This window comes from Mesorhizobium sp. M0048 (genome assembly GCF_040323405.1).
In the GTDB taxonomy this organism is placed as follows: domain Bacteria; phylum Pseudomonadota; class Alphaproteobacteria; order Rhizobiales; family Rhizobiaceae; genus Mesorhizobium.
Window position 1 is genome coordinate 1 of record NZ_JAMYUV010000034.1, and the last position, 55,032, is coordinate 55,032.

Here is a 55,032-nt window from a genome sequence, read left to right on the forward strand (position 1 = left end):
GTCTGGAAGTCGAGCCATCGATCAGCTGCGCATTGATGCGCATGTCGTCGCCGACGCGGCGAATCGAGCCTTTCAGCAGGTACCGGACGCCCAATGCCGCCGCTATCTCCTCCGGCTTCGGGTCCTTGTCCTTGTAAGCGGAGGCCGCGTTGGGGGAGAAGACGAAAAGACCCGGCACACGCGCCAGTGCGGTCGTCAGATCCTCAGTGAAGCCGTTGGCGAGATATTCTTGTTCCTTGTCGTCGCTGAGATTGTCGAAGGGCAGGACGACTAGCGAGGGCCGAGCGTCGGCTGCCTCGCTGACGGTCGGAACGGCAGGCTGTGCAGGCCTCTCCCATCGCTGCCACCATGCTGCTGCAAGGCCGAGAGCCAGGACGAGAATTCCCGCCGCGGCCGGAAAACGCCAGGCGCGCGGCTGGCGGTGAGCATGGAGGGCCTTGCCCGCTGCCGCTGGATTGAGCAGTACGCGATAGGCCCGAACTGGTTCGGTGATATTCTTGACCCTCTGTTCGCCCATTGACTCAAATGTGAACGCCAGCTTCCTCTCGACCTCCTTGGCCACTTTTCCCGAGACGCAGATGCCGCCTGGCTCCGCCATCTGCTGAAGTCTGGCCGCGATGTTGACCCCATCGCCATACCGGTCGTCGCCGTCAACGATCACCTCGCCGAGGTTGATCCCGATCCGCACCTGAATCTGTTCCGCTTCGGGAAGCGAGGCGTTGCGTTCGGACAGGCCGCGCTGCAGCGACACTGCACATTCGACGGCATCGACGACACTGCCGAATTCGGACAGCATCCCATCGCCCATCAGCTTGAAGATATGGCCGTGGTGGCGAGCAATTTCGGGTTCGAACAGTTCTTTGCGCCCGGCACGAAGGCGTTCGAATGTACCGGCCTCATCGCGCTCCATCAGGGCCGAATAGCCCACTACATCTGCGGCTAAAATCGCGGAAAGCTTGCGATCCATTGTCGGCCTTGCCCCAGCCGATCATAGTATTGGTTGTTCTGAAAGGAAACCGACCTCACCAGCAAATCCCTTCTTCCGCACGTTTGATGGACCGCTGATACGGCGAGGTGTAACCAATGTCGTAGTCACTACATTCGAGACATTAGAGCTTTCCTGCCGGAATGGCTCGTTTGGGTCACATCGAGACCACCTTTTGAGCACAGCGTACGTCCACTTCCGCTCTTCCACGGCCGAAAACTGTTAGTCTGTTTGCGGCCCTATGGCTGCCGGGCAGAAGGGCGCACGCCAGACAATCGAATGGGTATGCGGAGTGGCTGCGACATATAAGTCGATAAAGATCAACCGAACAGCACATCTTTGCTGAGCCTTGCGCTGGGCCTCAGTTACTTAGAGGCTAGACCAGCCTCCACCAGTCGGCGGAACGCCTCCGATCTAGTGGGAAGATCGGGCTGATTGCGGCGCCATTCGTCAACGCGAGCAAGCAAGTCACTCGAGAGCCGGAGTTCGAAGCGCTCAGTTTTGTTATCAACAGGATCGGGCGTATTTGACAATGGCTATGTCCGTAATGTACGGTATGTACGTAATTTGTGGTTCGCGCTTTGCAGCCGACCGACGTGCTCGAACACGTCGCTCGGCCTGACCACAACCCAAGCTGTTTGGAGCTCGGATCATGGCTGATTCCGACAATAGCACGAGTTTGCCTTCCGTCATCCGCAGGAGACTATTTCGCGCAACAACCGACGCTGCCGTTGAAGTGTGGCGCGAATGGCAAGCTGCTCATGAAGAGACCGATCGGTTGAGCCGCGAGCAGCAGCGTCTGGAGCGTAAGCTCGTAGACGAAGTCGGCTTTCCCAAAGTCTTGCCCCGATTGTCAGTTGATAGGACCGCTACGCCGCCTTCACATGAGGCACTTCGCGATGTGCTTTGCGTCGGTTCTGTCGACCCGACGGTCAGCGCAAAGGCCGAGGCCGATTTGGCGGCTCATCAGGCGCGCTGGGATGCCTGCGACCGGGCGATTGGGTATTCCGACACGTTGCGCGCTGAAAGTGAGGCAGCCGATCGGGCACAGGCGTTGCTTGAAGATTTGTCGAAAACGCCGGCTATCTCCCTTGCCGGTGTGGCGGCGAAGCTTGATGCCATACTCAGGGAAGGACAGCCGTCGAAAGGCGATGCCGAGTTTCCCTGGCCGCAAATTCGTTCTGTTCTGGAAGATATTGGTCGGATCAGCGGGCAGCCAGGGCCGAGCTGACCGCACGAGGCCGCTACAAGCACTCGGCAGCTGCCTATCATTCGGATCTTTGGAAATTGGCGCGAAGGGAGCCTACCGCGACCGATTTTCTATGAGGGAGTGATGCAATTGCGAAAGGCGTTGGTGGAATCAACGCGCCCCAGCGTCACGCAGGCGTGGCCAAAGCCTGAAACCGAGCATAGCCCGCATCCCGCAGATCGGCACGACGGCAAGCAGATCGCGATCGTTCGCGTCCAGTCGGACGTATCGCAAGCTCAGCTTGCACGATCCATAGGCATAAGCTTCCAGCAGCTTCAGAAATACGAGAATGCGAGGAACAGGGTGAGCGCATCCATGCTCTACGAGATCGGTAGGTCGCTGAGCGTTCCCGTCAGTCGCTTTTTCGAAGGCCTGCCCGGAAATGACGAGACCAGCCCTAACGCTTCCCCCCTGCCAGTCGATGAGCGCATCAACTTTATTGCCAGCGCGGAAGGTCGGCGCCTGATCGAGGGGCTGATGCAGCTTCCTCCACGCGTCCGCAATCGCGTGGCAGCCGTAATCGCTGCATTGGGGGAGGAATTGGTCGGGCTCGATGCGGATAAGGACACCATGGCGATCGACGATCCCATGCCTGACGACCGCAAGACCGGTTGATAGACACTTGCGGCGGTCTCGTAGCAACCCGCGAGTTCCTCAGTAGGTTTTTTAAGGCGTAGCGGTTCCCATGCCCTAGCTTCGCACCGGCCATCTACCGTCTGCCTCCTTTGCCTCTACCACAAAGTGAAATCCCTGAATCGTTTCGCTTCAAAGCGTGGCAGCATGTCAGAAAATTGCGCCCTGGTGACTTCAAGGGAGAGGCTCAGCGACGCTAGCTGATCGGCTTCAAAAAGAGCGCCCGCGTCGGGATGTTCTGTCTTCATGGGAGTCGGGGCCATGATCATGACGACGCCAGGCCATCTGAATGCTGCATTCGGCATAATCAGCAAGGCGGGTAGTATCACATAGGTGAACTCGATCGATTGGCGGGGCGGGCCTGGCTGGACGACCTGGCCAAAACTGATATTGGCTGAGCCCACGATCTCACCACGCCATTCGCCTGCAACAATCGGCGGCAGCTGAAGACGGGTTGCCTTTTTTCGGATTGTCATTCCCTAGGTTTTTGCGTCAGGTAGCAGGGACATCAACACCCGCCGCCCTAAGCCCACACCTGGTAGTCGCGACGAACCCCTGCCCGGTTCGTGCGAATCTGATCGAGCAGACTCTTGGCCAATAGGAAAACGGGAGCGCCACCCATTCGCCAGGCTGCGATATGGTTCGAACGAATGTCCGTTCTTCCAAAACCGGCTGAAAAACCGGCTGAATTCCGGAATCAAGCCGGTGCCGACTCGGCCGATAGGTAAAAAAGCTAAGGAAAATCAATCGGATGGAATGGCGCGCCCGAAGAGATTCGAACTCCTGACCCCCAGATTCGTAGTTTAAAGCGCCTTTCGGAGATGGCGGCTATGTCCGCGAGGAGCTGGTCGACGAGCTCGGCGCCGCGTTTCCTGTGCGCCGACCTGGGGCTGCACTTCGAGGATCGCGACGACCATGCCGCCTATGTCGGTCACTGGCTGTCCGTGATGAAGGACGACAGCGAGCGATCTTCGCTGCCGCCGCGCACGCGCAGCGCGCCGCTGACTATCTGTCGCGTTTCAGCGCCGACGAAGCAGCCGCCGCGTGAGCGGCGGCCTTCTGGACCGAAGCGCGCTACAACGTTCGACCGCGGGCCGTCGGCCGCGCCATCAACAGAGCGTCTCGCAAGCAATCCCGTCGCCATCGCGATCCAGCTTGCCGCCCCATGGGCAGTTGTTGAGATACCATTGGGCTTCATCGCAAGAGCTGATTTGCGAGCATGTGCGCCGCGGCTGGCACGAAAAGCTTTGCGCTACCTGGCGGCGGCTGATGATGCCGAGCGGCTGGCTCGACGGCCTCGCATCCCCAGCGTGCGCTCCTCGCCATTCCCAGGGCGCCTGAAACGTTCCGACCCAAAGACCAAGCTTCGCGGCCTCCGCCTTCGCCTGCTGCGCTGAATATGCTCCGTGGCTGTAGCGGGGCCAATCCAGAGCCTGACCGTGCTCGACCATCCACGCGGCCACCCTGACTCCATCCGCGCGCTGGCAATCACCGACGAAGCGGTGATATCGGTCCCAAGTCACGAATTTGCATAAGACTGGCCTTGAGGCCGCTAGGAAGGTGTCCAGAGCCTCGGCTGCGTGGCGCCCGCAGGGATAATCGAACCCCTTGGCGTTGCTGCAGTATTGCTTGCTCTCCGGGGCGTCGATGCCGTTGAAGCGGATGCGCTGACCGTGGACCTCGATCGTGTCGCCATCGATGACGGACGCGACTCCAGCGATCGGCTCCGGGTTCGACCCGAAAAAGTTCGAAACCCCAATGTCTGGTATTCGGTCACTGTGCTGCAAAGCCGACTGCGCGGACAAGGCGGCCGCGGCGGCCACTGTCACAACGACGAGCAGCAGTATAACACTTGCCCGGCTCCAGGAGGGTGACCCCTTCGCCCCATCGCGCTTCCGCCGCTGACCCGAGCGGTAGTCATTTCGAGATTTGTTCAAGCCCTTCTCCCCATTACTAGAATGCTATCAAATTTGGCTCTGGTCTAGGTTTGGCAGTTGCCCAGGGTTAAGAATCTTTTCTGTATGGCAGAGAGCTGATCGATCGTGTCAACAATGTGTGGCAATAATTCTTGCGAACTGGAGCAATAGCTGGCGGCCTAATCAAAGTACGCGGACGCGAAAGACAATGGCCGGCAGGGCTGATTGCAAGGAATCGCTCGGGGGCCGGGCCACTTCTTAGTTTGCACGCAGCCCGTCGATGTACTATCGAGCACGTTCAGAATGGGTTTTGCATTCTGCCAGGTGGGGGAAGCCGGATATGGCAGACGCTGATTGCGGGACGGCCGCGCGCTGAAGCGTGAGGCATGCCGCAAGCGTGTATTTTTCGGGAATCAATCGTAGGGGTAAAGACTTGGCTGCGAGGTTTGAAGCGCTCGAGAAGTTGCGCAATCGGATAATGGAAGCGAACCACGACTATAGGGTGGGAGCAGACATTTTCCCGAGTCTCAATGTCGACAAGATTGCCAGGGACATGGACCTCGACGATCAGGGAACGGCGCATGGTGAAAAAGACCAGCCATCGTCCTCGTCCAAGACCCTCGACGAGGTTGAACACTCCATCGTCGAAAGGGTGCAGGACGAGAAAAAGGCGGCCCACCAGATCTTGGAAGATCAGCTTCACCTCTTCTCCGGCCGAGTTGCGAACCTGGGCCTTGAGGAGCAGTTCGGCCTCCTTCAGCAGGCCAATACCTCAAGCCTGTCGGACTTCAAGGGAGAAATAGCGGTCGGTTTGGATACCCTTCACGCCAAGCGAACCGACCTTCATGAGGCCACCAGAGAGCTTTTCAGCTTCCGCAAGAACCACCGCCTGGAACGCGTTGCCAGACTGCAGCAAGGAACAGCCCATCTTTTCAGGGTAGCACTCCTCATTTTCCTCCTGCTGGTCGAGACGTATCTCAACGGATCGTTTTTGGCCAAGGGCAATGACCAAGGCTTCCTCGGTGGTGCCACGGAAGCATTCGCCTTTTCCTTCGTGAATATCGTGTCCGCGTTGATTTTCGCCATCTTTTGCGTGCGCTGGGTGACCCATCGGTCTTGGGGAGGGAAGCTTGTCGGGACCGCCTTCATCCTGCTCTATGCCGCCATTGCACTCGGCATAAACTTGCTGCTTGCGCACTACCGTGAGGTCAGCGGAACGCTTGCCGACGGCGCTGGCAACATTGCCGTCGAGAGAATGGTCCATAACCCCCTGGGGCTCGAGGAGGTGAGATCGTGGATGCTATTCCTGGTCGGTCTGCTCTTCTCGATCATCGCCTTCATTGACGGCTGGTTCGTTCTCGATCCATATCCGGGCTATGCCGGCGTGGAGAAAAGGCGCCGAGAGAGACGGCAGGATTACACCGATACCAAAGCCGATCTCATAGACCGCCTCATCGAATTGCGCGACGACCACAACGCCAAGGTCGAAGACATTTTGAAGGGGCTGGGCAGCCGCAGGAGAGAACACGCTGCAATCCTCTCCAGCCGTGGGCGGCTTTTGGCTCTGTTCAATGAACACCAAGAGCAGCTGGAGAGGAGTTGCAACCAGCTGCTTTCAAAATATCGCGAAGCAAACATCCGGGCGCGCAAGACTCCCGCTCCAAAACACTTCTCCCAGCCTTTCAAACTCCAAAAGACCAAGCCGATTGTCCAAAACGATGGTGAGATCAAGGATACCTATCTAGCTTCATCAATTGCCGCGGCCCAGCAGGCGCTGAACGATCAGATGCTGCAGGTCGGCAAGGAATGCGAGTCCGGGATCGAAAAGTATCGCGACCTCGACAAGCTGTATCCGGAGACGCTCGATGGCCAGGCCTAGAAGCCGTCGCAGGGCAGGGAGCTCGCGCGGGAAAGGCGTCGGAGCGATTGTTGGAGCAATCCTGCTTGGACTTGCCTCGCTCGCGATGTTTTCCGGCTACGTCTGGCTCAACGTAAAGGCCCGGGACGTTGTGGAAACAGACGCAAAGACTGGCTGCCCGACAAAGGCGGGAGCGAACAGCGTCACTGCTGTTCTTTTTGACACCTCTGATCCCGTCCCGCAGGCCACCATGGAGGATCTTGCCAACAAATTCAGGCAGATTGCCGGCTCAATCAAACAAGGCGGCTATCTTTGGGTTGGCACCCTGACAGCAGTACCTGGCGATCTGAAAGAACTATACGCGCGATGCAATCCGGGAGACGGCTCAACGGTGGACGTCTGGACCAGCAATCCCGGAAAGCATCAAAGAATCTGGGAAGAGGCCTTCGACAAGCCCCTCAAGGAACTGCCGGAACATTTGCCTAGGGATAGCCAGGCTGATCAGTCGCCGATCATGGCTGGAATCCAGAAACTGAAACTCAGCCTGTTCGACCACGGCATGTTCGACAATGTGCCAAAACGGCTGGTCCTCGTTTCGGACATGATGGAGAACACGCCCGCCTATTCCCAATACAAATCGGGCGCCGACTATAACGCCTTTAAGAAGAGCCCGGCGAGTTCGCGCTTTAGGACCGATCTTCTCGGCGCCGATGTGACCATTCTCTATTTCAACAGGCCGGAAAGGAAGTTCCTGTCCGTCGCCCACGCCAATTTCTGGACGCAATGGTTTTCGGATAACGGGGGCAATCTCACCGACTTTACAAAGCTGGAAGGGATGTAACCCATGGCCGCCCCTAGACAATCCTTCCTTGATACGTGGATCTTCCCGCAGGTTTTCTATATCGCTCTGACGGTAGGTGGGTGCGTCTTTATCGCCGTCACCAAGACCGCCGGCATAACTCCCGCCATCTCGTCAACGGTGCCGATCGGCATCATGATCGGCTACTTCGCGTTTTCCTGGTACGTCGGGAAGTTGCGCCTTCACGACGAGCAGACAGGTGACAACCTCTACTACATGGGCTTCCTGTTCACTCTCTCGAGCTTGGGCACCTCGCTTTACCAGTTTGGCACAGACGCATCGACCGACGAAATCGTCAGGAATTTCGGCATTGCCGTGACGTCGACCATCACGGGCATCGCACTGCGGATCTTCCACAATCAGGTCCGACGCGACCCCGCCGACGTGGAACGGGCTGCCCGTCACGAGCTCGCGGACATGACACGCCGCGTGCGCGCCGAGATGGAAAGCGTAGCGCGTGAGTTCGCCGACTTCCGCCGGGTTTGCAATCAGATGTTGGAAGAGGGCTTCGAGGAAATAGCCCGACAGGCGGAAAAGAACGGCGATCTGGTCCGACAGGCATTCGAGGGTATGGCTGCGAAAGCGATAAAGCCCGTCCAGGAGACTTCGGAGAAAATCGCCAAAAGCCTCGATGATACTTTCGGCCGTATCGAAAGCAGGTTTTCAGGTGTTGCTGAAAAGGTCGACACGGTCGCTGCGTCGCTCGACACGGCGAATGCCTCTATGGCCGGCACGGTCTCGAAGTTCGAGGCGCAGGCCGACATTGTTGCCGGGAAGCTCGCCAAGGTGGTTATTCCGGACGAGGTCCTCAAGACGGACGTCGTCACGGTGCTCAAGGTGCTTGCAGCGTCCGTCGGAAGGTTCACCGAGCGGGCCGAAGCGCTTTCCAAAGAGCAGGGGGAAAGGACCGACAAGCTTTCGGATACCGTCTTGAGGATGGCGGCGCATCAGAAGCTTCTCCTGGAGAAGCTTGAGAAGCAGGCAGAACAAAACGCCAGTACGACGAACCTCCTATTGCGCATCCTCGATCGCGATCGTGTGCCTGTCCCGCACGAAATCGCTCCTGTCGCCCCGGTGCCTGCCAGTGAACCTTCGGCCGAGACATCCATCTTCATCCCCATTTCCGAGGTAGCAGCGCAGGGTCGGCAAATAGGCGCCGAGGCAACTTTCCAGGCCAACGGGACCGATTCCGGGCCTCATCCGGACGAGGCCCCCGAACCGGTCGTAGAAAAGGCTCAGTCGAGGACGAGATGGTGGCGCTGAACGAACCGAGCGGAGCTTCGGTCAGCTACGAAAGGAAAGGCTATGCCCGCGGTTTGATCCTTGGACTGACCATGGCCGAAACGATGCTCCTGCTCGTCTTCTGCCTGCTGTTGGTCGCAGGCGCTATCGTCGCAAAGAAGAAGGCCGAACTGGAAACGGCCCTTGAACGGGTATCGCGCAGCGAGGCAGAGGTTCGACAACTCAAGCAGGAGAACAAGAACCTGCTGGCGCAGGTTGCCGAGTTCATGGAACGGTCCACTGGGCACAAAGTGCCTGTTGAGGAATGGCGAAAGCTGGTCCTGGCCAAGAAAGCGATCGAGCATATCGAGCAAAAGGGACTGTCTGCCGACGAAGCAGTTCGGCTGGCGGAAGCCACAGTCGCGGTCCGAGACAACAATCTCTCAGCCGACGATGTGCGCAAGCTGGTGTCAGCAGATCAGCGTGCGACCGAAGCCGAACGGAAGCTGGCGGAAGCCGAAAAGCAACTCTCCGAAACGACACGGCAGCCTAGAGATCTCCCACCGATCATCAATCTCAGCGAAGCCAACGGCTATTCCTTCGAGGTCAGTAGCGCCGAACTCAAACCGGCCTTTAAGGCCAAGCTTGAGGACGCTATCGCCAAGCAGATTGCCGATATCGTTGCAAAATACGATGTCGACGTCGTCGAGGTCATCGGCCACACTGATGAGCAGCGATTGTCGAGGCAGTCGAACATGGACTTCGTTCTGGGGCGCGTACTCTCTGGGGCTGAGAGCGTCAGCAAAATGGAGCCAGGTGACAATGCCGGGTTAGGCCTCGCGCGAGCGATATCCGTCGCGTCGGTTCTGAAAAAGATTCCGGCGTTTGATCACCTGAACATCCTACCTATGTCAGGCGGCCAGCTAATCCTGCCTGATGATCGCCTCACGAATGGGGCCCAGTCAGGCGACGCTCCAGAAAGGCGTCGTATCGAGATCAGAGTACGCAAAAGCAAGCAGAAGCTAGCCGCAGAGGGCCATCACGAAGGCAACTGATACGCAAACCATATTGAGACAAAGCATGGGTTGCCATCTACCGGGGCACGGCTGAACGCCGGCAAACTGCAGCGGTCCATAGCCAGCGCACCGCGCTCGTTGCGTGATGGGGCCTGGTTTCCCGAGGCGCGTCATCAATGCAGGGAAGGAACTTCCCAGGTGTCAAGTTTTGCGCCTCATGTTGACCGTCGAGGCTGTGCCTTAAGGTAGCATCCCTGTGGACGGGGCGTTCGTCGCCGCCGGAGATTGCGGATTGGTTCGGGCACTCGCGTCGGTTATGCAGCCCTCGACGCTTGGATACCGTGAAGCATTTCCGGCTTAAGGTGCGTATAGCGCCGCAACATCTTCCAATCCTTGTGGCCTGTGACCAGCGCTACCTGCTCAATTGTGAACCCAGCTTCGAAAAGGCGACTCGTTCCTTCGTGCCGCAAATCATGAAAATGAAGGTCGTGGATGCCTAGGTCAGCGCATCCTCGACGGAAGGCGGTGCCGACTGATCTATGATTGAATGGGAAAATTCGATCATCGTCATTGCTTCGCTTTGCGCGCTGCTCCTCAACAATGGCCCACGCATCGTATCCAGTTGCCGCAAATAGCGGTATGCGCTGATTGTTGCCCTTTTTGTTGCGTGGGTCTTTCCGGTCGCGGATGAGAAGCATCCGCGTGCGAGACTCCAGATCGGACCAACGCGCCTTGCAAATTTCCTCCTGACGCATCGCGGTTGCAACGGCGAAACGTATGATCCGGCCAACCGGCGCTTTCTGAAGAGGGTTTGAATCGAAGTGTGCGATTAGCCTATCGAGTTCATCCTGGGTGGGCCGCCTGTCGCGCTCACACCCCTTGCCGACAAGACCGAGGCGCTTAAGTGCCAAACGCGCGAGATCGACGGGTTCCACCTTGACGGGTAGGCCGTGGACGGCTGCAGCATGAGACAGGACAAGTTTTATAAAGCCGATGTCTATACCGAGCGTCATCGGTCCAGCACCTTGTGCGGCCCGGTCACGACCAAAACGAATGAGCCGTTCGCGATCGAGGGCCGCGATGCTGCACTTCCCCAGATGTCTTTGGAGCATATCCAGCGCTGCGGCCTTGGAGCGGCGAGGGGACTTGCCTACATCGCACATGTCATCGATATGAAGGTCGATGAGTTCGCCGAAAGTCTTAAGGCGCGCTATGCGGGACTTAGTCGGCGTCTCACCGCGATCGACTTGGCGCTCGGTTTCGGTCGCCCAGCGGCGTGCGTCGTCTCGGCGCAGGAAGGTCTCGCTGACGTAGCGACCTTTGCGACGGACTTGCACACGCCAGGAACCGGACGAGAGCTTTGTGTAGGTGGCCATTTTTTCGTGTGCGCTCCGTGTGCACTGAGAGATCGAAACGTGGCGAAAAAGGTCGTATTCTGGCGTATTTTCGTGTGCACTCGGCAGGTTCTAACGATTTGATGTTAAAGAAAAAATGCTGAAAAATCAACATCATAGAGTGGCCGTGGCCCCGATGATGGACTGGACGGACCGGCACTGCCGGTTCTTCCATCGCCAGCTGACGCGCGAGGCGCTGCTCTACACCGAGATGGTGGTGGCCGATGCGGTCATCCACGGCGCACGCGAGCGGCTGCTTGGCTTCGACGACAGCGAACATCCGGTGGCGCTGCAACTCGGCGGCGCCGATCCGGGAAAGCTGGCCGAGGCGGCGCGCATCGGCGAAGCCTTCGGCTATGATGAAATCAACCTCAATGTCGGCTGCCCGTCCGACCGCGTCCAGTCGGGCACCTTCGGAGCCTGCCTGATGAAGGCGCCTGTGCTCGTCGCAGATTGCGTTGCGGCGATGAAGGCGGCGGTGAAAATACCGGTTACCGTCAAGTGCCGCATCGGCGTCGATGAGCAGGATCCGGAACCGGCACTCGATGCGTTGGCCGATGGTGTTTTCGCGACTGGCGCCGACGCGCTGTGGGTGCACGCCCGCAAGGCCTGGCTGGAAGGACTGAGCCCAAAGGAAAATCGTGACATCCCCCCGCTCGACTATGACCGCGTCTATCGGCTGAAAGCCAGAAAACAAAACAAATTCATCGGCATCAACGGCGGCATTCAATCTCTCGCAGAAGCGCTGACGCATCTCGACCATGTCGATGGCGCCATGCTCGGCCGCGCTGCCTATCACACGCCAGGGATACTGACCGGCATGGATGCCGCGTTTTACGGCAGCACAGCTGAGTTGTTCGACTTTGCCGCGCTGATCGACGCCATGGCGAACTATGCAGCACGCCATATCGAACAGGGTGGACGGCTCGGGCATGTCACCCGGCACATGGTCGGGCTGTTTCACGGCCTGCCTGGTGCACGCCGCTACCGGCAGATCCTCTCCACCGAGGCGACACGGCCGGGTGCCGGACCGGAGGTGCTGAAGTCAGCCTTCGCCGAGGTCGATTTCGGCAGGACCGCAGAGGCGGCCTGAGCAAACTCAATCCCGCAAGATCATGCGGTCGCCGCGCACGTCGAAACCCGACAGCGAGCTAATGAAATTCATGCCGAGCAGGCTCTGACCGAGGGTGCCGGGTGCGGCGATCATGATGGGCATGTCCTTGCGCACGATGCCGCCGATCGACAGTTCGTCGCTTCGCACCGACGCTGCGCGCGTCATGCCGTTGGCGGTCGAGATCGGGATGGTGAAGTGGAGAGCCGCCGAATTGAACCCGGCCGCCAGAGCGTCCTCGGCGGTCAGCACTGTGCTGGTCGCGCCGGTATCGACAACCGTCAGGATCGGCGTGCCGTTGATCGTGACGCGCGCTTCGAAATGGCCGCTGCCGGCCTTGTCCAGGGTGACGGTGGCATGGCCTTCTTCCACGCCCAGCGCCAGCGGACTGCCGGGAACAAGGCCCGCGGTGACGCGGCTGGCGAAATCCTGCAACTCATAGCGGTACTGATAGCCGGCGATCAGCGCCAGCACGATGGCGCCCCAGGCGCCGAGGCTGCGGGCCATGGTGCCCAACGGCCTGCCCGATCTGAGCAGGCCGGCGCCGACGAGTGCCGCTAAAGCGCCAAGCCAGATCAACTGGCTGAAATCGTAATTCTCAATGCCGAATGTACTGCCGGCGGAATCGTTGAGCATGAGCAGGAGTACACCTGCCCCGATCGCGACGATCAGAATCCACAGCAGTCGGTTCATCTGTGCGGCCGGTTCACGAGAGGGCGTCGCGTTCGCGTGCCATGCGGCTGCGACGGGTTTCCCGGCGGGGGCGTCGCTCGACCGTTTCCAGCCTTGCCGGGAGCTCGGCCATGACGCTGCGGCGGGTTTGCGGGGTCATGTCGATCCAGGCTGCGATTTCCTCGCGCGTGCGGCCGCAACCGAAACAGAAGCCGGTTTTCATATCGATCGAGCAGACCAGGATGCACGGGGATTCAATGGCCGTCATAAGGATTTCCTTGGCTAGCCTCCACATGGTGCAACGACAAAGTCAATGCAAGCCCTCCGGGATGCGCCGCCAGCAGGTGCTTTCGCGTCAATACCTCGAAGTTGTGCCGAGGTTGTGTCGGCCCGCCAAGGCGGCTATGCCGCTCACCAATTCACAAGGACGATTGCCATCGACATGACCAGCGCACTGCCCTTCGACGATTTTCGCGACCTCCTGGTGAGCCTGCCGCCGGCAGATATGGCTGCCAACACCCGGGTGCGCCAGTTGTTTGCCAAGGCAGACAAGCCCGAAGGCTCGCTTGGCCGCATCGAGGACATCGCCGCCTGGCTCGCCGGCTGGAGCGGTCGCGCGCCGCCGGCGGTGACGCGACCATTGGTGGCGATCTTTGCCGGCAATCATGGCGTCACCCGCCACGGCATTTCGCCGCGCCCCGCCGCCGCTACGGCAAATGCAGTCGAGCTCTGCGCCGCCGGCGGCGCAGCGATCAACCAGATCTGCATCGCCAACGATCTCGGCTTGAAGGTGTTCGATCTGGCTCTGCACATTCCGACAGCCGACATCACCGAGGATGCGGCACTGGACGAGCGCGGTTGCGCCGCCACCATGGCCTTCGGCATGGAGGCGATTGCCGGCGGCACCGACCTGCTTTGCCTTGGCGATCTCGGCGTTGGCAATTCGACTGTCGCCGCGGCCCTTTGCACGGCACTGTTCGGCGGCACCGGCGCCGACTGGGTCGGCCCTGGATCAGGGGCCGACACGGCGATGCAAAGGTGCAAGGCGGAGCTAGTCGATGCCGCGATCGCGTTTCACGGCGCGAGCCTCAAGGACCCGCTGGAAGCGCTGCGCCGGGTCGGTGGACGGGAATTCGCAGCGATCTGCGGCGCCATTCTGGCGGCGCGGATGCAGAAGATCCCGGTGCTGCTCGATGGGTTTGCGGTAACTGCGGCCGCTGGCGTCCTACATACCGCCAACCCCGCCGCGCTCGATCATTGTCTGCTCGCAAGCCTGTCGCCGGAGCCTGGTCATTCCAAGGCCGCCGAGCGCCTCGGCCTTCGCCCGCTGCTCGATCTGGGCGTCAGTCAAGGGGAGGGGGTAGGGGCGGCGCTTGCCGCCGGCCTGGTCAAGGCGGCCGCGCTGACCAGCTCCGGCATGGCAGCCGCGGTCGGCGGGTAGCATTCAGCGGCGGCGTGAAGCAACCGCCTTGGTCGGCAGCGCCGGCAGTTCCTCCATCACCCGGCTCAGCGGGAAGATGGCGATCGCCTCGGTCCCTTCGCGCAGCCTGGAATGGAGCTGGAATTCGCCGCCATGCATGGCCAGCAGGCCTTGCACGATCGGCAGGCCAAGCCCTGTACCCTGTTCGGCGCTCTTGATGGCGATCGAGCCCTGGCCGAAGGCCGAGAGCACGATCGGAATCTCGTCTTCCGGTATGCCCGGCCCATTGTCCTTGACGGAGAGATATTGCCCGCCGCCCGCCGTCCAGCCGACGCGCACGCGGATTTCGCCGCCGGTCGCGGTGAACTTGATGGCATTGGACAAGAGGTTGAGCACAATCTGCCGCACCGCGCGTTCGTCGGCAAACAGGCGCGGCAAGGCGTTTTCGAAATCCTGGACGATGCGGATGTCCTTGTTGCGCGCCTTCAACTCCATCATGTGGCAGCAATCCTCGACGACGGAAAGCAGCATCATCGGCTCCTCATTGAGCTGATAACGGCCCGCTTCGATGCGCGACAGGTCGAGGATTTCGTTGATCAGGTCGAGCAGATGCTGTCCGGAGTCGTGCACGTCACGGGCATAGTCGCGATATGTCGGGTTGCTCATCGGGCCGAGCACCTCGTTGGCCATTACTTCGGAAAAGCCGAGAATGGCGTTGAGCGGCGTGCGTAGTTCGTGGCTCATCGAGGCCAGGAAACGCGATTTCGCCAGATTGGCGTCTTCCGCCCGCCGCCGTGCCTCGTCCGACATCGATTTCGCCGTCTCCACTTCGGCGATCAGCGCATCCTTTTCGGAGCGGAACGAAAACAGCATCAGCGAGGAACGGTTGAGCTGGCGCGCCACATAGGCGAAGAACGGCAGCGACGAGATCAGCAACCCGGCCATGATCACTTCGACCGGCATCCATAATTTTGCACTGGCATAGGCATAGATGGCGACCGGGAGGGCGAAGGTCGCCAACAGCGCACCGCGAAGGGACGATGCCAGGATCGCGGTTGCCGACATGGCGAGCAGCAGCACCACCGCCTTGGCGACCTGGAACTGATCCATTTGGCAAGTTTCGCAGCCGAGCCATGCGAACCAAGCCCAGCCAAGCCCGCACAGAAAATGGCCGATCAGGAAATCCCTATGCGTTTCCAGCGGGTTGAGCTCGGACGCTTGAGTGACGCGTTTGGCCATGAATGCAACGATGGTATAGCAGATGAATGTGAACAGCGCCCAGACGCCGATCTCCTTGCCGATGCCCGCGAGCAAGCCTGCCGCGGCCGTTGCCAGAACGAGCAGCGGAAGGACGATCACGCCGCCGGTCATCGAAAGCGCGTGGAGCTTCAACAGCTCGCGGTCGAAGTCGGGATTTCCGGCTTGCTGCGAAAGACGGTCGCGCGTCTTGCGCACCGCGCGCGCGACATCGCTGTTGCGATGGCGTTTCCTGCGGTCCACAATAAACTTGTCCGCCGTGGTCGAGCGTTGCAGGGGCATGAAGTCTTCAATTTACACGGGCAGCAATTTCAAATCGTTAAGCTACGTTCGAATGATTAACCAACGGTTTGCCATATGAGCCGTTCGTGGTCGCGATGGCCGCGCCAGCGATACTATGCGCCACGTCCGCGAAGCCTGTGGCGCCGACTAATGGACTATGGGCTGACACTCATCGTGCTCGGCCTGGCGATCCTCCTGGCGGCGCGCCTCGACCGGATCGAGACGCGCAAGACGGAGGGCGCGGCCACCGTCAATGACGGCGATAGCATCACGCTCGGCGGCGAGCGTATCCGCATGCGCGGCATCGATGCGCCGGAATATTCGCAGATCTGCCGCAAGGACGGTGCCGACTATCCCTGCGGCAAGCTCGCGCGGCAGTCCCTGGTGCGGTTGATCGCCGGCAAAGCCGTCTCCTGCAGCGGCTGGCAGCGCGACCGCTACGGCAGGCTGCTCGGCGACTGCAAGGCCGGCGGCAAGGATCTCAACCGCGCGCAGGTCGAGGCCGGCTGGGCGGTCGCCTTTGGCGATTTCGAGACCGAGGAAGCTGCTGCGCGCGCGGGCAAAGCCGGCATCTGGGGCGGAACTTTCGACGAGCCGAAGAACTGGCGCGAGAGCCACGGCCATGAGCTGGTCGAAAGAAAGCACGGTACCTTGGCGTCGATCGGCGACGCCTTGCGCGAAATTTTTCGCTTCTGGTGAGCTGTCGCCTATAGTTCGTCGAGACGGACGAGGAGGATAGAGATGAAGCTGTTCGACGGCGGGCGCGCGCCCAATCCACGTCGGGTTCGGATTTTTCTGGCCGAAAAGGGACTTCAGGTTCCGCTGATGCCCGTCGACATGGGCGCGCTGGAGCACAAAGAGCAGCCGGTCAGCTCGCGCAATCCGCTGAAGCGTCTGCCGGTGCTCGAGCTCGACGACGGCACAGTCATCACCGAATCCGTCGCAATCTGTCGTTACTTCGAGGAACTGCACCCCGAGCCGGCTTTGTTCGGGCGTGGCGCGCTCGGCAAGGCGATCGTCGAGATGTGGCAAAGACGTGTGGAGTTCAATCTGTTCGGCTGCGTCGCCGCGGCGTTCCGGCACATCCACCCCGCAATGAGGGAATGGGAGATCCCGCAAATCCCCGAATGGGGCGAGGCCAACAAGCCGAAGGCGATCGAATTCCTGAGATTTCTGGACACTGAGCTCGCCGGCAGGGAATTCATCGCCGGCGATGCCTATTCGATCGCCGACATCACCGGGCTGGTCGCCATCGACTTCATGAAGCCGGCTCGCATCAAGGTACCCGAAGAGTGCACCAACGTGCTGCGCTGGCATCGGGAAATCTCCAGCCGGCCGAGTGCCGCCGCCTGACAACGAGTTCCGAATGAGCGAAGAGCTGGAAGCCTTGGCGGCGAGGGTACGCGCCTGCCGCATCTGCGTCGATAACCCGGCCGCCAGGCCGCTGCCGCACCAACCGCGGCCCGTGCTCAGGCCATCTTCGAGTGCGCGTATCCTGATCGCCAGCCAGGCGCCGGGTACCAAGGTTCACATTACAGGGATGCCGTTCACCGACGCCTCCGGCGACCGGCTGCGAAGCTGGCTGGGCGTCGGCAGCGAGGAATTTTACGACACGGACAAATTCGCCATCGTGCCGATGGGCTTTTGCTTTCCCGGTCAGGACGCCAGGGGCGCCGACCTGCCGCCGCGCCGCGAATGTGCGCCGGCATGGCGCACATCGCTGATGGCGCTGATGCCGCAAGTCGATATGGTGCTGACGATCGGCATCTACGCGCAAAGCTGGCATATGGGCGCGGCGCGCCGTCCCTCGCTGACGGAAACGGTCATGGATTGGCGTGCCATCTGGGCGGCGGCGACCGACCCGAAAGTCCTGCCGCTGCCGCACCCGTCCTGGCGCAACACCGGCTGGCTGAAGCGCAATCCATGGTTTGAAATGGATTTGCTGCCATTTCTGAGATCGGAAATCCGCTATCGCCTCGGCTAGGCATCCAGCAAGAAATCACTCGCTTTCGTACTGTGCGGCAGAATTTCTTTCTTGTAATAGGCTCGAACAAGAGGGATTATGGTAATCCATTCCTCGAAGCGCGTCGCGCATGAGGGGACGCGCGTTAAATTCTTGTTTTTATGCATGTCGTTGTGCCAAGGCCGCTGCGCACTTGGACGACTTGCATCAGGGGAGCACCCAATGGACCGCCTTGATAGAAAAATTCTCCGCCTCCTGCAGGAGGATGCGACGCTTGCAGTCGCCGACGTCGCCAAGAAGGTGGGCCTGTCGACGACGCCGTGCTGGCGGCGCATCCAGAAGCTCGAGGAAGAGGGCGTCATCAAGCGGCGCGTCGCCATCCTCGATCATGAAAAGGTCAATGTGCGGGTCACGGTGTTCGTCTCGATCCGCACCAATTCGCACAGCCATGAATGGCTGCGGCGCTTTTCGGAGGTCATCCAGGAATTCCCGGAAGTGGTCGAATTCTATCGCATGAGCGGCGACGTCGACTATCTCTTGCGCGTCGTGGTGCCCGATATCGCCGCCTACGACGCCTTCTACAAGCGGCTGATCGCCAAGATCGAGATCCGCGACGTGTCGTCTTCCTTCGCCATGGAGCAGATCAAATACACGACCGAGATGCCGCTGGATTACATGATGCTCGACAAGGAGTCCGGCGCGAACGCCGCCTGAGATTCTTCTGTTTAGTTCTTCTTTTTGTTGAGGAAACTCCAGGGCGAGTTGACCGGCAGCGTGATCGTGTCCGGCACGGTGTCGACATTGACCACCTCGGCCTTGCGCACGGTGTAGCCCGACTGGATGACGCTGACGCCGTCAAGGATGAAAAGCTGGCTCTTCTCCATGCCCGGCCGTAATGCGCCGGTCACCGAAACCGGCTGGTAGGCCTCGGACATCCTGTAAGGGTGTGCAGGCGTGACGAGGACGATCTGGTTGGGCGGCGGCGTCGGCATGTGGCTGCAGGCTCCCGTCCACGGCACCAGCAGGAATTGGTAGACGAGATCACCGTCGCGATCGACCGGCAGCGCATAGCCCGCGAGCTGCACGGTCTTGTCCTGCAAGTTGAGTGAGAGCGTCTCGCCATGATCCGGCATTTTGGCCGCAATCATTGGCAGTCCGACGCTTTCGGCGGCTGCCTGGGTCGCCGGGCGCAGATCCTTCCAGAAAATATGCATCGTCCCGGCGCAAGCGCTGTCTGCCACAATGGACACGAACACCGCGGCCGCCAGGATCGCTCCTGATTTGAGACGGTTGCTCATTGCTGCTCCACTGTTGAGCCTTGACCTTGCTGCCGGTGACATCAAGTAAAACCGCCGCTGCCCACAGGTCAACGTTCAAGCCGCATCACATGCCGGCGCGAGCCGGTCATGCCGATCTCGCGAAAGCCGCGGGCGGCGAACGTGTCCCGAAAACCCATAAAGCTGTAGCTCGGCGACGCCTGGTCGACCGGATAGGCTTCGATCGTCCTGGCGCCTTTGGCAAAGGCGTGATCGATGGCCGCGTCGAGCAATGCGCTTGCCAGCCCGCCGCCGCGCAGCGCTCTCGGTACATAGAAGCAGACGATCGACCAGATGCCCATCTCGCTATCGTCCTGCTGCCGTGACAGCTTGCGGTAGGTCTCGCGCGGCGCAATCGAGCACCAGCCGACGGTCCGGCCATCGATCTGGGCGACAATGCCGACCGGCGTGCCGGCGTCGATCAGCGTCATCATCGCGCGTTTCTTCTCGTCGTTCTCGACATGCTCGCGGCGGTCGAGATTGCGCCAAGCCATACACCAGCCCGCCGGGTTGCTCGAACAGGTTTTCGAAATCGGCGCGCGTCGATTGCGTCACCTCCGTGAAGCGCACTTCGCTCAGGTCAAGCTTTTCTGGCGGCGAGCCGCTCGAGCGTCTTGGCATCGGAAAGTTCCTTCACGGCGTCCTTGCCGATCCAGCGTGCGGTCCTGTCTGTCGAGGCCGCCAGTTTTAGCGCCACGGCAAGGGCAGGGCCGTGCAAATTCATCGATCGCTTGCCGATCGAACGAAGCGCCCAGTTCACGGCCTTCTTCACAAAATTGCGGCCGTCGGTCGCATGCGCTTCGATGATCGACAGGAATTCGAGGAAGGTCGTCTTGGGTTCCTTCTTCCGGTGGACTACCGACCAGGCCATCATCGCAAAAGCCGTGCGTCGAACGAATTCCCGTTCGTCGACCGCGAATTCGGCGATCAATTCCTTCCAGCAATCCGTATCGACAAAGAGATCGGAGACCCCGTCGACGATATCCCACGAGTCGAAAGTCGCCGCCCATCGTCTTGCATCCGCGGCGGAGAACCGCTCCGGATCGGCTGTCACGGAAGCGATGAACTGCGCCTCCATGATGCCTGTCTGCCAAAGCTCAAAGGCACGCTCATGGTTGCGCTTGATTTTCTTGGCAATCTGCCGCTGCACGCCATGCGAGATACCGAGCGCACGTTCGATCTTGATGCCGTAGCGCAGCATGCCAAGCCGATTTTCCTCCGAGGCGATCGAGCGCAGATGAGCAACGATTTCATCGGCGCTGGATTGAGGCGAAAGCTCGGCCACGGTGAAGTCCTATTTCTCCAGCCGCGCCAGCAGCGAGGACGTGTCCCAGCGCTTGCCGCCCATCGCCTGCACGTCCTTGTAGAACTGGTCGACAAGTGCCGTCACCGGCAGTTTGGCGCCGTTGCGGTCGGCCTCGGCGAGGCAGATGCCAAGATCCTTGCGCATCCAGTCGACGGCGAAGCCGAAATCATATTTGCCGGCATTCATCGTCTTGTGCCGGTTCTCCATCTGCCAGGAACCGGCCGCACCCTTGGAAATCACCTCGATGACCTTTTCGATGTCGAGCCCTGCCTTCTTGCCGAAATGGATGCCCTCGGCCAGGCCCTGAACGAGGCCGGCGATGCAGATCTGGTTGATCATCTTGGTGAGCTGGCCAGCCCCGGCCGGTCCCATCAATCCGACCATGCGGGCATAAGCATCTATGACTGGCTTGGCCCTGTCGAAGGCGTCGGGCTCGCCGCCGACCATCACGGTCAGCATGCCGTTCTCGGCGCCTGCCTGGCCGCCGGAGACCGGGGCGTCGAGGAACGCAAACCCGAGCGCTTGCGACTGCTGCGCCAGTTCGCGCGCGACCTCCGCCGATGCCGTGGTGTTGTCGATGAAGATGGCGCCTTTCTTCACGGAATTGAAGGCGCCTTCGGCACCGGTCGTCACCGAGCGCAGATCGTCGTCATTGCCGACGCAGGAAAAGACGAAGTCCTTGCCCGCGGCCGCCTCGGCTGGTGTCGCGGCGAAGCTGCCACCATGCTGGGCAACCCACTGCTCGGCCTTGGCCCTGGTGCGGTTGTAGACGGTGACGTCGTGACCGCCCTTGTTCTTGAGATGTCCGGCCATCGAATAGCCCATGACGCCAAGACCAAGAAATGCCACCGAAGCCATGTTTTCGAATCCCTTAGTAGCCTGCTTTGCGGTCTTCTTACCGGATCAGGCAAGGCGATGGGAGTCAGCGGTGCAGATGGATGGTGATGCGCCGTTCGATCCACTCGACGCCGTGGCGCAATGTTTCCACGATGATCAGATAGATGATCGCCGCCCAGATGTACGACTGAAAGTCGAAGGTGCGCGCATAGGTGAGCCGGGTGATGCCCATCAAATCGTAGACCGTGATGATGGCGACGATTGCCGAGCCCTTGATCATCAGGATGATCTCGTTGCCATACGGGCGCAACGCGACGATCAGCGCCTGCGGCAGGATGATCTTCCACATCGTCTGCAGTTTGTGCAGGCCGAGCGAGGCGGCACCTTCCCACTGGCCCCTCGGCACGCTCTCGATTGCGCCACGCAAAATCTCGGCCTGGTACGCGGCCGTATTCAGCGAAAAGGCGAAGATCGCGCAGTTGAACGCTTCGCGGAAGAAGCCCCACAGTCCGACCATCTCGAGCTCCGGCCGGAAGGAGCCGACCCCATAGTAGACCAGGAAGGTCTGCGCCAACAGCGGCGTGCCGCGAAAGAAATAGACATAGGCATAGGCGAACCCCGAAAGGATCGGGTTCTTCGACATGCGTGCATAGGCGATCGGCACCGACAGGATCGCGCCAAGCACAATCGAGATGGCAACCAGCAACAGGGTGATGCCGAGGCCGGATATGTAGCCGGGTGCATATTTCTGGAAGAACTCCGGGTTCCACGCAGCGACCAGGTAGACGACCATGCCAATGCCGAGAGCGATCCACAGGCCGACCAGGACATGGCCGAGGATGCGTTGACGCGACCAGCCGCGTGCGGGCGGCGGCGGCCGGTCGACCTTCAGCGTGTCGGTGGCCAGGCTCATCTCTTGACCTCGCTGCCGCCGACCGCTCGTTCGATCGCATTGATGCCGAAGGAGGAGACGATCGCCAGCAGGAGATAGATCAGGCCGGCAAAACCGTAAAACAGGAAGGCATGCTTGGTGACGCGCGCGGCAACCCCGCTCTGCCTGAGGATCTCGTTGAGGCCAACGGCCGAGACGAGCGCGGTGTCCTTGAGCAGGATAAGCCAGAGATTGGCAAGTCCGGGTAATGCGATGCGGATCAACTGCGGCAGCACGATCAGCCGCATCGTCTGGCCGCTGGACAGGCCAACCGAATAGCCTCCCTCATATTGCCCTTTTGGAATGGCGCGGAAGGCGGATAAAAACACCTCGCTGGAATAAGAGGAGAAAATGAAGCAGAGCGCGATCATGCCGGCGACGAAACTGTTGACGTCGGCGGACGTTCCAGGGCTCACTAGGCGGACAATGTACTGCAGGATCAATGGGATGCCGAAGAAGATCAGAAACAGCGTGAGCAGCTCGGGTATTCCGCGAAAAATCGTGGTGTAGATGTTCCCGGCCAGTCTCAGCGACGGCTCTTCCGACTGTTTGGCCAGCGCCACGAAAAAGCCGAGCGTCAGCCCGAAGGGCAGAGTGGCCAGCGCAAGACATACTGTGACAAACACACCCGCGGCGATGTCGTCGAGCCAGCCTTCGGGTCCCCAACTGAGAAGCGTCAGTGCGCTCTGCATCCGCCTGCCTGTTCTCCTTGAGGCTCTTTGAGACCCGTGCCGCGTCACCCCTCGTGCGCGGCATCCTTATAAGAACGGCGGGAATCTCCCGCCGTTCAAGTCCTCGTATGTCGGTCGATCAGGACTCGCCGCCATAAACGTCATATTTGAAGTATTTGTCGTTGATTTCCTTGTACTTTCCGTTTGCTCGGATGGCGTCGATTGCCGCATTGAACTGGTTGACCAGGTCGGTCTCGCCCTTGCGCACGGCAATGCCGGCGCCCGGACCGTGGATTTCGATGACCGGCTTGATTGTGCCGACCAGCTTGCAGCAGGCGCCGTCCGGCGAATCCAGCCATTGCTGCAGCACGACGATGTCGTCATTGGCGGCATCGAGCCGGCCATTGGCCAGATCGAGCTGGTATTCCTGTGCGGTCGGGTACGGCTTGACGGTGCTGTCGGTATAAGTCTTGGTCGAATAGTTGAAATGCGTGGTGGACGCCTGCACGCCGATCGTCTTGCCGGCCAAATCTTCCTTGGTTACACCCTTGATGTCAGTGTCCTTGGGGGCGGCAATCGCCGGCGGCGTATTGTAATATTTGTGGGTGAAGTCGACCTTCTCGGCGCGTTCCGGCGTGATCGACATCGACGCGACGATGGCGTCGAACTTGCCTGCCTGAAGGGCGGGAATGATGCCGTCCCAGTCCTGCGCGACAAAGGTGCACTTCACCTTCATCTCGTCGCAGAGCGCCTTGGCAATGTCGATATCGAAGCCTACGAGCTGGCCGTCGGCTGTCAGATTGTTGAATGGGGGATAGGCTCCCTCGGTGCCGATCCTCAAGGTCTTTTCCTGGGCCTGGGCAACGCCAAGCGTCAGCAGCGCAGCCGAAGCGGCAAGCGCGATACGCAGTGCAATACGCATAATGGTCCTCTCTGTTGGTCCCGGCCGTCGTTCCCGAACGGCTCTGTGGGCGGTGCTTTTGACCGCCCGCTGATGCGATACTCCCATTCTTTCCCAAGAAAAAGCAACTGCAAAACCGTCGCTTGAGGGAAGGTCATGTTCAGAAAGCGATGACGCCGGGTCAGACGCCTAAATTGGAAAGCAAGTGGGCGGAAACTGTCTTCTGCCGCATTTTCAGCGCGACAGGCTTGTGGCGCGCTCGATGAAGTCAGCTATCGAATTCGTGTCGTCGAGATCGAAGGCCGGCAGGTCTTCGCCGACAATGGGGAAGTCGGAGGCGATGGCGACAATGTGTGGATCGCCTGCCGAGAGCGGTGTCCGGTCCTTGGCCTCGAGCCGTCTCGTCTCGAGTTTCTTGTGCGCTTCGCGCTTGTAACCCTCGACCAACACGATGTCGCACGGTGCCAGCCGTGACAGGATCGCGTCTAGCGTCGGCTCGTCCTCGCCGCGCAATTCGTGCATCAGCGCCCAGCGCCTGCCCGACACGACCGCGACCTCCATCGCTCCCGCCTGCCGGTGGCGAAAGCTGTCCGCTCCGGGTTTGTCGATGTCGAAATCATGATGGGCGTGTTTTACCGTCGACACTTTCCAGCCGCGCCGGACGAGTTCGGCCACCAGCTTTTCGGTCAATGTCGTCTTGCCGGAGTTCTTCCAGCCGGTGATGCCGAAAATACGTCTTTTCATGGCTCGATGCTCTGCAACAGATGCACGGCCTGGGCAAGGTCGTCGGGAGTGTTGATGTTGAAGAACGGATCGATCTCGGCCCCGCCGGATTTCAGGATAGGAAATTCCACCTCGACAAAACCGTGCCGGTCGATGAACGCCGCAACGCGCCGGTTGTCTTCCTCGACGAGAAATTGTCGCAAGACCTGATCTAACCCTAGCGGCCAGAGTGCAAAGGTCGGATGCCGTTTGCCGCCGGAACAGGCGACCGCAATCGAGCCGGGGCGTTCGTCGGCTGCCGCGAGCAGCCGCTCGACCATATCCCTGGGCAGGAAAGGCGTATCGCCGGCAGCCGTGACCAGCCCCTGGCAGGTCGTGTCGGAAGCCCATTCGAGGCCGGTCAGTATCCCGGCAAGCGGCCCGGCATAACCTTTGACGGTGTCGGCAAGCACCGGAAGCCCCGTCGCGGCAAACCGTGTCGGATCGCCATTGGCGTTTAGCGCAAGCGGACCGACCTGCGGGCCAAGGCGCGAAACGACACGGTCGAGCAGGGTACCGTCGCCAAGCGCAAGCAGCGTCTTGTCGCCGCCGCCCATCCGGCTCGACCGGCCGCCGGCCAGAATGATCCCTGCGATATGTCGGCCCATCGTTTGCTGCCCAGACCCAAAATCCAGTTTTCAAATCAGACAGTCGTCGACAGTCACTCTATATGCCGTCCGGCGCCATGTCCGGTCCAGTGCTTTCGGCGGCTGTTTTTCGCCGGCCGACGATCCGTTCGCGGTAGAGTGCATAGAGGCCTGAGCCGATGATGATCGTGGCACCGCCGATCATCGGCAGATCCGGGACATCGCCGAAGATCGTGAAGCCAAGCAGGATCGACCAGAGCAGGGCGGTGTAGCGGAACGGCGCGATGAAGGAGATATCGCCCACCCGCATCGCCGTGATGATGAAGTGGTAGCCGATGAGCACGAGCACCGCCGCCAGCGCCAGGAACGCCGTGCTTTGTCCTGTCATCGGTGTCCAGCCGCCCATCGGTGAAAGCAATGCCGCGCCCAGAAACGTCATGGCAAGGGCGGTGGCGCTCGATACCAGCAATGTCGGAATTGCCTGCGGTATCCGCTTGGTGGCGAGATCGCGCACCGAACAGCATGCCACGCTGGCCAGCGCCAGCAGAGAAAAGACGCTGAACCCTTCGAAGCCCGGCCGCACGATGATCAGCACGCCGGCAAAACCGATGGCAATAGCCAGCCAGCGCCGCCAGCCGACGCCCTCGTTGAACACAAGCGCTGCGCCCATCGTCACCGCCAGCGGCAGCGCCTGCAGCACGGCGGAGACATTGGCGATCGGAAGATGCGCCAGAGCAACCAGGAAGGACACCGTGGCGCCGGCCTCGCTGGCAACGCGCAGCGCAACGGTCGGCTGCAGCATCGAACCTGGCCGGGCAAGCGCGCCGCGTTGCCACGCAAGCAGGCCAACGAAAAGCGAAGCGAAGGCGCCGCGGATCAGCATGACCTGCGCCATGTTCATCGATTCCGACGAGAATTTGGTGATAGCGTCGTTGAGAGTGAAACCAGCCATGGCCACCATCATGAACAACGCGCCGCGCAGGTTTGGCGAAAGAGGCAAGGCAGATTACCGGGTGAGTCCTGCAGCAAGCGTCTAGCAGGCACCCGCAAAACAGCAACGTCAAAGGGCTGGGCCACAGCCTTTCTATGGCCCGTAACATCTGTCGCGCAAGAGCGGCAGGGCTTATTTGGGCGTCAGTACCTCGGTGCCGTTGCCTTCCTTGCCGGCAATCGTCCACAGGCCACGCAGCGAGCCGTCGTCCTGCACCTTGTAGACGACAAGACCGACCGCCTTGCCCATGACATAACCGGCGGAGAAGGCATCGTCGTTGCGCATGCAGATGCCGTCCGAGGACGAGCCGCCTGTCTCCCAATGGATCGTGCAGGTCGTCTCGCTAGTCAGCGTGATCGTCGCGTCGCCACCATAGGACGACCCATCGAAATTGGTGCCGGCCACGGCATAGGTGCCGCCGATCGACTGGGCCGCCGCGGGCAGGGCCGCGAGGCTGAGCAATGCAAGAGAAAGAATGAGTTTGCGCATATCGTATTCCCCCACTGGGCGAAGCACCGCTCCAGAGCAGAGGCTAGGCCCGAATGGGCTTGCGGTAAATCCGGTGACCGTTTGCGGACAAGACCTTTTCTGGTGTGACCCCGAAAGGTGCCCTTTTAAAGGTTCGGTTCGGATGGCAAATCGATCACACTGCCGCTCGAGGAAAATTCTCGACGAGATCAATTTGCTCGGCAAGAGTCGCCAAATTGGTCATTGTAGGCTTCTGATCTTGTCTGGGGAGGTGGTCCATGACGAATGCACGAGGCAATGCGGCCAGGCTTGGCACAGGCAGCAGGCGGCACGTTTCGTCGGCTTTCCGGTTCTCTTCTGCACTGGCGGTCATCTTCATGGCGATAGCGCCTGCGTTGGCCGAGAACGGCGCTTCGGCATCGGCAGTCGAACGGATGTCCACGCCGGGTCACGAAGCGAATGAGCTCGCTCGCCGCATCGGGAAGTGGAACGTCGTCAACACGATCTGGCCAACCCCCGGTGCGCAGCCGATCGTGATGACCGGGCTGGTGGCCGAACGTACGATGATCGGCCCCTTCATGCAGGAGGTGATGCGCCCGGCGCCCGGGTCGAAAATCCCGGACTTCCAGCGGATAGCCTATTTGAGCTATGACCGGGTGGAGGGCCGCTGGAAGTATGTCTCCATGGACACCCGTTTCCCGGCAGGGATCATGCCCGCCTGGAGTTTTGGTGGCGAAGAGGACGGCAAGATTTCACTGCTGTTCGAGCCGCTTGGTTTCGTCGGCTTCAGGCCCGAGGTCGAAGGGCGATACACGGCCTCCGATTTCATCATTTCCAGGGATGGCGACAACCACGAGGTGGCCGAGCAGCATTTCCTCCAGGCCAATGGCAGCGGCAGGAAATGGCTCGCCGTGCAGTACGACTACACGCGTCAGCCTTAATTCATCAGCAAAAACAATAGGCTGCGAATACGTCGAGACGGGCCGGATGCTCACGGCCCCCTGAGGCTGCCGGCGATGGCACCGACGAGCGGGTCGTATTTCGATTTCAGGGCTGGCGGATAGTCGATCCAGACCGTGCGGATGACACCATCTTTTCCGAACAGGCGGCGTTCGTAGAAGATGTTCCCGCCTTTGATGCCCGACAGCACCGCCCAGTCCTTGCCGGTCTTGCTGTAGGTGATCTTATAGCCAGGTTCCTTGCTGGCCCTCTCGGCGGAGAGGAAGGCTTTCGGGGTGTCATCATCGACATTGAGAATGCCTGAACAGATCAGGCTGGCGCCATCGGCAGTGAGCCACCGTTGTCCATCGCCATTATCCGGCTCAGCCTGGCGAAGAGTGAAGATTTCATCCGGAAAGGTGCAGACGGTACCGAAGCGCTCGTTCGTATAAGTAAATGGCGCGGCAACTGCCATGGTCCCCGCCATCACTCCGAAAAACGTCAGGACTAAAAGAAACCGCTGCACGCCTTGCCTCGCGCTGATACCAAGGCGATTGTTCTTGCACGAAATCGGCTAAAAATCAGCCGCCGGTGACGCTCATATGCCGCGACACCGACGGACGGTTGGTGCGGCGATCGATGATGAAGTCATGGCCTTTGGGCTTGCGGTCGATTGCTTCGTCGATGGCATCGGCGACCAGCTCGTTGCCTTCCGACGCACGCAGTGGCGCGCGCAGGTCTGCGGCATCTTCCTGGCCGAGGCACATGTAAAGGGTGCCGGTGCAGGTCAGCCGGACCCGGTTGCAGCTTTCGCAGAAATTATGCGTCATCGGCGTGATGAAGCCCAGCCGCCCGCCGGTCTCGGCGACATGGACGTAGCGGGCCGGGCCACCGGTCTTGTAGGGAATATCGCTCAGCGTGAATTGGCGCTCGAGTGCTGCACGCAGCAGCGACAGCGGCAAATACTGATCGGTGCGGTCGGCATCGATCTCGCCCATCGGCATGGTTTCGATGACCGTCAGATCCATGCCGCGGCCATGCGCCCAGCGTAGCATGTCCGGCAATTCGGCGTCATTGAAGTCCTTCAACGCCACAGCGTTGAGCTTTACCTTCAGCCCGGCCGCCTGCGCGGCGTCGATGCCATCCATGACCTTGTCCAGATTGCCCCAGCGGGTGATCTGTCGAAATTTGTCGGCATCGAGAGTATCGAGCGAGACGTTAATGCGTTTGACGCCGCAGTCGGCGAGCTCGGCGGCAAAGCGGGAAAGCTGCGATCCATTGGTGGTCAGCGTCAGCTCTTCCAGCGCACCGCTCTCGAGATGCCGCGAAAGCTGGCGCACAAGATGCATGATGTTCTTGCGTACCAGCGGCTCACCGCCGGTGAGGCGAAGCTTGCGCACGCCCTTTTCGATGAAGACCGTGCAGAGCCGGTCGAGCTCTTCCAGCGACAGCAGGTCCTTCTTGGGCAGGAACGTCATGTCCTCGGCCATGCAATAAGTGCAGCGAAAATCGCAGCGGTCCGTAACCGACACGCGCAGGTAGGTGATCGTGCGACCGAAAGGATCGATCATATCCATGCTGTACGCTTCCCGTGGCCGTGAACGGCTTCGTTATATATAGCTATGTGATACGAGCCAACTTGCCATTCAAGATATCAGCTCGCGATCTCCGGTAACATTCCGACGCCGACAGATCATGTCGGAACTTTCGATGCGGCCTTTTCCCTCGACACGAAGCGGCGTAGGGAAGGGCGGTTCTCCGCAGGATCCACCACCATGACAGCGCCGAAGGAACTCAGGGTCTCGAAAGATCGCAAGCTGCTTTCCGTGACCTTTCCGGGACATCAGCCGTTCGAGTTGCCGGCCGAGCTTCTGCGGGTCGCCTCGCCATCGGCCGAGGTGCAGGGCCATTCGCCCGAACAGCGCGTCACCGTTCCCGGCAAGCGCAATGTGGCGATCCTGAAGATCGAGCCGGTCGGCAACTATGCCGTGCGCATCACCTTCGACGATTTCCACGACACCGGTATCTTCACCTGGAACTACCTGCATACGTTGGGTCATGAGAAGGACGCACGCTGGGCCGCCTATCTCGCCGAGCTGGAAGAGAAGGGGCTGAGCCGCGACCGCTGAATGGTTTCGCGGTATGCTCAGCGCAGGATCGCCAGGATCTCGCCGGTGTCATAGTAAAACGGCGTGCCTTCGATCAGTCGGTCATCCTTGAAGCGCAAGACTTCGGCAAACGGCTGTATGATTGTTGCACCAGTGGCTCGCGACGTCAGCGAAAGCATGCAGCTCATGAACACCACGTTATCGTTCTGGGCGGTTTGAAGATCCTCCACCGCCACGTCGCTCCAGATTTCCCGCATCTTGCGGAAAAGAGCGCCAACGCCGTCGAGGCCATTCCAGTCACCGGCATAGGGCAGGGACTGCGGCTCATGCACCACAATCTCGGCATGGAATGCGCTGGCAAGCACATCGAGGCTTTCCGATCCTGATTGCAGGAAACGCATTTCAACATTGAACATGTTTTCAATAAGTTCCATGGCGGTGCGTCGCCGGTCGAGCGGTTTATCCATTTTCGGTCTCCGTATCCGTCGGTGCGATTGTGTAGGTGAAAGCGGTTTGCCCTTCTTCGCGTTGCCTCGACACCCGTTTCCTGATGACCGGCAAGCGGGCACGATGTCGTGAAAACGTCATGCATCTGGAGCAGCCGGCAAAGCTTTGGAGACGAAAACATGTCCATGATCACCAGCGTCGAACAGCTCGAAACGCTCTATGGCCCGCCTGGCGAGGCGTCGGTGGTCAAAGAACTCGATCAGCTGATTCCCGAATACGCAGCTATCATCGAGGCTTCGCCGTTCGCCGTGCTCGCAACCTGCGGGCCTGAAGGGCTGGACTGCTCGCCGCGCGGCGATCTCGCCGGCTTCGTCCGCATCCACGATCCGAAAACGGTGATGATGCCAGACCGGCGCGGCAACAACCGTGCCGATTCGCTAAGGAACATCCTTCGCGATCCGCGCGTCGCGCTCCTGTTCCTGGTGCCGGGTTCCGGCACGACGCTGCGCGTCAATGGCCGCGCCCACATCACCACCGATGCCGCGCTCTGCGACTCGTTCGCAGTCGAAGGCAAGCCGGCGCGCTCGGTGACGGTCATCGAGGTCGATGCGGTCTATTTCCAGTGCGCCCGCGCCATCCACCGGTCGGAGTTGTGGAATCCGGCAAGGCATGTCGACCCGAGATCGCTGCCGACTCCCGGCCAAATCCTGGAAATCACCAGCCGCAAGAACATCGACGGCGAGGTCTACGACAAGGAATGGCCGGAGCGCGCGAAAAAATCGATGTGGTGAAGCACTTGTTGGTGGAGCGCTGGGCTGTCAGGCGGTCTTCAAAACCTCGGCAACCCTACGCATCTGTTCGCCGATCATGTCGCATTGCTCCGGCGTCGACTGGCTCATCGCCTTCTCGATCAGCGCTATATGGACCTTCAGCGCCTGCATCAGCAGTGCCTCGCCGGTCGCGGTCAACGTCAGCCGCAGCACGCGCTTGTCCTTCTCGTCGCCCTCGCGGCGCAGCAGGCCACGAGTCTCCAGCTGCGGCAAAAGCATGGTGATGTTGGAGCGACCGACCAGCAGCCGGCGAGCGAGGTCGTGCTGCGACATGCCGGGATGACGGTAGAGGTTCATCAGCACGTCGAGCTGCGCCGGCTTCAGGTCGAGCGGCGCCAGCTTCACCGCCAGGGTGCGTTCCAGCACGTGGCATGCGCGCGCCACTGCCACCCAGTTGCGAAAGCGCGGGTTGTCCCAGGGCAGGTCTTGCTTAATGTTCATGTTTGAACTATTATGTTCATGCTTGAACCAATGAATGGATCGCCACTATGGCATCATTTGGACTGAAGGTCATCCGCGGCACGTTCGGAGTGGCTGAGCATGTGGCACCGCGACTCACCGGGCGCGCTGCATTCGAGCTGTTCTGCCGCACGCCGCATGAGAAGAGCTTGAGTGAAGGCGAGCGCCGCGCAATCGATCGCGCCGCCGATTTCATGACCCAGGCACGACATCACCGGCTAAAGACCAGAACCGGCTGCGTCATGGTGCATGAATTCCGGCCCGAGCCGGGCAGGGCCACTGCCGGCACCGTGCTCGTCATCCATGGTTGGCGTTCGCGCACCGAATACATGCGCACGCTGATCGAGGCCTATCGCGATGCTGGCTATAAGGTCGTCTCGCTCGACCTGCCGGGCCACGGCCAGTCGCAGGGCCGCCGGCTTACCCTGGTCAGTGCGGTCGATGCGGCACGGGTTGCCGGCGAGTGGTTCGGGCCGTTTGCCGCGATCGTCGGCCATTCCTTTGGTGGTGCCGTTGCCGCCAATGCAGTTGCCGGTTCAATCAGGAACATCCCGCGATTGGCGGCCGGGCGACTGGTGCTTATCGCTGCGCCGAGCTCACTGCCGGCAATCTTTGCTGATTTCAGTCGCATGCTGAATGTCGGCTCGCGCTCGCAGGTCGCCATGGCCGACCGGGTCGAGCGTATCGCCGGCCGGCCGTTGCACGAGTTTACCGGTGATCGCCAGCTGGCAAGCACGCTGCTGCCGACGCTGGTGATCCACGCGCCGGACGACCGCGAAGTGTCCGCCGATCATGCAAGGCTCTACGCGCGCGCCGGAGACCATGTGCGGCTGTACTGGGCCGACGGGCTCGGCCACCGCCGCATTCTCGCCGACAGGGGTGTGGTGGAGCGTGCCGTTGGCTTCGTTGCCGGCAGGCTGGAGCCGTCTCTGCAGTGATCTGAATGTCTGTTCTTGTCTGCTGGGTTCGATCGTCACGCCGCCACCCCGGTGCCGGCCATCGCTATCCAAGCCGCCATTGCCCCGGCCACCGTCGCCAGAAGGGCCGAGCGCGACGCGCCGAGCGCTTATTCGGCCAGCAAGGCTGCCTTGGTTGGCCTGACCAAAGGCCTTTGCCCGCGATCTCGGTCCGCGCGGCATCACCGCCAATGTCGTCCATCCGGGGTCGACCGATACCGACATGAACCCGGCAGCCGGCCCGCACGCCGAGCATCAGCGCCAGAAGATGGCGATGCCTCGCTTCGGAACGGCCGACGAGATCGCCGGCATGGTCGCCTGGCTTGCCGGTCCCGAAGGACGCTTCGTGACAGGCGCGGCATTGACCATCGACGGCGGCGCAAACGCGTGAGACTTGGTCACTGGACGGTTGCCGTTCTGGCCGAGGACGGCGACGGATTCGCTTGACCCGTCACGACGTTGTGAAACCGTTCTGCAACAGACGTTCCGAAATTTATGGAAGCTTAACGAAATCAGTATGAATCAGTGTAGTCACGCCTTACATCCGCCATGGGGTGGGCGAGACCGTGAAAGCGGTGCGGAACGGGATCCGGTTCAACCGGAGCGGGTGATCCATGAAACTCCTTGTAAACAAAGCAACCGTGCTGCCGTTCGCGGTTGCCGCAGCAATGCTGGCCTTCGGAACGCCGCAGGTTGAAGCGCAAGGGTTCTTCGACATGCTTTTCGGCGGCGGCGTCAAACACGCACCGCCGAAAGGTAACTTTCCGCCGCCACCGTCAAAATACAAGCCCAAGGCGCCAGCCGCTTCCGGTGGGGGTGGTGGTGCGCAAATCAGCAGCCCGTCCTATTACACCTACAAGAGCGATCCGCTGGTGCGCGTCGATTTTTCGGCACTGTCGGCAGCGCCTGAACCGGCAACGCCTCAGGATGCTGCATTCGAGCCGACGGCCACCGGGGCTGCATTCCGCGAAGCCATTGCCGGGCTCGACGGCTATGATCTCTACGCCGAGAAGGACATCGCCAAGGCGCTGATCGCGTACTACTCAGCCAATCCGGATTTCATCTGGGTGACGGGAACCAGTCCCAACAGCCGTGCCGAGGATGCTGTGCGGGTGCTGGGCGAGGCCGCGAGCTACGGCCTGACGCCCGCCGACTACACCGTCGAAGTTCCGGCAGCAAGCGCATCGGCGGGCAATGCCGATGAGCGCCTGAAAGAGCTGGTTCGCTTCGAGATGGCGATGTCGGCCCGTGTCCTGCGCTACGCACGTGACGCACAAAGCGGCCGCGTCGATCCCAACCGCATCACCGGCTACTACGATTTTCCGCCGAAGCCGCTCGACATGGAAGGGGTACTGAAGACGCTGGCCCATACCCAGCAAGTGCGCACTTATCTCGAATCACGGCATCCACAGAATTCCGAGTATCAGGCGCTGCGCGTCGAACTGGAATCGCTACAGGCCAGCGCCGAGGACGAGATCGTCGTCGATCCCAATCTGCTGTTGAAACCGGGGCAGACCAGCCCCGAGCTGCCGAAGCTTTTGACAAGGATCGCGCGCAATCTCGATGACGAGATGGGCGGTGCCTATGGCGAGGTGCTGGCGAGGCTCGCCACCAGCGAGGTCTACGATCCGGAACTGGTGCCGGTGATCAAGGCGGTGCAGAAACGGGCCGGCATGAAAGGCGACGGAGTCATCGGCCCGCGTACCGTCGCATCGTTGGCCGGAACGTCCAAGGCCGACAAAATTCAGAAGGTTCGGGTCGCGCTCGAGGAATTGCGCTGGCTGCCTTCCGACCTCGGCAGCCCGCGCGTCTTCATCAACCAGCCGGCTTTCACCGCGAGCTATATCGACGACGGCGAGGAGAGGCTGAAGACCCGCGCCGTGGTCGGCAGGCCCACCAACCAGACTGCTTTCTTCTATGATCAGATCGAGCAGGTCGACTTTCATCCCTATTGGGGCGTGCCGCAGTCGATCCTGGTCAACGAGATGTTGCCGCGGCTGCGGCGGGATCCTGGCTATCTCGACCGCGCCGGCTATGAGGTGGTCAATGCCCGCGGCAAGCGCATTCCCTCATCCTCGGTCAATTGGGGTGCCTATGGCGCAAAGATACCCTACGGCGTGCGCCAGTTGCCGAGCGAGGCCAATGCGCTGGGCGAGCTGAAGATACTGTTTCCCAACAAGCACGCCATCTACATGCACGACACACCGCAGAAGTCATTTTTCCAGCGCGACATGCGCGCGCTCAGCCATGGCTGCGTTCGCTTGCAGGATCCGCGCGGCATGGCGGCTGCCGTGCTCGGCACCTCGGTCGACTACATCGAGGACAGACTGAAACACGGACATTCGACCGAGGACGTGACACGCAAGATCCCGGTCTATGTCGCCTATTTCACCGCATGGCCGGACCTGTCCGGCAAGGTCGAATACTTCAACGACGTCTACGGCCGCGATACAAGGCTGCAGCAGGCGCTCGACAGCACGGAAGCGGTGCGTTCGCCGGCAAGCTGACGAATGCGGTTCTAGCGCTGAAACAGTGGACGCCGGAAACCCGCATCGCGTCCGGCGATGAGCCAGTAGACCAAGCCCGCGACAACGCCTGCCGCGGCAATGATGCCGATATCGGCCCAGCGCTCCGGGTTCGTGTCGTCCGGTACACTGGGCCAGATCAAGGCGAAGCCGCCAACCGCGGCCGCCGCGCCGAAGATCATGTGCAGCCAAAAACTGCGCAGCGAGAAAAACTCGGCAATCAGTGCGAAGATCAGTGTCTGCAGGCCGGTCATCACAATCGTCAGAAAATAGATGAACATGCCGAGCGGCGGCAACAGCAGCACCGCAACGGGGGTGACACCCATGACATCGAAATAATTCGGCGCATTTGGCAGCGAACTCAGCCCGCCATAGATCGCCGCCACCGCGATCAGCCCGACCAATACCGCTATGAAATAACCCGCGAGCATCATCAGAAAGCGTTTCAATACGTGCTTTACCGTCGCCATGCCCACCCCCGCGAGCAATGATAGCACCCAGTCAGCCATCAAAGTCATATCTACGCAAGGGTGTGCCGAAGGCCGGGGGCCTTCGAGGAGCGCCATTTTTTAGAATCTGGACCGTTGGCGCCCAGCTTCATTTCGGCGCGGCTGTCACCGGATCATAGGTGATTTCAACTTTCGCCTTGTCGTTCGTGTAATAAATGACGGTGTAGGCGCCGCTGTCCCAATCGATTTCCTTGATGTAGCGGAAGTCGTCGCGCTGCTCGACCTTGGCGATGATTTCCGACAGCTTCTTGGCATTCTGCGGCGGCACCGGATTTTTGTCCGCGGCAAAGGCCGATCCGCCGACAAGCAGCACGGCGGCCGCCAAAACAAGTCTGGACATGGCTTTCCCTCACATTTCGATGAGCAGAAACTCATCTACATACGGGTTTGTTCCCGGACTCGGGCTTGCGGATCGTCCAGACCGGCAATTGTGCCGAGCGTAAGTGTGCCTGTCAGTCTTATAGCTTGCGGAAAAGCGCACGGAAAACCAATGCGATCATGCGCTGGTTCTCGATCACGGCAGCCTTCCCCGTCGGTGATGGCTAAGTGCCGAAAAGATGGTGGGCGATGCAGGGATTGAACCTGCGACCCCACCCGTGTGAAGGGTGTGCTCTCCCGCTGAGCTAATCGCCCGCTCGTTGCCCGAAGGCCAAGCGCGCCGCGATATAAGGGAGGCCGGCCTGCGAAGTCAACCACTTGTCGGCCGTCATCTGGCCGTCTGGACTATGAGCGGCTTCAGCCTTCTGCCGCAGCCATCAGCCCTTGTACCAGATCGAGCGTCAGCGAATCGAAATGCGAGATCACCGCCGATGGTTCGAACTCCCGCACATGACGATCGGTGTAGCCGAAATCGACTGCCACTACCGGAATCCCGGCGGCTTTCGCCGTGTCGATGTCGGTCTGCGAATCACCGACCATCAGTGCACGGTGCGGGTCGCCACCGGCGCGCGCGATAGTCTGCGTGAGATGGCGCGGGTCGGGCTTGCGGAACGGAAAACTATCCTGACCGCAGATCGCCGCGAAATGCCTGGTCATACCGAGCGCCTCGATCAGCGCCACCGAATTGGCCTCATATTTATTGGTGCAGATGGCCAGCAGGTAACCGGCTGCCTCGAACCGTGCGATCGCCTCGGGAACACCCGGGTAGGGGCGCGACTTGCCGGGAATGTTAACGGTGTAATGGTCCAGAAACAGCTTTAGCAGCCGATCGTGCTCCTCCACGGCCAGCGACCTGTGCTGCGCTGCATGGGCGCGCTCGATCATCACGCGGCCGCCATGGCCGACGAAACGCTTAAAGCCGGCTTCGTCGACGGCCGCGAGCTGGCTGGCGGCAAGGCTGTGGTTGAGACTGTCGAGCAGGTCCGGCGCCGTGTCGATCAGCGTCCCGTCGAGGTCGAACACGATGGTCGGTCGGGTCATGGCCTGTCCTGTGACGATTCGATTGCCGGCAGGCGATAACCGCTGCGGCCCGTTCAGGCAAGCCGGCTTATCCACCGCGGGCAAGGTCCTTTGACCTGCTCGGCAAAAATGCTACGAGCGCCGAAACAAATCTTGGGGCCCGGCATGGATGCGAGGCAATTGAAGGTTGAGGCCGCGCGGACAGCGCTGGCCCATGTGACGGATGGCATGCGGCTCGGCATCGGCACCGGCACGACAGCGGATGAGTTCGTGCGGCTGCTCGCCGACAAGGTCGCCACCGGCCTGACTGTCATCGGCGTGCCGACCTCGGAGCGCACCGCCGTCCTTTGCACGGAGCTTGGTGTGCCGCTGTCGACCCTCGACGAAACGCCGGAGCTCGACCTCACCATCGACGGCGCCGACGAGATCGATCCGGCGCTGACATTGGTCAAGGGCGGCGGTGGCGCGCTGCTGCGCGAGAAGATTGTCGCGGCGGCCTCCGCCCGCATGATCGTCATCGCCGACAGCTCCAAGATGGTCGAGATGATCGGCCGCTTTCCGCTGCCCATCGAAGTCAACCGGTTTGGCCTGCGCGCCACCGAAATTGCGGTTGGCGTGGCGGCTGCAAACCTGGGCCTTTCCGGCCCTGTTACATTGAGGATGACGGGGACCCAGCCATTTGTTACAGACGGCGGCCATTTTATCCTCGATGCATCTTTTGGCCGCATTCCGGATACAAGAGCGCTTTCGAATGCTCTCCACTCCATTCCCGGCGTGGTCGAGCACGGTCTTTTCATCGGGCTGGCGACAACGGCCATCATAGCCGGCGGCGACGGCATCCAAACCGTCCATGCCGCCCGAAAACCAAGGAGTTTTACCGATCATGATGTTGCATAACCGGGTTGGCCGCTTTTTTGCCATTCTGGCGGCCTCGGCCGTTTTCGCGTTTTCGTCGCCGGCGTTTTCGCAGGACGTCACTGATGCGCATCTGAAGGCGGCGCGTGCCGCGGTCGCGGCGATCCATGCGACGGATACGTTCGACAACATCCTGCCGCAAGCGGCCGCGGCGCTCGAGCAGCAGCTGATCCAGAAGAACCCGGACATGCAGGAACTGATCGCCAAGACGATCAACGAGAAGGCGATGGCCTTGGCATCGCGCCGCGCCGACCTGGAAAAGGAAGCAGCGCTTGCCTATGCAAAGGTGTTCTCGGAAAAGGAACTCAATGAAATCGCCGCCTTCTACAATTCCGAGTCCGGCAAGAAGCTGCTCGACAACGGCCCGATCGTGACGCGCGAACTGGTGAAGGCTGCCGAGATCTGGCAGAACGGCTTGGCTCGCGATCTCGCCCAGCAGGTCGGCGAGACCCTGGGTGCAGCGGCGAATGCCAAGGCGCAGGCTGCACCTGCCGAGGGTGCCGCCCCGGCAGACGGCGCTGCTCCCGCGGACGCCACGCCGAATTGATCGCGGACTTCCGAGTGGCCTGACCGCCACTGGACCAGAAAGCCCGGCAAGTCCGGGCTTTTCTTTTGATAGTCGGCAGCCTACCTGTCTCGATGTTTGAGGGGCAAGGAGTTCAGCCATGGCCGGTTACGACTACGATCTTTTCGTCATCGGCGGCGGCTCCGGCGGGGTGAGGGCGGCGCGCGTCGCGGCTCTACTCGGCAAGCGTGTCGGCATTGCCGAGGAATTTCGCTACGGCGGCACCTGCGTGATCCGCGGCTGCGTGCCGAAGAAGCTTTATGTCTACGCCTCGCAATTCCCCGAGCATTTCGCCGACGCTGCCGGTTTTGGCTGGACGGTGCCTGAGGCGCATTTCGACTGGCAGAAGCTGGTCGCCAACAAGGACCGCGAAATCAGCCGGCTGGAGGCCGTCTACAAGAAGAACGTGCAGGGCGCCGGCGGTGAGGTCTTTCATTCGCGCGCCACCCTGGTCGATCCGCATGTGGTGCATCTTCTCGGTGAGGATCGCACCGTTACCGCCGACCAGATCCTGATCGCTACCGGCGGGCGCCCGGCGCCGCATCCGGCATTGCCCGGCCATGAGCACTGCATCTTTTCCAACGAAGCCTTCGACCTCAAGGAGCTGCCGAAGGCAATCATGATCGAGGGCGGCGGCTATATCGCCGTCGAATTCGCCAATATCTTTCATGGGCTGGGCGTCGACACGACTCTGGTCTATCGCGGCAAGGAGATCCTCAGCCGTTTCGACATGGACCTCAGACGCATGCTGCACGAGACGATGGAAAAGAAGGGGATAAAAATCCTCTGCCACGCCGTGTCCGAGTGGGTCAGGAAGCGCCCTGACGGCCGGCTCGACGCGCTTGTCACCGGCGGCACCGTGTTGACGGTCGATCAGGTCATGCTCGCCATCGGCCGCATTCCCAACACCGAGAACATGGGCCTGGAGGGGGTCGGCATCGAGATGACCAAAACCGGGGCAATCCAGGTCGACGAATACTCCCGCACGAACATCGACAACATCTGGGCGATCGGTGACGTCACCCACCGCGTGCAATTGACGCCGGTGGCGATCCACGAGGCGATGTGCTTCGTCGAGACCGCCTTCAAGGACAATCCGATGGCGCCCGACCATGACACGATCGCTACCGCAGTCTTTTCACAGCCCGAGATCGGCACGGTCGGCCTGTCGGAGGATGAGGCGGCAAAGCGCTTTTCGGATCTTGAAATCTACCGCGCCACCTTCCGGCCGATGCGGCACACGCTTTCCGGCCGCGACGAAAAGATGCTGATGAAGCTGGTCGTCGACGGCGCGTCGAAAAGAGTCCTCGGCGCCCATATCCTCGGGCCGGACGCCGGCGAAATGGCGCAGCTTCTCGGCATACCGCTGAAGGCCGGGCTGACCAAAGATGATTTCGATCGCACCATGGCGGTGCATCCGACCGCGGCGGAAGAACTCGTCACCATGTACAAACCGACTTACCGGGTGAGAGATGGTGAGCGCGTCTGACGCGACGACGACCCATCGCGGCAACAAGATTGCCGCGATGGAAGTGCGTGAGTTTTCTTACAGCAACGTTCCGCGCAGGATCACCAGCGCCACAGAAAAATAGATCACCAGCCCGGTGACGTCGACCAGCGTGGCGACGAACGGGGCTGATGCGCTGGCCGGGTCGAAGCCGATGCGCTTCAGGGCGAACGGCAACATCGATCCAGACAGCGAGCCGAAGGTGACGATGCCAACCAGCGTGGCGCCGATCGTCATTGCGATCAGCGGCCAGTGCGGGCCGTAGTCGTAGAAGCCGAAATATTGCCAGAGCGCGATGCGGCAGACGCCGACTACGCCAAGGATCGAGCCAAGCACCAGGCCGGTGGGCAGCTCCCGCAGGGCCACCCGCCACCAGTCGCCAAGGCCGATCTCGCGCAGCGCCAGGGCTCGGATGACGAGCGAGGTCGCCTGCGAGCCGGAATTGCCGCCGGAGCTCATGATCAATGGAATGAACAGGGTCAGCACGATCGCCTTTTCCAGCTCGCCCTCGTAGCTCTGCATCGCGTTGGCGGTCAACATCTCGCTGATAAACAGCGCACACAGCCACCCGGCGCGCTTCTGGATCATCGCCAGAAAACCCATCTTCATATAGGGCTCGTCGAGAGCCTCCATGCCGCCGAAACGATGCACGTCCTCGGTCGTTTCCGAGATCATCGTATCGATAATGTCGTCGATGGTGACGATGCGGAGGAGCTTGCCGTTGTCCACGACCGGGACGGCGAGCAGATCATATTTGGAGATCAACTGAGCAACCTTTTCACTATCGGTCAGCGGTGAAACAGTGATAGGCGCACGATCCGGCGCTATTGCCATGATCAGTTCGTCGGGTTCGCCAGCGATCAGTCGACGCAGGCTGGTCGAGCGCAACAGGACCTGCGTTTGCGGATCGACGATGTAGATCGCGTAGACGGTTTCGCGCGTCCGCTCGACCTTGCGAATGTAATCCAGCGTGCGGGCAACGCTCCAGTCCGGCGGCACGCTGACATATTCAGTCGTCATGAGCGAGGCGGCGCTGCCCTCGGGGTAGCCGAGAATAGCAAGCAACGTCGCGCGCAGCGGTGGCGCCAGGCCGCCGAGCAGCTCGGAACGAGCCGGTTCGTTCAGATCGCGCAGTATGTCGGCGGCGCGGTCGACCGACATGGCGGCAAGCAGTCTGCCTGCCTTGATGCGGGGTAGTGCCTCGACGAGTTCGGATGCGCCGTTGAGCTTCGGCTGGTCGAAGATCTCGACCAGCCGCTCGAACGGCACTTCGCAAAGCAGCTCCGATGCCGTCTCGCGGGGCTCCTGGTTCAGCGCCTCGACCATGTCGGCGACGTGTTCGTTGGCAAGTACGCGGGCGATGGCGACGGCGTCGCCGCCCGCAACGGGGGAAAACTCGTTCATGGCTCACTCCTTGCCGTCCGGCAGGACGTGAGCCTGTCAGATCACGTCAAGCGGACGGCGGTTGCGTTCGACTGTGACTGTCGCCAGGCATGGCGCGGTGACCTTTCTGCTCGCGAGTTCGGATTGAGATTCTGCAAGCCGGCGCAACATAGGAGCGCGCCTTGCCAAGTCAATCGCGAGAGCGGGTTAAAACGGCGGCAAACCGACTGGATCGCGAGACTGTGATCGGGCTACGTGGCAGGCTGGCTGGATGCTGGCAACGGTGCCGCAGCTATCTCTGCTTAAGCCGGCGGGGAAAGCGCAGCCACTTGTCCTCGGCCGGCCGCGTCGGCTGCGTGAGGATGGTGGTGAGCTCGACCGGCAAGCTCGGAACCAGCGGCTTCTTGGTGGCGACGCCGTCGGCGATCGCAACGACGCTGTGGTAGAATTCGGTGCCCGCGAGCGATCTCGGCGGCGTCGCCTCATGCATGATCGAGATCACAGTTGCATCAGGGCAATTGTCCTTGATCGCCTGGTGGAAGGCGATCCGTCCATCGGGATCGAGAGCGCCAGTGGCTTCATCGAGGAACAGCAATCCCGGCTGCTGCAGCACGATACGGGCGACAACCAGCTTCTGTTTCTGCCCACCCGAGAGAACCTGATCCCAGATCTTTCCTTCACGGCTCTCATCGGCCAAATGCTCGATGAAATCGCCGAGGCCGGCCTTGTGCAGGGCGGATGCGACCTGCACGTCGGGATAATCATGCTCGGAACCCGGCAGGCAGACCAATTGCTTCAGCGAAACCTGCTGCAGCTTCACCTCCTGGGCGGCGTAGAAACTCCTGACCCCTTCCGGGAAGACGATGGTGCCGCGGCCATAGGGCCAAAGGCCGTTGATCGCCTTGATCAGCGAGGTCTTGCCGCAACCGGATTCGCCCTTCAGGAAAGTCCATTCGCCACGCCGGAAGCGCAAGTTCGCGGCACTCAGGAAGGGCGTTGCGTCCTCGCCCTGATGCGCCAGCTCTAGTTTCTGGATGGTCAGGCCGAAAACAGGGTTTTGGCGGTCGTAGCGAAAATCGGAGCGGCCGGTCTGCTGATAAAATTCCTGCGGGTGCTGAACGTTTTCGATCGCGTTTGCGAGTTCGGTGACGCGCTGGCTGTTGGCCCGCAGCGCGGCGATGGCAGGCATGACATGGATGAACCACGAGCATTGACTGATCAGCGAGTTGACCATCTCGGAGCCGGTTATGTAGCCCTTGAGATCGAACCCGTTATGGATGAAGGGAACCAAGCCTGGCCCGTAGGCGACAATGCGGGCACCGATGAAATTGTAGATCAGCTCGAACGAATTGTAGCCTGTGTTGACGATGTTCAGCCGCGCCCAGGTGCGGTCGATGTCGACATAGCGCTGGCTGTGCACTGCCTTCTGCACGTTCTCCCCTTGCGATGCGGCGACATGAAAACTGCGGCGCAGAAAGGTGATCAGCTCGCCGCGATAGCTGCCTTCGGCCTGCTGCATCCTGACATTGAGCCGTTCCAGCAGCCTGCCCAGCTTGACGGCGATCCAGGTGTTCAACGGCACGTAGGTGGCGACTGCCAGAAAGGCGAGGACGGCGCTGCCATAGCTGCCGAGGAACTCCAGCCCTTTGACCTCCGCCGAGTGTGCAAGCAGTTGCTGGCCGACGAAATACAATGAAGTAGCAACGGCCAAAACCCCCATCGCGAGGCCGATGGCGCCGCCCGTCATATCCTTGATCGATTCCTGGATGCGCTGGTCGATATTGTCGGGAGCGGCGGCACCTGACGAGCCATGCTGAGCGTGGAAATGGGTGTGATTGGAATCAAGCAGGGCTTCGTTGAACTGGCTGTCCAGCCAGCCGCGCCACTTGCGATGCAACGTTGCGGACACCAGGCTGCGGATACCGGTAAAACCCGCATCCTTGAGCAAGACCAGGAGGACAAGTATCCCGGCATTGGCCAGCAGTGTCTGAAGCGGGGTGGTGTTCGCGGCATCATGGAAAAAGGCGATCGAGTTGACCAGCTCTCCGGATGCTACGGCAAACCACACGCCTGACTTGCTGGAGAGCGCGGTGAGCAGGGCGATCACCAGCGTCAAGGTCCAGGCTTCCACCCACTTGTCCGAAAACCAGTAGGCCCGCATCAGGCCCCAGAAGCTGCGCATCGACGATACGGGCGTAAGGGGCGACTGCCTTGCGGCACCGCGGAGCCATTTTTCCGATATTGAATGTCGCGTTGGTCTATCGACCCGAATCACTATCCCGCCCAAACGATTTTTCTTTTATTACGGACAGTAACACCAATTGATCATTTTCCATTAGCTTTTCACCAGCCGCGGGCGGCTTAACTCGCCGGCCGTTGCAGTGGAGCAACAGAGTGGATGATCACGGGGCTGTGCCGTCGGAATTCTAGGCGCTTGATATCAATGCAATTTCAATACGTTACTTGCCTACGCCGGAGAAAGTAGGGACCTTCCCTTGGGGAAGGCCCTCACACAGCTTTGTGAACGTAGAAGCGCCGTCCAGCGGTCGATCTTCACAGCCTGAACCGATCTTCAGCGCGCCCTTACGGCCAGGTCCGACCTCGTTGGCGGCCAGAACGCGACCTGTATGATTCGTGGGTGAAGCCGCCTTGTCGGGAGAGCCCGTAATCAGCCAAGCAACGACGTTGCCCCTACGTCCAGGATGCGGACCGACATCGATTCCGACACAGATCACGAACCCGGGCGAGCAAGGCCTACGGCAACAGCTGGAGCAAGGGGCTGTTTTCCTGCCAGTCCTCCACCAAGGGATTGACCTGAACCGGCAAGCATGGCCATGGCCTTTTCGTCAGCAAGGCCAAGGTGACGGTGAAATAGTCGAAAATAGTCCGGCTCAGTTCGCCGTCTCCAGTTCGCCGCGTGCCTTGGCCGCAGCCACCTGGCGCAGCGCATCGGCAAGCGTATCGGCGTCCTGGGCGCCCATCACCGCATATTTGCCTTCAAGCAGAAAGCACGGCACGCCCGATATGCCCATGCGCGAAGCAGTGGCGATTTCGGTGCGCACCGCCTCTACATCGGCGTCCGTCGACAGAAGCGTTTCGACGACGGAGGCATCCATGCCGGCCTCGCGGGCGGCTTCGATCAGCACGGCATGATCGCCGAGATTGGCGCCTTCTTCGAAATTCAGCTGGAACAGCCGGCGCACCAGCCGGTTCTGAACGGCCTCGCCGGCCGTCCCGGCCCAGCGAATGAGCCGGTGCGCATCCAGCGTATTGGGCGCGACCTTGATGGCGTCGAAGGCAAAGGAAATCCCCTCAGCCTCGCCCAACGGCTCGATCCGGGCATGGATCTCGCGGATGCGTTGCTCGCTGCCGAATTTCGCTACCATGTAGTCGCGGCGGTTCTTGCCTTCGGGCGGAATCGTCGGGTCGAGCTGGAAGGGCCGCCAACGTATGTGAACGTCGATGTCGACGGCGGCAATCGCCTTGTCGAGCCGTTTCTGGCCGATAAAGCACCAGGGGCACACGACGTCGGAGACCACATCGACGGTAATCGAGTTCTCGTCGTTCATCTTGATCTCCTGTTCTGAAGAGGTCACTTCGGTTTGCGCCACCAGGTCGGCAACTGATAACCGTATATGGGCGTCTTTTGCGGATGTTCCAGATAGTTCCAATAAGCGAGCCATTGCTGGTTGTTGTGCTGGGTCGGCACCATGTAATTGCCTGAGATCAGCAGCCGGTCGAGGACCCGGACAGCAGCGACATAGTCCTCCTTCGAGCGAGCTCTCAACATCGCCTCGATCGCCGCGTCCACTGCTGGGTCGGCGACACCCGCTAGGTTGAACGAGCCTTCGGCCTTGGCGGCAGCGGATCCCCAGCGCCCGGCTTGCTCGATACCGGGCGACAGCGAGTTGTTGAAACCGGTCGAGCCGACCAGCACCTCGAAATCGAAACGCTGCTTGCGCGACTGGATCTGATCGCCGTCGAGGCTGCGAATGCTGACATCGATGCCGAGCTTCTCAAGCGTGCGCTGATAGATAGCGGCAAGTCGCTCTTCGTCCTGCGAGGCGGTCAGGATCTCGAAACCGAACGGCTTTCCCTGGGGATCGAGCATCGCGCCGTCCTGCACCGTATAGCCCGCGCTCTTCAGCAGCTCGAATGCCGCCTTCAGCACCTTGCGGTCCTGGCCGGAGCCATCGGTAACGGGCGGCCTGTAGGTGCCGTCCATGACATCTGCGGGCACGCGGCCGGGGTAGGGGGCCAGCAGGGCCTTTTCCTTTTCGCTGGCCGGGTGGCCGAGCGCGGACAGCTCGGAATTCTGCCAAAAACTCATCGTGCGCGTGTATTTGCCGCCGAACAGATTCTTGTTGGCCCATTCGAAGTCGTAGAGCATGCCGAGCGCGCGCCGTACGATCGGATTGGAAAATTTCGGCAGCCGCGTGTTGAACAGGAAACCGTTGAACACCGGCGGAATGCCGGTATCGAAAGTTTCGGCGATGACCTCGCCCCTGTGGAAGGCCGGAAAGTCGAGATCGCGCTCGCGTTTGACCGGGTCGCTGTCGTCGTCGATGGCGCAGATGCCTTTCTTGAACGCTTCCTGCTTGGCGTTGGCGTTGAGGAAATACTCGATGGTGATCTGGTCGTAATTGTCGAAGCCGCGCTTGGACGGCACGTCCTTGCCCCAATAGTCCGGATTGCGCTTGAACACGATGCGCTGGCCGGGCACGACTTGCGCCACCGTGTAAGGCCCGCTGCCGATCACCGGCTTCAGCGTCGTCCTGTCGAAAGTGTCCTTGTTGAACGCGTGTTTCGGGATGATCGGCGTCAGCGCAATGATTAGGGGAAATTCGCGGTCCGCCTTTTCGTTGAAGGTGAAGCGCACACTGCGGTCGCCGGTCTTTTCGAGCTTGGCGATCGCTTTCATTCGCTGGCTGTAAGGTGGCCGACCCTTCTCGGTGAAGACATCATAGGTGAACAACACGTCTTCCGGCGTCACCGGCTCGCCGTCCGACCATTTGGCCCTGGGATCGAGGTGGAATTCGATGCTCTTGCGCTCGGGATCCATGTCGGCGGTATCGGCGAGCAGGCCGTAGAGACTGAAGGCCTCGTCGTAGTTGCGCTGCATCAACGGCTCGAAGACAAGATTGCCAAAAGCTTGATCCATCATGCCGCGCGCGGTGGTGCGCAGACTTCTCAGGATGAACGGATTGAGATTGTCGAAGCTGCCGACGACACAATAGGTAATGCTGCCGCCTTTCGGCGCGTCGGGATTGACGTAGTTGAAATGATCATAGTCGGCCGGCAGCGCCGGCTCGCCCTGCATGGCAAGCGCGTGCTTCGGTTCCGACAGGGCCGGCTGCAGGGAAAGGCCGACAAACAAGATTGTGGCGATCAGCCAAACGACAACGCGGCCCATGACCGTCTCCTTCCCGATTCGATGCGCAGCATACATGAGCCGGTCGTGCACCGGCCAATCCCTCAACCCAGTCCCTCGGCCAAGATTCGCGTGGCCCGGGCTGGATTCGGCGTCGCTTGCAGTGTAACACGCCGTCCGAAGTCATTCTGTTGCCTCATTTCGGCAACAGGTAGCTGGACCACACGGCATGAAAAAAGCCGGTCCCGGGATCATTTGAGAGGAATGCACGACATGACGAGCCTGAACAGCAACGCGTACCGCCTGTCGGTCATGGCCGCTGGCGTGGTCGGCATTCTGGGCGCCGGGATTCCCGCTGCTGTCGCGCAGCAGCAACAGCAGATTCCGCAAGGCTGGTTCAAGGCCTGCACCAAGCAGGAAGATGTCGACATTTGCAATGTCCAGAACATCACCACCGCCGGCAATGGTCAGCTCATCACCGGCGTCAGCCTGATCGAATTGAAGGGCAAGGTGAACCGCAAGGTGTTCCAGGTGACGGTTCCGACCGGCCGTTTGGTTCCTCCCGGCATCGGCCTCCAGATCGACGCCGGCAAGGCGCAGAAGCTCGAGTACGTGATCTGTTTCCCGGATCGCTGCGTGGCGGAAGTGCCGCTGACCGATCAGCTCGTCGCGTCCTTCAAGAAAGGTTCGAACCTGACGCTGACCTCGGTCAATTTCCAGAACCAGCCGAACCCGATCAAGATCGCGCTGACCGGCTTCAGCGGCGCCTTCGACGGCCCGCCGCTGCAGCAGTCGGACATCGAGGACCGACAGAAGAAGCTCCAGGAGTTCGTCGCCAAGAACAATCAGGATTTTGCCAAGAAGCTCAAGGAAGAACAGGAAAAGGCGAAGGCCGCCAACTGATCGACGGGTTTTCGAACAAAACAAAAAGCGGGGTTCATGCCCCGCTTTTTTATTGAATCGGCTGATTATCGGGTCCAGACTTGTCTCAAGCCTGTCCGAGCCCAGCCAGATCCCGACTAAGTCAATGTCTCAATTGGTGCTTCGGCTCGTAGCGCCCGTCGGGCTTCTTGTCGAACATTTCACCAATCTGCGGATGCCGGACCGGTTCGCCCGACCGGTCCTCGAGTAAATTCTGCTCGGACACATAGGCGATGTATTCCGTCTCCGAATTCTCGGCGAGCAGATGATAAAAGGGCTGGTCCTTGCGCGGCCGCACGTCAGCGGGGATCGCCTCGTACCATTCGTCGGTATTGGCGAATTGCGGATCGACGTCGAAAATGACGCCGCGGAACGGAAACAGCCGGTGGCGAACCACCTGTCCGATCGAGAATTTGGCTGTCTTCATCGCACTCACCACTTGAACTTCTTGAACGCCACGCATCCTGGAACACGCAAGGAAACGCTCCAGGACTTTAGATTCTTACGCACCGGTCAGGCAAAGATCGGCCCAGACCTTACGGTCGACATCGTCATTATTTGGCGCAGACGCCGCGTCAATTCAATCCCGATCAACTGATGCCGGTTTGAGCATCACAAGATGCGGATCAAGGGCGGCGCCACGATCGCTATCGCGCGGCCGCTTTTCGCAATCCGCCAAAAAACGCCGCAAAACCGCTGCCGGGTCGAAGACCCTCGCGCATGAAAAACGCCCGCAACGGCGCAAACCCCTCAAGCGCGCCAAGACCAGCGCTGCGCATCAGCTGGGCCGGCAGCATGTCGGAAAGCAACGACATGTTCAGTAGGTTGACCGCGCTGCTGCGCGCCAGAATGTCCGGCCGCCGCTTGAAATCATAGGCTGCAAGCGCCTGGGCGGCGCCCGGGTCCGAGCGGTTTCTGCTTGCGGTACCAATCAGGTCGTCAATGTCCCGGATGCCGAGATTAAGCCCTTGCGCGCCGATTGGGGGAAACACGTGGGCGGCTTCACCGACAAGTGCCACGCGGCGATGCGCAAACCGCCACGGGCTCACCGCTGAAAGTGGGTAGACCTGCCGGCCGGGCTCAACCGACACGCGGCCCAGCATCGATTGCATCCGCTGTTCGACCCGCGTCGAAAGCTCCGCCTCGTCGAGTGCTGCAAGATCCTTGGCGATTTCGGGTTCGAGCACCCAGACAAGGCTGGACCGGTTGCCGGGCAGGGGAACCTGTGTGAACGGACCGGTCTCGGTGTGGAATTCGGTCGAGGTGAATGCATGGTCGCTGCGGTGACCGAAATTGAGCACCAGCGCCGCCTGCGGAAAGGATCGGACCGAGGTCCGGATGCCGGCTGCCTCGCGGGCCGGCGATTGACGGCCATCGGCGGCAACTGCCAACGATGCCTCGATCTCGCTACCGTCGGCGAGAACGGCATGTGCATGGTCGGCATCGAGGCGCCATGCCTCCACCATCGACTTTCGCCATTCGATGCCCGAATGCGCGACAGCCTCGGCTAGCGTGCGGTTGAGAACGCTGTTGGGCAAGTTCAGCCCGAATTGCTCTTCGTTGATCTCGCTGGCGCGAAAGGTCACTGTCGGGCTGCGGATCAGCCGGTTGGTTGCGTCAACGATACGCATCACCTTGAGCGGCGCTGCGTGCGGCCTGATTCCGTCGAAGATCCCTAGCCGTTCGAACATCTTTAGGGCAGGGTTCATCAAGGCTGTCGTCCGGCCGTCGGGGCCGGCAGCGTCGGGTCCGACGAGCGTCACGGGAAAGCCCGCCTCGGCAAAGCCAAGCGCCGCGATCAGCCCCGCAGGGCCGCTGCCGGCGACCAGTATCCGTGCTGTTTCCCGGTGGTTCAAATTCGGCTTCCGGATTGCGAGGTGAGGCCTGTCCGACCTGCTGGTCCATATAGGTCAGGTGATGCCGCTTGATCAACGCGGCGATTCGGCCCATTCGGTTGCCATGACCGGCCAACAAGACGATTTCAGCCACCTCGACGGTACCGGCCGCGCGATGGCGAGCGTTGCGCGCAGCCCTCGACTGACCGTGAGCGTTGTTGCCGGCATGGGCGTTGCCCTTGCCTGGCTCTTTCTCGGCGCAATGGCAGTTCGGGGGGCGGTGAGCCGGCTCCCGGGCGCCGACGTACCCGGCGACGCCGTGCTGGAATACCTGCAGCTACTGCCGTTGCCGGATTTCCTTGCGCGTTTCTTCGCCCTCTGCCTTGCGCCGGCGCCGCTTCGCGCAAGCCTAGGCGCGCAAGGCGGGGCACTCACCGCGATGTGGCTGTTGATGGCCATCGCGACCATGCTGCCCTCCGCGGCGCCGATGATCCGCACCTATTGCGAGATCGCGGATACCGCCCGGATCAAGAGGGAGCCGGCCGTCCATCCGCTGATCCTGGTCGCTGGATATTTGAGCGTCTGGCTTGTCGCCTCGGCAATGTTCGCTGCCCTGACGCTCGCAATCCATGCATTCGCCTCATCCGGGCAGATGCTCGATCCGCTGGTTGGAATTGCCGGGGCAGCCGCGCTGTCGATCGCTGGTCTCTATCAGTTCAGCTGGCTGAAGGGAGTCTGTCTGGACAAGTGCAGAAATCCGTTCTCGGTCCTGTTCGCCAACTGGAGCGCCAGGCCCATTCGTATTTTGCGGCTCGGCATGAAGCAGGGCCTGTGGTGCCTTGGATGCTGCTGGGCTCTAATGCTGGTAATGTTTGCCGTCGGTGTGATGAACGTGTTCTCGATGGCGCTGATCGGCTTGTTCAGCCTGGTCGAAAAACAGACGGCAGGCAATCTGCCGACGCGGCTGGCCGGTGCGATACTGCTTGTCTGGGCAGCAGCGCTAGTAGTAGTCTCGACATGAGGGGGACAATTCGATGACAGACCAAAACTGGGCAATGAAGGGAGAACTCGTCCTCTCCTGCAATTGCACGGTTTTTTGCCCTTGCGTTCTGTCGCTCGGCAACCATCCGCCTACGGAAGGCTATTGCCAAACCTGGGCGGGGTTCCGCATCGATGCCGGCCATTTCGGCGAGGTCGACCTGTCCGGTCTCAATCTTGGGTTGATTATGGAAATCTCCGGCTATATGAGCCGCGGCAACTGGACGGCCGGCCTTTTCATCGACAAGCGCGCCTCGGTTTACGCTGTGAAGGGACTGACGAAGATATTCACCGGCAAGGCCGGTGGAACCACATCGCTGCTCTCCATCCTGGTCGGACAGTTCCTCGGCGTCGAGCAGGTGCCGATCACCTACGAGACGCGTGAGAAAACACGCATCTTCCAGATACCGAAGATTATCGATGGTGCGGTGACGCCGATCACCGGCAAGGATCGCGACAAGGATACGGTCATCAGCAATTCGGAATACTGGATTGCGCCGGAAATCATCGTCGCCAAATCCGACAAGAGCAAGATGCGGGCCTTTGGCCGCAACTGGAACTTTGCTGGCCGCTCGGCCGAAATCTGCAAGCTGGATTGGCGGGGCCCGTGAGCAAGAAGACGACGGCCAGGAAAATCGCCGACCGGATTCCGCGGCCGAAGAAGAAAGTCACATGGCCTCAGGCGCGGGCGTTCTCGGTCCATCTCTTGACCGCGTCGGGCTCATTCCTGGCGTTTCTGTCGCTGGTGGCGGCAAGCGAGCAGCGCTGGACGGCGATGTTCTGGTGGCTGGGCCTGGCGCTTTTCGTCGACGGCATCGACGGGCCGATCGCCAGGAAGCTCGACGTCAAGGAAATCCTGCCGACATGGTCGGGCGAACTGCTCGACAACATCATCGACTACGTGACCTACGTGTTGATTCCGGCCTTCGCGCTCTATCAGCGCGGCTTCATGGGCGAGCGCCTGTCGTTCCTGTCTGCGGCGATAATCGTGGTGTCGAGCGCGATCTACTATGCCGATACCGGCATGAAGACGAAGGAGAATTTCTTCAAAGGCTTTCCGGTCGTCTGGAACATGGTGGTGTTCACGCTGTTCGTCATCGAACCAGGACAATGGGTTTCCTTCGCCGTGGTCGTGGTGGCCGGCATTCTCACCTTCGTGCCGATCAATTTCATCCATCCGGTGCGGGTGAAGCGGCTGCGGCCAATCAATCTCGGCATGACGCTGCTTTGGTGCGCTTTCGGCGCGCTGGCGCTGGCGCAGGCGGCACTTGCCTCCTTCTACGACCAGATCGGCGTGCTGGGCGAGCAGGTCAGCGATTTCATCAAGATCGGGATTACGGTCACCGGGCTTTACCTCGCCTGCATCGGCGCTATCATGCAGTTCTTTCCAAATCTCGGCGCCAAGCCGGACAAGAAAGCCTGATCCCAAGAGAGCCTGAAAATGTCCAAAACGATCCGCATCCATGCCCATGGCGGTCCGGAGGTCCTGACCTATGAGGACGCCGATCCCGGGCAGCCAGGCTCGGGACAGATCCTGGTCAAGCACAGCGCGATCGGTCTCAATTTCATCGACGTCTATTATCGCTCGGGCCTCTATCCGCCGCAGGGCGGATTTCCGCTGATCCCCGGCGGCGAGGCGGCCGGCGTGGTCTTGAAGGTCGGCTCGGATGTCGACTGGCTCAAACCCGGCGATCGCGTCGCCTATGCCGTGACCACCGGCGCCTATGCCGAGCAGCGCGTGATCGCTGCCGACCGAGTGGTGAAGGTGCCGGACGGCATCAGCGACGAACAGGCCGCGGCGATGATGCTAAAGGGCATGACGGCCCAATATCTGTTGCGCCGTACATTCAAGGTGAAAGCCGGCGACACGATCCTGTTTCATGCGGCGGCCGGCGGTGTCGGGCTGATCCTCGGTCAATGGGCCAAGCATCTCGGCGCGACGGTGATCGGCACCGCGAGCTCGACCGACAAGATCGAACTCGCGAAGGCGCATGGCTTCGACCACGTGATCAACTATCGCGAACAGGATTTCGTTGCCGGCGTCGCGGCTATCACCAGTGGCAAGAAATGCGACGTCGTCTATGATTCGGTCGGCAACGACACGTTTCCAGCCTCGCTCGATTGCCTGCGGCCGCTCGGCACGTTCGTCAGCTTCGGTCAATCGTCTGGGCCGATCCCGCCCTTCAGCATCTCGTTGCTGGCGCAGAAGGGCTCGCTGTTCGCAACGCGGCCGACGCTGTTCGTCTACAATGCCAGGCGCGAAGACCTCGAGGCTTCCGCCGCCGCATTGTTCGACGTGGTGCTCAGCGGCGCCGTCAAGATCAAGATCAACCAGCGTTACGCGCTCAGCGAGGCCGGCAAGGCGCATTCCGATCTCGAAGGGCGCAGGACCACCGGGACAACGATACTTATCCCTTGAGCGCCCGCAGTTTCGGCCCGCCGACGCCGCCGTTCTTGCGAACTGCTCTTTACCGCTTGAGTTTCCGCTGAAATTCTTGAAGCTCTTTCAAGTCGTGAGGCGCTTACCGTAGAGAGCAGGGCGCGCATACGATGCTTGCGGGAACACAGAACATGTCTGGCAAACCAGATGGAGGCACCGTGAGTGCAGATCAGGACGGCGCAAACCTGCTTGAGGTTCGCGGCCTCACAAAGATATTCGGCACGCTGACAGCCTGCGACCATGTCGATCTCAACATCGCCAAGGGCGAGATCCATGCGTTGCTTGGCGAGAACGGCGCCGGCAAGTCGACGCTGGTGAAAATGCTTTTTGGATCGCTGGAACCGAATTCTGGCGAGATTTTCTGGAATGGCCAGGCGGTCAGGATCACCAGCCCAGGCACCGCAAAAAAGCTCGGCATCGGCATGGTTTTCCAGCATTTTTCCCTGTTCGAAGCGCTGACGGCGGCGGAGAACATCGCGCTGTCGCTGGATGACGGCTCGCCGATCAGCACGATCGCGGCCAAGGCGAGGGCGCTCTCCTACAGTTACGGCCTGCCTCTCGACCCGCTATCGCTGGTCGGTGATCTGTCGGTCGGCGAGCGTCAGCGGATCGAAATCATCCGCTGCCTGCTGCAGACGCCGCAACTCATCATCCTCGACGAGCCGACTTCGGTGCTGACGCCGCAGGAAGCCGATAAGCTGTTCGAAACGCTCGAACGGTTGCGTTCGGAAGGAAAGTCCATCCTCTACATTTCGCACCGGCTGGAAGAAGTCAAACGCATCTGCGACCGCGCCACCGTGCTGCGTCACGGCAAGGTGGTCGGCCATTGCAATCCGCGCCAGGAAACCGCGTCTTCGTTGGCGCGGATGATGGTCGGCAACGAGGTCCAGGCCGTGGTGCGGGCGCCGGCCGAGGGTATCGAGACCGCGCCGGTGCTGCTTCAAATCCGCGAACTCACCCGCAAGCCGGCGACCCCGTTCTCGATCCCGCTCAGGAACATCAATCTTGAAGTCCGGGCCGGCGAGGTGATCGGCATTGCCGGTGTGGCCGGCAACGGCCAGGGTGAATTCTTCGAATCCGTTTCCGGCGAGGTGCTGCAGGAGGATACCGGCTCGGTCCGCATCCGCGGCAAGGATGCCGGCGGCCTCGCCATCACCGGCAGGCGCCTGATGGGCGCTGCCTTCGTTCCGGAAGAGCGGCTCGGCCACGGCGCAGCACCGCGCATGAAGCTTTCGGAAAACCTGCTTCTGTCGCGCCACGCCACCGACGGCAAGATGTTTGTCGGCGCCGGTGGAATGGTCAAGAGCGATGCGATCTATACCGCTGCTCAACGCATCATAAAGGCAATGGACGTGCGCAAGAGCGCGCCGGACCCAGAGGCTGCGGCCCTTTCGGGCGGCAATCTGCAGAAATTCATCGTCGGCCGCGAACTCGACCGCCGGCCAAGCGTCTTGGTGGTCAATCAGCCGACCTGGGGGGTCGATGCGGGTGCGGCGGCCCACATCCGCCAGGCGCTGATCGAACTGGCGCGCAGCGGCTCGGCGGTGCTGGTGATCAGCCAGGACCTCGACGAGCTGTTCGAGATTTCCGATGCGATCACGGTCATGCACAATGGCGAACTGTCGAAGCCGCTGCCGATAGCTGAAGCGACATTCGAGAAAATCGGGCTGCTGATGGGCGGCGCCGAACCCGGTCATGCCGAACATACGCTGGAGACGGCTTGATGCGCCTCGAACTTGTAAAACGCCCGCAGCGCTCGATGCTGTTTTCGGCACTCTCGCCTTTCATCGCTTTCGTTTTGACGATCATAGCCGGTGCCATCATGTTCGCGCTGCTCGGCGTCAACCCGTTGACTGCGTTCCGCATCTACTTCATCGAACCGATCAGCCAGGTCTGGCAGTTGCATGAGCTGGCGATCAAGGCCGCCCCCCTGATCCTGATCGCGGTCGGACTGTCGGTCTGCTACAAGGCCAACATCTGGAACATCGGCGCCGAAGGTCAGTTCATCCTGGGCGGCATTGTCGGCTCGATCTTCCCTGTGCTGTTTCCGCAGTTCGAAGGCCCATTGGTGCTGCCGCTGATGCTTCTTTTCGGCATGGTCGGTGGGGCTGCCTATGCTGCAATCCCGGCACTGCTGAAGACGCGCTTCAACACCAACGAGATCCTGACCAGCCTGATGCTGGTCTATGTCGCCCAGCTCTTCCTGGATTGGCTCGTACGCGGGCCGTGGCGCGATCCGCAGGGCCACGGTTTCCCGCAAACCATCCAGTTCAACGACTC

Annotated in this window: 57 protein-coding genes, 1 tRNA gene and 4 pseudogenes (1 of these 62 only partly in view); 29 read left to right on the plus strand and 33 right to left on the minus strand. The window is 60.9% G+C overall.

Going from position 1 to position 55,032, the window contains the following annotated elements; genetic code table 11:
• The coding region (locus tag NKJ84_RS23160; RefSeq protein ID WP_352508401.1) for an adenylate/guanylate cyclase domain-containing protein at positions 1-967 on the minus strand (967 nt) is incomplete at its 3' end.
• 670 nt (positions 968-1,637) lie between these two features.
• Here NKJ84_RS23160 and NKJ84_RS23165 point away from each other — a divergent pair.
• Complete coding sequence (locus NKJ84_RS23165; protein WP_352508402.1) at positions 1,638-2,216, plus strand: hypothetical protein; 579 nt, start codon at positions 1,638-1,640, stop codon at positions 2,214-2,216.
• Positions 2,217-2,324: 108 nt separating this feature from the next.
• Positions 2,325-2,849, plus strand: a complete 525-nt coding sequence (locus NKJ84_RS23170) for a helix-turn-helix domain-containing protein (RefSeq protein ID WP_352508403.1) — start codon at positions 2,325-2,327, stop codon at positions 2,847-2,849.
• Between the two features lie 116 nt (positions 2,850-2,965).
• Here the strand turns inward: NKJ84_RS23170 and NKJ84_RS23175 are convergent, their stop codons facing one another.
• A complete protein-coding gene (locus tag NKJ84_RS23175) occupies positions 2,966-3,343 on the minus strand; it encodes a hypothetical protein (RefSeq protein WP_352508404.1) in 378 nt (125 codons plus the stop codon).
• A gap of 338 nt (positions 3,344-3,681) precedes the next feature.
• On the opposite strand from NKJ84_RS23175, the pseudogene NKJ84_RS23180 reads away from it, so the two are divergent.
• Positions 3,682-3,915 (plus strand): annotated as a pseudogene (locus tag NKJ84_RS23180) (zincin-like metallopeptidase domain-containing protein); the annotation flags it as partial.
• Positions 3,916-3,976: 61 nt separating this feature from the next.
• Here the strand turns inward: NKJ84_RS23180 and NKJ84_RS23185 are convergent.
• Complete coding sequence (locus tag NKJ84_RS23185; protein ID WP_352508405.1) at positions 3,977-4,804, minus strand: thermonuclease family protein; 828 nt, start codon at positions 4,802-4,804, stop codon at positions 3,977-3,979.
• Positions 4,805-5,216: 412 nt separating this feature from the next.
• Between NKJ84_RS23185 and NKJ84_RS23190 the strand changes: the two genes are divergently transcribed.
• From NKJ84_RS23190 to NKJ84_RS23205, 4 genes are read left to right on the plus strand one after another with little or no spacing between them, the layout of a single operon-like run.
• Entirely contained in the window at positions 5,217-6,662 is a 1,446-nt protein-coding gene (locus tag NKJ84_RS23190; protein ID WP_352508406.1) for a hypothetical protein, read from the plus strand.
• Positions 6,649-7,482, plus strand: coding sequence for a hypothetical protein (locus tag NKJ84_RS23195; protein ID WP_352508407.1), 834 nt, complete (start codon positions 6,649-6,651; stop codon positions 7,480-7,482). The genes NKJ84_RS23190 and NKJ84_RS23195 overlap by 14 nt, the downstream gene beginning before the upstream one ends.
• Before the next feature lie 3 nt (positions 7,483-7,485).
• Entirely contained in the window at positions 7,486-8,763 is a 1,278-nt protein-coding gene (locus NKJ84_RS23200; RefSeq protein ID WP_352508408.1) for a hypothetical protein, read from the plus strand.
• On the plus strand, positions 8,754-9,776 hold the full coding sequence (locus NKJ84_RS23205) for an OmpA family protein (RefSeq protein WP_352508409.1): 1,023 nt from the start codon (positions 8,754-8,756) through the stop codon (positions 9,774-9,776). The genes NKJ84_RS23200 and NKJ84_RS23205 overlap by 10 nt, the downstream gene beginning before the upstream one ends.
• A 275-nt stretch (positions 9,777-10,051) precedes the next feature.
• Here NKJ84_RS23205 and NKJ84_RS23210 read toward each other — a convergent pair whose 3' ends face one another.
• Positions 10,052-11,113, minus strand: coding sequence for a tyrosine-type recombinase/integrase (locus NKJ84_RS23210; RefSeq protein WP_352508410.1), 1,062 nt, complete (start codon positions 11,111-11,113; stop codon positions 10,052-10,054).
• A 115-nt stretch (positions 11,114-11,228) separates the two neighbouring features.
• Here NKJ84_RS23210 and dusA point away from each other — a divergent pair, with 115 nt between their 5' ends.
• Positions 11,229-12,224, plus strand: a complete 996-nt coding sequence (gene dusA, locus NKJ84_RS23215) for a tRNA dihydrouridine(20/20a) synthase DusA (RefSeq protein WP_352508411.1) — start codon at positions 11,229-11,231, stop codon at positions 12,222-12,224.
• A 6-nt stretch (positions 12,225-12,230) separates the two neighbouring features.
• Here the strand turns inward: dusA and NKJ84_RS23220 are convergent, their stop codons facing one another.
• Positions 12,231-12,935 carry a TIGR02281 family clan AA aspartic protease gene (locus NKJ84_RS23220; RefSeq protein ID WP_352478885.1) on the minus strand — a complete coding sequence of 235 codons (705 nt, stop codon included), beginning with the start codon at positions 12,933-12,935 and terminating at the stop codon, positions 12,231-12,233.
• Positions 12,936-12,948: 13 nt separating this feature from the next.
• A complete protein-coding gene (locus NKJ84_RS23225) occupies positions 12,949-13,182 on the minus strand; it encodes a DUF1289 domain-containing protein (RefSeq protein WP_031193575.1) in 234 nt (77 codons plus the stop codon).
• A gap of 174 nt (positions 13,183-13,356) precedes the next feature.
• On the opposite strand from NKJ84_RS23225, the gene NKJ84_RS23230 reads away from it, so the two are divergent.
• On the plus strand, positions 13,357-14,355 hold the full coding sequence (locus NKJ84_RS23230) for a nicotinate-nucleotide--dimethylbenzimidazole phosphoribosyltransferase (RefSeq protein ID WP_352508412.1): 999 nt from the start codon (positions 13,357-13,359) through the stop codon (positions 14,353-14,355).
• Between the two features lie 3 nt (positions 14,356-14,358).
• Here NKJ84_RS23230 and NKJ84_RS23235 read toward each other — a convergent pair whose 3' ends face one another.
• Positions 14,359-15,873: a sensor histidine kinase gene (locus tag NKJ84_RS23235; RefSeq protein ID WP_352508413.1), complete on the minus strand. Its 1,515-nt coding sequence runs from the start codon at positions 15,871-15,873 to the stop codon at positions 14,359-14,361.
• A gap of 75 nt (positions 15,874-15,948) precedes the next feature.
• Between NKJ84_RS23235 and NKJ84_RS23240 the strand changes: the two genes are divergently transcribed.
• The 4 genes and pseudogenes from NKJ84_RS23240 to NKJ84_RS23255 all read left to right on the plus strand — a co-directional run bounded on the left by NKJ84_RS23240 (position 15,949) and on the right by NKJ84_RS23255 (position 18,550).
• Complete coding sequence (locus NKJ84_RS23240) at positions 15,949-16,572, plus strand: thermonuclease family protein (protein WP_352508414.1); 624 nt, start codon at positions 15,949-15,951, stop codon at positions 16,570-16,572.
• 42 nt (positions 16,573-16,614) lie between these two features.
• A complete protein-coding gene (locus NKJ84_RS23245; protein ID WP_352508415.1) occupies positions 16,615-17,226 on the plus strand; it encodes a glutathione S-transferase in 612 nt (203 codons plus the stop codon).
• 13 nt (positions 17,227-17,239) lie between these two features.
• Positions 17,240-17,857: pseudogene (locus NKJ84_RS23250) on the plus strand (uracil-DNA glycosylase family protein); the annotation flags it as partial.
• Positions 17,858-18,058: 201 nt separating this feature from the next.
• A complete protein-coding gene (locus NKJ84_RS23255; protein WP_023675006.1) occupies positions 18,059-18,550 on the plus strand; it encodes an Lrp/AsnC family transcriptional regulator in 492 nt (163 codons plus the stop codon).
• Positions 18,551-18,561: 11 nt separating this feature from the next.
• Here the strand turns inward: NKJ84_RS23255 and NKJ84_RS23260 are convergent, their stop codons facing one another.
• From NKJ84_RS23260 to NKJ84_RS23315, 12 genes and pseudogenes are all read right to left on the minus strand, one after another.
• The gene (locus NKJ84_RS23260) at positions 18,562-19,134 is read right to left on the minus strand and encodes a DUF3299 domain-containing protein (RefSeq protein WP_023675008.1); all 573 of its coding nucleotides are present in this window, start codon (positions 19,132-19,134) and stop codon (positions 18,562-18,564) included.
• A gap of 68 nt (positions 19,135-19,202) precedes the next feature.
• Positions 19,203-19,646, minus strand: coding sequence for a GNAT family N-acetyltransferase (locus NKJ84_RS23265; protein ID WP_352508416.1), 444 nt, complete (start codon positions 19,644-19,646; stop codon positions 19,203-19,205).
• Positions 19,647-19,732: 86 nt separating this feature from the next.
• On the minus strand, positions 19,733-20,437 hold the full coding sequence (locus tag NKJ84_RS23270; RefSeq protein ID WP_352508417.1) for a DNA alkylation repair protein: 705 nt from the start codon (positions 20,435-20,437) through the stop codon (positions 19,733-19,735).
• A gap of 9 nt (positions 20,438-20,446) precedes the next feature.
• Positions 20,447-21,319: pseudogene (locus NKJ84_RS23275) on the minus strand (NAD(P)-dependent oxidoreductase); the annotation flags it as partial.
• A gap of 61 nt (positions 21,320-21,380) precedes the next feature.
• On the minus strand, positions 21,381-22,208 hold the full coding sequence (locus NKJ84_RS23280; protein ID WP_023675012.1) for an ABC transporter permease: 828 nt from the start codon (positions 22,206-22,208) through the stop codon (positions 21,381-21,383).
• The gene (locus NKJ84_RS23285; RefSeq protein WP_023675013.1) at positions 22,205-22,918 is read right to left on the minus strand and encodes an ABC transporter permease; all 714 of its coding nucleotides are present in this window, start codon (positions 22,916-22,918) and stop codon (positions 22,205-22,207) included. The genes NKJ84_RS23280 and NKJ84_RS23285 overlap by 4 nt, the downstream gene beginning before the upstream one ends.
• A gap of 118 nt (positions 22,919-23,036) precedes the next feature.
• Positions 23,037-23,819 (minus strand): ABC transporter substrate-binding protein, encoded by a 783-nt coding sequence (locus tag NKJ84_RS23290; protein ID WP_023717637.1) that lies wholly within the window; start codon positions 23,817-23,819, stop codon positions 23,037-23,039.
• A 213-nt stretch (positions 23,820-24,032) separates the two neighbouring features.
• Positions 24,033-24,542, minus strand: a complete 510-nt coding sequence (mobB, locus tag NKJ84_RS23295) for a molybdopterin-guanine dinucleotide biosynthesis protein B (RefSeq protein ID WP_352508418.1) — start codon at positions 24,540-24,542, stop codon at positions 24,033-24,035.
• The gene (gene mobA, locus NKJ84_RS23300) at positions 24,539-25,168 is read right to left on the minus strand and encodes a molybdenum cofactor guanylyltransferase MobA (protein ID WP_352508419.1); all 630 of its coding nucleotides are present in this window, start codon (positions 25,166-25,168) and stop codon (positions 24,539-24,541) included. The genes mobB and mobA overlap by 4 nt, the downstream gene beginning before the upstream one ends.
• A 58-nt stretch (positions 25,169-25,226) precedes the next feature.
• Positions 25,227-26,147: a DMT family transporter gene (locus NKJ84_RS23305; RefSeq protein WP_352508420.1), complete on the minus strand. Its 921-nt coding sequence runs from the start codon at positions 26,145-26,147 to the stop codon at positions 25,227-25,229.
• Between the two features lie 123 nt (positions 26,148-26,270).
• A complete protein-coding gene (locus tag NKJ84_RS23310) occupies positions 26,271-26,627 on the minus strand; it encodes a hypothetical protein (protein ID WP_352448884.1) in 357 nt (118 codons plus the stop codon).
• Positions 26,628-26,781: 154 nt separating this feature from the next.
• Complete coding sequence (locus NKJ84_RS23315; protein ID WP_352508421.1) at positions 26,782-26,985, minus strand: hypothetical protein; 204 nt, start codon at positions 26,983-26,985, stop codon at positions 26,782-26,784.
• Between the two features lie 16 nt (positions 26,986-27,001).
• On the opposite strand from NKJ84_RS23315, the gene NKJ84_RS23320 reads away from it, so the two are divergent.
• Positions 27,002-27,547: a hypothetical protein gene (locus tag NKJ84_RS23320; protein WP_352508422.1), complete on the plus strand. Its 546-nt coding sequence runs from the start codon at positions 27,002-27,004 to the stop codon at positions 27,545-27,547.
• Positions 27,548-27,597: 50 nt separating this feature from the next.
• Here NKJ84_RS23320 and NKJ84_RS23325 read toward each other — a convergent pair whose 3' ends face one another.
• Positions 27,598-28,020, minus strand: a complete 423-nt coding sequence (locus tag NKJ84_RS23325) for a hypothetical protein (RefSeq protein ID WP_352508423.1) — start codon at positions 28,018-28,020, stop codon at positions 27,598-27,600.
• Between the two features lie 106 nt (positions 28,021-28,126).
• A complete protein-coding gene (gene moaA, locus NKJ84_RS23330; RefSeq protein WP_352478871.1) occupies positions 28,127-29,122 on the minus strand; it encodes a GTP 3',8-cyclase MoaA in 996 nt (331 codons plus the stop codon).
• Positions 29,123-29,320: 198 nt separating this feature from the next.
• Between moaA and NKJ84_RS23335 the strand changes: the two genes are divergently transcribed.
• Positions 29,321-29,674 carry a gamma-butyrobetaine hydroxylase family protein gene (locus tag NKJ84_RS23335; protein ID WP_023717628.1) on the plus strand — a complete coding sequence of 118 codons (354 nt, stop codon included), beginning with the start codon at positions 29,321-29,323 and terminating at the stop codon, positions 29,672-29,674.
• A 17-nt stretch (positions 29,675-29,691) separates the two neighbouring features.
• Here the strand turns inward: NKJ84_RS23335 and NKJ84_RS23340 are convergent, their stop codons facing one another.
• Complete coding sequence (locus NKJ84_RS23340) at positions 29,692-30,120, minus strand: nuclear transport factor 2 family protein (RefSeq protein WP_352508424.1); 429 nt, start codon at positions 30,118-30,120, stop codon at positions 29,692-29,694.
• A gap of 159 nt (positions 30,121-30,279) precedes the next feature.
• Here NKJ84_RS23340 and NKJ84_RS23345 point away from each other — a divergent pair, with 159 nt between their 5' ends.
• Entirely contained in the window at positions 30,280-30,891 is a 612-nt protein-coding gene (locus NKJ84_RS23345; protein ID WP_352508425.1) for a pyridoxamine 5'-phosphate oxidase family protein, read from the plus strand.
• Positions 30,892-30,918: 27 nt separating this feature from the next.
• Here NKJ84_RS23345 and NKJ84_RS23350 read toward each other — a convergent pair whose 3' ends face one another.
• Positions 30,919-31,371: a MarR family winged helix-turn-helix transcriptional regulator gene (locus NKJ84_RS23350; protein ID WP_352508426.1), complete on the minus strand. Its 453-nt coding sequence runs from the start codon at positions 31,369-31,371 to the stop codon at positions 30,919-30,921.
• Between the two features lie 47 nt (positions 31,372-31,418).
• Here NKJ84_RS23350 and NKJ84_RS23355 point away from each other — a divergent pair, with 47 nt between their 5' ends.
• The 3 genes and pseudogenes from NKJ84_RS23355 to NKJ84_RS23365 all read left to right on the plus strand — a co-directional run bounded on the left by NKJ84_RS23355 (position 31,419) and on the right by NKJ84_RS23365 (position 34,852).
• A complete protein-coding gene (locus NKJ84_RS23355; protein ID WP_352508427.1) occupies positions 31,419-32,327 on the plus strand; it encodes an alpha/beta hydrolase in 909 nt (302 codons plus the stop codon).
• Positions 32,328-32,450: 123 nt separating this feature from the next.
• Positions 32,451-32,736 (plus strand): annotated as a pseudogene (locus NKJ84_RS23360) (SDR family oxidoreductase); the annotation flags it as partial.
• A 223-nt stretch (positions 32,737-32,959) separates the two neighbouring features.
• Positions 32,960-34,852 (plus strand): L,D-transpeptidase family protein, encoded by a 1,893-nt coding sequence (locus NKJ84_RS23365; RefSeq protein ID WP_352508428.1) that lies wholly within the window; start codon positions 32,960-32,962, stop codon positions 34,850-34,852.
• Between the two features lie 11 nt (positions 34,853-34,863).
• Here NKJ84_RS23365 and NKJ84_RS23370 read toward each other — a convergent pair whose 3' ends face one another.
• The 4 genes from NKJ84_RS23370 to NKJ84_RS23385 form a co-directional block, all read right to left on the minus strand.
• A complete protein-coding gene (locus tag NKJ84_RS23370; RefSeq protein WP_254817402.1) occupies positions 34,864-35,340 on the minus strand; it encodes a hypothetical protein in 477 nt (158 codons plus the stop codon).
• Positions 35,341-35,467: 127 nt separating this feature from the next.
• Complete coding sequence (locus tag NKJ84_RS23375; RefSeq protein WP_352508429.1) at positions 35,468-35,719, minus strand: PepSY domain-containing protein; 252 nt, start codon at positions 35,717-35,719, stop codon at positions 35,468-35,470.
• A 218-nt stretch (positions 35,720-35,937) separates the two neighbouring features.
• A tRNA-Val gene (locus NKJ84_RS23380) sits at positions 35,938-36,012 on the minus strand.
• A 102-nt stretch (positions 36,013-36,114) separates the two neighbouring features.
• Entirely contained in the window at positions 36,115-36,798 is a 684-nt protein-coding gene (locus tag NKJ84_RS23385) for a phosphoglycolate phosphatase (protein WP_254817239.1), read from the minus strand.
• Positions 36,799-36,942: 144 nt separating this feature from the next.
• On the opposite strand from NKJ84_RS23385, the gene rpiA reads away from it, so the two are divergent.
• The 3 genes from rpiA (at position 36,943) to gor (ending at position 39,746) form a co-directional block, all read left to right on the plus strand.
• Positions 36,943-37,674, plus strand: a complete 732-nt coding sequence (rpiA, locus tag NKJ84_RS23390; RefSeq protein ID WP_352508430.1) for a ribose-5-phosphate isomerase RpiA — start codon at positions 36,943-36,945, stop codon at positions 37,672-37,674.
• Positions 37,661-38,239 carry a DUF2059 domain-containing protein gene (locus NKJ84_RS23395; protein ID WP_352508431.1) on the plus strand — a complete coding sequence of 193 codons (579 nt, stop codon included), beginning with the start codon at positions 37,661-37,663 and terminating at the stop codon, positions 38,237-38,239. The genes rpiA and NKJ84_RS23395 overlap by 14 nt, the downstream gene beginning before the upstream one ends.
• A gap of 118 nt (positions 38,240-38,357) precedes the next feature.
• Positions 38,358-39,746, plus strand: coding sequence for a glutathione-disulfide reductase (gene gor / locus NKJ84_RS23400; RefSeq protein WP_352508432.1), 1,389 nt, complete (start codon positions 38,358-38,360; stop codon positions 39,744-39,746).
• 57 nt (positions 39,747-39,803) lie between these two features.
• On the opposite strand, the gene mgtE is transcribed toward gor, so the two are convergent.
• From mgtE to NKJ84_RS23420, 4 genes are all read right to left on the minus strand, one after another.
• On the minus strand, positions 39,804-41,168 hold the full coding sequence (gene mgtE / locus NKJ84_RS23405) for a magnesium transporter (protein ID WP_352508433.1): 1,365 nt from the start codon (positions 41,166-41,168) through the stop codon (positions 39,804-39,806).
• A gap of 271 nt (positions 41,169-41,439) precedes the next feature.
• On the minus strand, positions 41,440-43,329 hold the full coding sequence (locus NKJ84_RS23410; RefSeq protein ID WP_352478859.1) for an ABC transporter ATP-binding protein/permease: 1,890 nt from the start codon (positions 43,327-43,329) through the stop codon (positions 41,440-41,442).
• A gap of 709 nt (positions 43,330-44,038) precedes the next feature.
• On the minus strand, positions 44,039-44,716 hold the full coding sequence (locus NKJ84_RS23415; protein ID WP_254817233.1) for a DsbA family oxidoreductase: 678 nt from the start codon (positions 44,714-44,716) through the stop codon (positions 44,039-44,041).
• Between the two features lie 23 nt (positions 44,717-44,739).
• On the minus strand, positions 44,740-46,560 hold the full coding sequence (locus NKJ84_RS23420) for an extracellular solute-binding protein (protein WP_352508434.1): 1,821 nt from the start codon (positions 46,558-46,560) through the stop codon (positions 44,740-44,742).
• Positions 46,561-46,791: 231 nt separating this feature from the next.
• Between NKJ84_RS23420 and NKJ84_RS23425 the strand changes: the two genes are divergently transcribed.
• Positions 46,792-47,421, plus strand: coding sequence for an invasion associated locus B family protein (locus tag NKJ84_RS23425; protein WP_352478856.1), 630 nt, complete (start codon positions 46,792-46,794; stop codon positions 47,419-47,421).
• A 121-nt stretch (positions 47,422-47,542) separates the two neighbouring features.
• On the opposite strand, the gene hspQ is transcribed toward NKJ84_RS23425, so the two are convergent.
• Together hspQ and NKJ84_RS23435 are read right to left on the minus strand one after the other, a co-directional pair.
• Positions 47,543-47,866, minus strand: a complete 324-nt coding sequence (gene hspQ, locus NKJ84_RS23430) for a heat shock protein HspQ (protein WP_023675043.1) — start codon at positions 47,864-47,866, stop codon at positions 47,543-47,545.
• A gap of 220 nt (positions 47,867-48,086) precedes the next feature.
• A complete protein-coding gene (locus NKJ84_RS23435; protein ID WP_352508435.1) occupies positions 48,087-49,295 on the minus strand; it encodes a UbiH/UbiF family hydroxylase in 1,209 nt (402 codons plus the stop codon).
• Positions 49,296-49,356: 61 nt separating this feature from the next.
• Between NKJ84_RS23435 and NKJ84_RS23440 the strand changes: the two genes are divergently transcribed.
• The 6 genes from NKJ84_RS23440 to NKJ84_RS23465 all read left to right on the plus strand — a co-directional run.
• Positions 49,357-50,295 (plus strand): DUF2182 domain-containing protein, encoded by a 939-nt coding sequence (locus NKJ84_RS23440; protein ID WP_352508436.1) that lies wholly within the window; start codon positions 49,357-49,359, stop codon positions 50,293-50,295.
• A gap of 13 nt (positions 50,296-50,308) precedes the next feature.
• A complete protein-coding gene (locus NKJ84_RS23445; RefSeq protein ID WP_352508437.1) occupies positions 50,309-50,923 on the plus strand; it encodes a DUF1326 domain-containing protein in 615 nt (204 codons plus the stop codon).
• A gap of 35 nt (positions 50,924-50,958) precedes the next feature.
• Positions 50,959-51,735, plus strand: a complete 777-nt coding sequence (gene pcsA / locus NKJ84_RS23450; RefSeq protein WP_502893794.1) for a phosphatidylcholine synthase — start codon at positions 50,959-50,961, stop codon at positions 51,733-51,735.
• Between the two features lie 18 nt (positions 51,736-51,753).
• Positions 51,754-52,731, plus strand: a complete 978-nt coding sequence (locus NKJ84_RS23455; RefSeq protein ID WP_352508438.1) for a quinone oxidoreductase family protein — start codon at positions 51,754-51,756, stop codon at positions 52,729-52,731.
• A 152-nt stretch (positions 52,732-52,883) separates the two neighbouring features.
• Positions 52,884-54,476, plus strand: coding sequence for an ABC transporter ATP-binding protein (locus NKJ84_RS23460; RefSeq protein ID WP_502896087.1), 1,593 nt, complete (start codon positions 52,884-52,886; stop codon positions 54,474-54,476).
• Positions 54,473-55,032, plus strand: partial view of an ABC transporter permease gene (locus tag NKJ84_RS23465; RefSeq protein WP_352478850.1) — the 5' portion only. 553 nt of this gene lie beyond the right edge of the window; the window shows 560 of its 1,113 coding nt (coding positions 1-560); it begins with the start codon at positions 54,473-54,475; the stop codon falls past the right edge of the window. Before NKJ84_RS23460 ends, NKJ84_RS23465 begins: the two co-directional genes overlap by 4 nt.

Bases quoted from the DNA above. Each gene is read 5' to 3' on its own strand.
- NKJ84_RS23230 (WP_352508412.1), top strand. From the start codon at position 13,357: ATGACCAGCGCACTGCCCTTCGACGATTTTCGCGACCTCCTGGTGAGC.
- NKJ84_RS23315 (WP_352508421.1), bottom strand. From the start codon at position 26,985: ATGAAGATGACCGCCAGTGCAGAAGAGAACCGGAAAGCCGACGAAACG.
- NKJ84_RS23395 (WP_352508431.1), top strand. From the start codon at position 37,661: ATGATGTTGCATAACCGGGTTGGCCGCTTTTTTGCCATTCTGGCGGCC.
- NKJ84_RS23195 (WP_352508407.1), top strand. From the start codon at position 6,649: ATGGCCAGGCCTAGAAGCCGTCGCAGGGCAGGGAGCTCGCGCGGGAAA.
- NKJ84_RS23440 (WP_352508436.1), top strand. From the start codon at position 49,357: ATGCCGCTTGATCAACGCGGCGATTCGGCCCATTCGGTTGCCATGACC.
- NKJ84_RS23175 (WP_352508404.1), bottom strand. From the start codon at position 3,343: ATGACAATCCGAAAAAAGGCAACCCGTCTTCAGCTGCCGCCGATTGTT.
- NKJ84_RS23410 (WP_352478859.1), bottom strand. From the start codon at position 43,329: ATGCGCAGCTTCTGGGGCCTGATGCGGGCCTACTGGTTTTCGGACAAG.
- NKJ84_RS23355 (WP_352508427.1), top strand. From the start codon at position 31,419: ATGGCATCATTTGGACTGAAGGTCATCCGCGGCACGTTCGGAGTGGCT.
- mgtE (WP_352508433.1), bottom strand. From the start codon at position 41,168: ATGAACGAGTTTTCCCCCGTTGCGGGCGGCGACGCCGTCGCCATCGCC.
- NKJ84_RS23165 (WP_352508402.1), top strand. From the start codon at position 1,638: ATGGCTGATTCCGACAATAGCACGAGTTTGCCTTCCGTCATCCGCAGG.
- NKJ84_RS23365 (WP_352508428.1), top strand. From the start codon at position 32,960: ATGAAACTCCTTGTAAACAAAGCAACCGTGCTGCCGTTCGCGGTTGCC.
- NKJ84_RS23415 (WP_254817233.1), bottom strand. From the start codon at position 44,716: ATGAACGACGAGAACTCGATTACCGTCGATGTGGTCTCCGACGTCGTG.
- NKJ84_RS23335 (WP_023717628.1), top strand. From the start codon at position 29,321: ATGACAGCGCCGAAGGAACTCAGGGTCTCGAAAGATCGCAAGCTGCTT.
- NKJ84_RS23290 (WP_023717637.1), bottom strand. From the start codon at position 23,819: ATGCGTATTGCACTGCGTATCGCGCTTGCCGCTTCGGCTGCGCTGCTG.
- NKJ84_RS23200 (WP_352508408.1), top strand. From the start codon at position 7,486: ATGGCCGCCCCTAGACAATCCTTCCTTGATACGTGGATCTTCCCGCAG.
- NKJ84_RS23455 (WP_352508438.1), top strand. From the start codon at position 51,754: ATGTCCAAAACGATCCGCATCCATGCCCATGGCGGTCCGGAGGTCCTG.
- NKJ84_RS23280 (WP_023675012.1), bottom strand. From the start codon at position 22,208: ATGAGCCTGGCCACCGACACGCTGAAGGTCGACCGGCCGCCGCCGCCC.
- NKJ84_RS23220 (WP_352478885.1), bottom strand. From the start codon at position 12,935: ATGAACCGACTGCTGTGGATTCTGATCGTCGCGATCGGGGCAGGTGTA.
- NKJ84_RS23240 (WP_352508414.1), top strand. From the start codon at position 15,949: ATGAGCCGTTCGTGGTCGCGATGGCCGCGCCAGCGATACTATGCGCCA.
- rpiA (WP_352508430.1), top strand. From the start codon at position 36,943: ATGGATGCGAGGCAATTGAAGGTTGAGGCCGCGCGGACAGCGCTGGCC.
- NKJ84_RS23235 (WP_352508413.1), bottom strand. From the start codon at position 15,873: ATGCCCCTGCAACGCTCGACCACGGCGGACAAGTTTATTGTGGACCGC.
- NKJ84_RS23265 (WP_352508416.1), bottom strand. From the start codon at position 19,646: ATGGCTTGGCGCAATCTCGACCGCCGCGAGCATGTCGAGAACGACGAG.
- mobB (WP_352508418.1), bottom strand. From the start codon at position 24,542: ATGAAAAGACGTATTTTCGGCATCACCGGCTGGAAGAACTCCGGCAAG.
- NKJ84_RS23460 (WP_502896087.1), top strand. From the start codon at position 52,884: ATGTCTGGCAAACCAGATGGAGGCACCGTGAGTGCAGATCAGGACGGC.
- NKJ84_RS23210 (WP_352508410.1), bottom strand. From the start codon at position 11,113: ATGGCCACCTACACAAAGCTCTCGTCCGGTTCCTGGCGTGTGCAAGTC.
- NKJ84_RS23385 (WP_254817239.1), bottom strand. From the start codon at position 36,798: ATGACCCGACCGACCATCGTGTTCGACCTCGACGGGACGCTGATCGAC.
- NKJ84_RS23345 (WP_352508425.1), top strand. From the start codon at position 30,280: ATGTCCATGATCACCAGCGTCGAACAGCTCGAAACGCTCTATGGCCCG.
- NKJ84_RS23310 (WP_352448884.1), bottom strand. From the start codon at position 26,627: ATGCGCAAACTCATTCTTTCTCTTGCATTGCTCAGCCTCGCGGCCCTG.
- NKJ84_RS23325 (WP_352508423.1), bottom strand. From the start codon at position 28,020: ATGGCAGTTGCCGCGCCATTTACTTATACGAACGAGCGCTTCGGTACC.
- NKJ84_RS23285 (WP_023675013.1), bottom strand. From the start codon at position 22,918: ATGCAGAGCGCACTGACGCTTCTCAGTTGGGGACCCGAAGGCTGGCTC.
- moaA (WP_352478871.1), bottom strand. From the start codon at position 29,122: ATGGATATGATCGATCCTTTCGGTCGCACGATCACCTACCTGCGCGTG.
- NKJ84_RS23255 (WP_023675006.1), top strand. From the start codon at position 18,059: ATGGACCGCCTTGATAGAAAAATTCTCCGCCTCCTGCAGGAGGATGCG.
- hspQ (WP_023675043.1), bottom strand. From the start codon at position 47,866: ATGAAGACAGCCAAATTCTCGATCGGACAGGTGGTTCGCCACCGGCTG.
- NKJ84_RS23445 (WP_352508437.1), top strand. From the start codon at position 50,309: ATGACAGACCAAAACTGGGCAATGAAGGGAGAACTCGTCCTCTCCTGC.
- NKJ84_RS23370 (WP_254817402.1), bottom strand. From the start codon at position 35,340: ATGGCGACGGTAAAGCACGTATTGAAACGCTTTCTGATGATGCTCGCG.
- gor (WP_352508432.1), top strand. From the start codon at position 38,358: ATGGCCGGTTACGACTACGATCTTTTCGTCATCGGCGGCGGCTCCGGC.
- NKJ84_RS23340 (WP_352508424.1), bottom strand. From the start codon at position 30,120: ATGGATAAACCGCTCGACCGGCGACGCACCGCCATGGAACTTATTGAA.
- NKJ84_RS23245 (WP_352508415.1), top strand. From the start codon at position 16,615: ATGAAGCTGTTCGACGGCGGGCGCGCGCCCAATCCACGTCGGGTTCGG.
- mobA (WP_352508419.1), bottom strand. From the start codon at position 25,168: ATGGGCCGACATATCGCAGGGATCATTCTGGCCGGCGGCCGGTCGAGC.
- NKJ84_RS23425 (WP_352478856.1), top strand. From the start codon at position 46,792: ATGACGAGCCTGAACAGCAACGCGTACCGCCTGTCGGTCATGGCCGCT.
- NKJ84_RS23350 (WP_352508426.1), bottom strand. From the start codon at position 31,371: ATGAACATTAAGCAAGACCTGCCCTGGGACAACCCGCGCTTTCGCAAC.
- NKJ84_RS23260 (WP_023675008.1), bottom strand. From the start codon at position 19,134: ATGAGCAACCGTCTCAAATCAGGAGCGATCCTGGCGGCCGCGGTGTTC.
- NKJ84_RS23225 (WP_031193575.1), bottom strand. From the start codon at position 13,182: ATGACGGCCATTGAATCCCCGTGCATCCTGGTCTGCTCGATCGATATG.
- dusA (WP_352508411.1), top strand. From the start codon at position 11,229: ATGCTGAAAAATCAACATCATAGAGTGGCCGTGGCCCCGATGATGGAC.
- NKJ84_RS23420 (WP_352508434.1), bottom strand. From the start codon at position 46,560: ATGGGCCGCGTTGTCGTTTGGCTGATCGCCACAATCTTGTTTGTCGGC.
- NKJ84_RS23375 (WP_352508429.1), bottom strand. From the start codon at position 35,719: ATGTCCAGACTTGTTTTGGCGGCCGCCGTGCTGCTTGTCGGCGGATCG.